This is a genomic window from Flavobacterium sp. NPDC079362 (genome assembly GCF_050267765.1).
Taxonomy (GTDB): domain Bacteria; phylum Bacteroidota; class Bacteroidia; order Flavobacteriales; family Flavobacteriaceae; genus Flavobacterium; species Flavobacterium azizsancarii.
The window spans coordinates 57,672-103,591 of sequence record NZ_JBNNFM010000020.1; the positions used below are offsets into that span (position 1 = coordinate 57,672).

Here is a 45,920-nt window from a genome sequence, read left to right on the forward strand (position 1 = left end):
GCCTTTTAAATTAATAAAAAAATGAAACAAATAAATTTTAGTCATCCAGGAGGATTTCCTCTGGAGCAAGAAACTTTAGAAAGACTTCAAACCGCTTACAGAGCTGAATTATTCGGAGCTTTGAAAGCACATTTAAGTATTGAAATTGATAAAAACTATATCATAGCTCCGGCAACTAATGCTACAAAAGGCTGGGCCATTATCCAGCAAGACGAAAATAATTTAAAAAATCCTCCGGCAGTTTTACCAGAAACAACAGCGGTTTTATACCCTATTCAAAAAGGAGCTCCAACCGGATTTTTAAAAACCACCAGAAAAGGTACCAATTTAGTGTACGGAACCGGAGTATCTCAAACTGCTTATTTTGATTATGAAGCGGAGTACATTAGCCCCGAAGAGTATGCAAATCGCCCGGACACTTCTCATAATGACAATCTGTTAACCGTTTATTATTATGATTTAAGACCTTTTAAAATTGTTAAGGATCTCAAAACGATTGAACTGATTATTCAGACAATTGAGGAAAACATCAATTCAATTAAGACTAATATTTCTGCAATAGAAACTAACATTGACGCAGTTGAGGCCGACATTAAAAATTATTTACCCCTTAATGGCTCAAAGGCTATGAAAGGCGATCTGGATTTAGACATTTATAAATTATCAAAATTAGACACTAACGAAGCCGCTGTAGCCAATGTAAGAGCGATTGACTTTAGATTAGGTTCAGCAAGTAAAAGAGGATTAAGACATCCTGCAGATCCGTTAGGAAGAGCTTTGGTAGATAATAGTACCGCATCTAGTACAGGTCTTACTCTAAATTATGGTTCAGATTGGGAAAATACCAATATTGGAGGAAAAGTATATTTAGAGAATGTAAAATCATCAGATTCTATAGGTTCCTTACTAGTATTAGACAAAGCCAATCAGATTATTAAAAGCGACACACTAATTGAGTCGCTAATTGATCGCATCATAAAATTAGAAAAAAAACCTGCAACGGCTGTACCTTTGGGTGTGATTGCTCTTTGGGGAAAAGCTGCACCATTTCCGGAGGGTTGGGAAGAATATGTGCCCTTAAGAGGAAGAATGCCTGTTGGTCTGGATATCTCACAATTCGAGTTTAGTATTATGGAAGCCATGGGAGGAGCTAAACGCAAACAACTTGCTATTGAGGAAATTCCTGCCCATACCCATACCTATGAAAAAGCAATTACAGGGCGTGGTTATCAAACTAGATCTGATGATAATCCGTTAGGAACAACCACTTCAGAAACTTCTGGCAGTGCTGGTGGAGGACAAGCTTTTTCTATATTAAACCCTTACAGAATAGTTCAGTTTATCGAATATACAGGACGCCCGGTTGATACAACAGCTCCAGTAAACGCTCCAAATTTAAGAGTTGCAGACGTTGGAAGAACATTTGTAGCCTTACAATGGTCTCCATCATTTGATGAAAGAGGCATTGCTAATTACTTGATATACAAAGATAATATTTTGGCTGCCACAGTAGCTGATGTAACTTCTTATGCTATTGGTGGTTTATCAAGGTCCAGAACGTATAATTTTTATGTTGTTGCTATGGATGCAGCAGGAAACAAAGGTCCAGTCAGTAATACTGTATCAGCAAAAACTAATTTGCTGTAATAGCCAAAAGGACCAATATAAAATAACTATAATACTCTTTTGGGGCTTAAAAACCCCAAAAGATTACTTATAAAGACCTCGAATTTATAAAAACACAATCCTACCATGCAAAAAATTTCAGAATATTCAAACGAAATTAAATTATTGCTTTATGGAATTTTTATTTACTTAGAAATGGATGTCGGAATTGTCAAAGTATTATTTTACCTCATGGTTATGGATACTTTTTTAGGTATTATCAAAACCATTGTATTGAACAACGCCTTTAGCTTCAAAAAACTAGCCCTGGGATTTGTTTCCAAGTTAGCTGTATTGCTGATACCAACTGCTCTGGCATTGATGAGCATAGGACTTAATTACAACTTTAAATGGTTTGTAACCATCGTAATGGACTTGCTTATTGTAAGTGATGGAATTTCTATCATCAGCAATATTATTGCCATAAAGACAAAAAAAGAAGTAGAAAATTTCGACGCAATGACATTAATTCTCAAGTCGGTAAGAAATCGCCTGATCCAACTTTTCAAAAGACTTCTGATCACAATCGATCCAAAATATCACATCGAAAAATAGAACAATCCCAAGACAATATTTTTTTACAATTACCATCCACTATTAAAATATAACAATCCTCTAATTTACTTTTCAAACCCATTAAATAATGGAGATAGTATAAAAATGATACGATTGACTTTTATACTATCTCTATTTATTACCGGGTAATACTAAAACTTCCTTTTTTGATAAGGTGTTCCTTCTCCATCTTCACAATAACTTTTCAGACTTAATAAAAACATTGCCCAATTGTAATTGCACCATTGGTAAAACTCAGTAAGTTCGCGCCAATCAAAATGTTTAAGGACAACCGCGGTTACTCCGTCCTTTTCTGTAAGGTCGAATGAAATTCCTGTCCCGATCCATTCCGGGTCAGAATCTACACATTCCCATACTATTCTTTTATTTGGAGACAATTCGACCACTTTCATTTTTGTATCATAATTATCGTCGAAATCAAACTCATTGATAAACCCCACTTCCGGCTTAACAATCAATTCTGTTGTCCAGACGGCAGCAAGACCTTCCTGTGTTGTCAGTACTTTATACACTTCTGCAATAGGTGATTTGATGTAATTAATGTGTTCGATTTTTTCCATTTTTATGATTGGTTATGGTTAGAAATTCAAAGTTAATAATTTTTATAGTACACAAATACAGTGTGTTTTTCTAAATATATCCGAGCGATTATGGTATTTATATTCAAAAATAGAAGAGCAATCTCAAACAGAATCAGGTGATCTATTTGAAGTTTTTCTCTGTTATGAGGATTAATTTAATTAACTTTAAATTAAATACTATAGTAAAAACAGATTAGGAATTACTTTGTTTTGTCCTGATCTAAAATAAAAGACACTATGAAAACGACTGCAGAAATAACATCCCCATACGATCTGAGTTTTATTAAGGAATTGCCCTTAATCAGTAAAAATGATATCGACAAAGTCCTCAATACCGCTCACAACTTGTTTACCGATCAGTCGAATTGGATTCCGGCGTATAAAAAAATTGAAATACTGGAAAAAACAGCTTCAATAATGACGGATCGAATCGAAGATTTATTAGTTACCGCAATAAGCGAAGGCGGAAAACCATGGCAGGATTCTAAAGCTGAGGTACTGCGCGCTATCAAAGGTGTAAAATTAGCCGCAGAACACATATCTCAAATAAAAGGGGAACAGATACCAATGGGGCTTACTGACGCCTCTTTAAACAGGATTGCTTTTACATCAAAAGAACCTATAGGAGTTGTAGCAGCTGTAAGTGCCTTTAATCATCCTTTAAATTTAGCTGTTCATCAAATCGTTACCGCAATTGCTGCGGGTTGTCCTGTAATTTTCAAACCTGCAACGGCAACTCCGTTATCCGGTTTCGCCCTTGCCGATATTCTAAAAGAAGCAGGATTGCCTACCGGATGGCTTCAGGTGATATTGTGTGACAATGAAACCGCAGAATTACTGGTAACAGATCCGCGTATTAATTTTTTATCCTTTATTGGGTCGGCAAAAGTAGGCTGGTATCTTAAAAGCAAGCTATCTCCCGGAACAAGATGTGCCTTAGAACATGGCGGGGCTGCTCCCGTTATTGTTGAAAGTGATGCTGATTTTGATGAAATGATTCCTTCTCTGGTAAAAGGAGGTTTTTATCATGCCGGACAAGTTTGTGTTTCGGTTCAGAGAGTGTATGTCAATCAGGAAATCTGTGATGCTTTTATTGAAAAATTTGCAGCGGCAACCAAACTATTAATTACGGGAGATCCGCTGGATAAAAAAACAGATGTAGGTCCGCTTATTACACCTAAAGAAGTTGATCGTGTCGAAGAATGGGTGAACGAAGCCATAAAAAAAGGAGCAACCTTAATAACAGGCGGAAAAAGAATTTCGGCTACTTTTTTTCAGCCTACTGTTTTGTTTAATCCTTCAGAGGATTCTCTTGTTTCTACTAAAGAAATCTTTGGTCCGGTGGTATGTATCTATCCGTTTATAGATCGGGACGAAGCAATAAAAAGAGCCAATGCTTTAGACGTTCATTTTCAGGCTGCTGTTTTTACAAAAAATATAGATATTGCTCTGGATACCGTTAAAAAACTAAATGCTACCGCAGTTATGGTTAATGATCATACGGCATTTCGCGTAGATTGGATGCCATTTGGAGGCAGGGATTCTTCAGGTATCGGAATGGGTGGAATTTCATATGCTATAAATGAAATGACCAGAGAAAAACTAATGGTTATTAAAAGCAAATTTTTATAATTTTTTCGTTGAGTATAATTTATAAACACATAAAAACATAGCTTTCATTTAGAAAAAAAAGTAACAAAAAGAAACTCATTTCTTTCAGATAGCTATGTGTATTTCAAATAAGTGAAACGCTTTTTATAAATAAACAAAAACTATGTTTCTATATGGTTAAGATCAAACGCAACAGGTTCAACGTACTATAAGTAACCGAATTTAAATTCTAAAAAAAGAAAAAGTTTTAAAATATGGATACAAACATTGCAGGACAAAACAATGAAACAATAAAAAAAGTATTACCGCTCATTTTAGGGACTTCCATTTTTATGCAAATGCTCGATTCTACTATTCTTAATACATCGATCACTTCTATTGCCAAAGATCTCCACGAGTCGCCGCTTGATATGCAGAATGCCATTATCAGTTATGTTTTGACTCTTGCACTATTTATGCCTGTTAGTGGCTTTTTATCGGATAAATTTGGAACTAAAAAAGTCTTCATTTTTGCTTTGTTACTCTTTAGCATTGGCTCTTTATTTTGTTCTCTTTCTCAAAACCTAACTCATCTGATTTTTTCGCGTGTTATTCAGGGTATCGGAGGAAGTTTAATGACTCCGGTAGGCAAACTGGCGCTTATTAGAACATTTCCTAAAAAAGAATTATTAAAGGCAATGAATTTTGCTATTATTCCTGCCTTAATTGGTCCTGTATTAGGGCCGTTGGTGGGCGGATATATGGTCGATTATTTATCCTGGCACTGGATTTTCCTGATCAATATTCCTTTTGGGATTATTGGTATATTATTAAGTCTGAAATACATGCCGGATTACAAATCTCCAATAATCGATTTTGATTTAAAAGGCTTTTTAATCTTTGCAGCGGCTTCACTGCTCTTATCTATTTCTTTAGAATTATTTGGCAATACAGTTCGTCTAACCCCGGTTTTACTGATCTTAATGTCAGGATTCCTGATGTTGTACTGGTATTACCGCCACGCTGTTACGGACAACAACCCTCTTTTTCCTCTCAATTTATTTCAGGTGAGAACCTTTCGTGTCGGGATTGTAGGTAATCTGGCTACGCGTCTGGGTTTTAGTTCGATTCCGTTATTATTACCTATGATGATTCAAATCGCTTACGGACAATCGGCTGTTACTTCTGGATGGATTGTTGCTCCTATGGCTCTTACTGCAATGTTTGGAAAATCAGCTGTTATTGGGATTTTAAATACGTATGGTTACAGAAAAACTCTAATGGTCAACACTTTTATTATTGGTGTATTAATTTGCGCATTAGCCATTCCTTCTATTCATACCTCGATTTATTGGTACATTCCCATTATCTCGGTATTGGGTTTCTTTAACTCGATACAATTTACGTCTATGAATTCGATCTCTATTGCAGATTTAAGGGTTTACCATACGAGTAGTGGCAACTCTTTGGTTTCTGTAAATCAACAGCTGGCTATTGGTTTTGGAATCGCTTTTGGGCTTTTAGTACTTAAAATTTTTCAGGGTGATACAAAACTCATTCATAACGAAATACACAATGCTTTTCGATATACATTTTTAGTTGTAGGTTTTCTGACCATTCTTTCCGGATTCGTTTTTAGAAGACTTCATGATAAAGATGGTGACAACTTAAAATCAGCTAATTAATAAAAAACTAAAGCCCAATCTTTTACAATTGGGCTTTAGTTTTTCGTAAAATTCTTTATTTTTTTAGTTCCAGCCGCCACCAAGCGCACGATATAGATTTACAACAGCATGCAATTTCTGACTTTGATCGTCGATACCTCTTAATTGTGCGGTTAATAAATTCTGTTCGGCCGTTAGTACATCTGTATAATTAGTCGTTGAATTATTTAATAATTCTTTATTAAATTCTACCGCTTTGAATAAAGCTTCTAACTGTTTCTTTCTTTTTTCTTCTTTTAAAGCGGCATTATCATATTTTGACAAGGCATTAGAAACTTCCTCACTTGCTTTTAGCATTGAAAATTCAAAATTGTAAAGCGCTTCTTTTTGAATGGATAAAGCAGTAGCCAATCTTGCCTTATTAATTCCTTTATTAAAAATAGGCTGCGTAAGTCCTCCCGCGATATTACCAAAAAGTCCGCCGTTTGTAAACCAGTCTTTCAATCCAAAGCTTGAAAAGCCTGCCGCTCCGCTAATGTTTAAAGCAGGATAAAAATAGGCTCTTGCGACATTACTTTCTTCAAATGCCATTCTAAAATTATATTCGGCCTGTTGCACATCTGGTCTGTTTGCCAAAAGTTGCATAGGAACCCCAATTTTAAGATCGTACATCAGCTTTTGCTTTTCGAGAACACTACGCTCAATTTTAGAAGGTGATTTTGCCAGAAGTACACATAAAGCATGTTCCGTTTCGGTTATCTTTTGTTCGATATCCGGAATAGCCAATTCGGCTTCATAAAAATTAGCTTCACTTTGTACCACCGCTACTCCATTTATAATCGAATTTTCGAACAGTACTTTAATCGTCTCTGCATCGGTTTCTCTGTTTTTCGCTGTCTTTTTAAGCACTTTTAGTTGTTCGTCTAGAATTAGCAACTCATAATACGAATTGGCAATATCAGCAATCAGCTGTGTATGAACAGCACGTTTGGCAGCATCTGTAGCCAATAAATTGGCCAGGGCGCCTTTTTTAGTACTTTTTAATTTACCCCAAACATCTATTTCCCATCCGGCAGCAATACCCAAATCATATTGTGTCGACTGATCGAAAAGTCCAAATCCTTGCGGGAAAGCCAGTCTCGATTCTTTTACGGATAAATTCCCATTTACCGACGGTAGAAAAGCGGCTTTACTCAGTTTAAGAGTGATTCCTGCCTGATTGATTCTTTCTACCGCAATCTTCAAATCCAGATTTGCAGCCAATCCCTCAGCAATAAGTTGTTGCAAAGCAGGATCAGTAAATAATTCCGACCATTTCATGGTTGCCATGTTAATCGTGTCTTTGTTGTCAGGTTGACGATAATTTACAGATGTTGTGGGTTTTGTATAGGATTTCGTGATTTTGCACGAACTCCATATACCGGCAACCAACAGTACAATGGCTATTAGTTTATAATTGTATTTGTTCATTATAATATATTTTTATTTATTATTTATTTGACTGAAATTTAACCGCTAAGTCCGCAATCCCGATAACTATCGGGATACAAAAAGTTCACAAAGCTAACTCAGCACAAAGCTTTACGAACTTTATGTTTTTATAAAAACTATCCTTGTAAAAAACTTTGTGTGCTTTGCGGTAAAATAATCTGCTTGGTTATGAAATAAGATTTAACCACAGAGTTCACAATCCCGATAGCCATCGGGATACACAAAGTTCACAAAGCAGCTTCAACACAAAACTTTGCGAACTTTGTGTTGTTATAAACCATACATGTAAAATACTTGGTGTTCTCTGTGGTAAAATAATTTGCTTAATTATGAAATAAGATTTAACCACAGAGTCCACAATCCCGATAGCTATCGGGATACACAAAGTTCACAAAGCTGACTCAATACAAAGCTTTGCGAACTTTATGTTTTTATAAAAACCATCCTTGTAAAAAACTTTGCGCTCTTTGCGGTAAAATAATCTGCTTGATGTTGAACTGAGATATATCGCTCCGCTGAAGCTTTAATTACAGAAACGTGTATATTAGCTATAAATATTACGCTCCGCTGGAGCTTTACTCAATGACTCTAGGCTCATGAACCGGTATTTTCACCCCTCCAATCTTTTCTTGCAATGACTGAAAAATGATAAATAGAACCGGAATTACAAAAACTCCGAATAACGTCCCAATCAACATTCCGCCTACAGCAGCTGTACCAATTGACCTGTTGCTTAATGCCCCTGCACCAGTAGCAATCATCAACGGAATTAACCCGAAAATAAAAGCAAAGGAGGTCATTAAAATAGGTCGTAATCTGGCTTTTGCTCCAAATATCGCCGACTGCACAAGGCTTCTTCCACTTAAGCGATGTAATAAGGCAAACTCAACAATAAGAATTGCATTTTTCGCCAAAAGTCCAATCAGCATAATCAAACTGATCTGAAGGAAAATATTATTATCAACTCCAAATAGATTTGCAAATATAAAAGCACCTGCAAGTCCTATTGGTAAGGATAACAATACCGAAAGTGGTAAGATGTAACTCTTGTATTGCGCACTTAATAGGAAGTAAATAAAGATCAGACAAAGTGCAAAGATTAAAGTTGTCTGGCTTCCGCTGGAAAGTTCTTCTTTTGTCAAACCTGAAAACTCATAGGTATAACCTCTTTCTAATGTTTGTGCAGCTACTTCTTCGATTGCTTTTATCGCATCACCGGAACTATATCCTGCATTTGGTGAACCTGTAACTGTTGTTGAGGTAAAGAGATTGAAACGGTTTATAAATTCAGGACCATACGTTTTTTTCAAGGTTACAAATTCAGAAATTGGTGCCATTGCCCCTTTATCTGTTCGAACAAAAACTTTATTGATATCACTTTCTTTCGCTCTGTAATCTGGATGAGATTGCAACATTACTCTGTATTGTTTTCCGAATTTATTGATATCAGAAGCATAGATTCCGCCAAAATATCCCTGAAGCGTGTTGAGAACCGTATTTACACTTACGCCCGCATCTTTACACTTCGCTACATTTACGCTGACTTCCATTTCCGGAAAACCAATGTCAAACGGACTTGTGGCGTACATAATCTCTGGCCGCTGATTAATCGCTGCCATAAACTTCCCGATATTCTTATCAAAATCTTTATAACTGCCACCAGTTTTGTCCTGCAGTTGTACCTCGAATCCGTTGCTGTTTCCAAATCCCTGTAAAGTTGGTGCAGCAAAGAAAATAATATTTGCCCCTTTTATATGAGCTGTTTTTGCAAACAACTGCCCAACGATTGAAGTAACATCCTGATTTTTTCCTTTTCTCTCCTTCCATGGTTTTAGCCTGATAAACAATGCGCCATAAGAACCTCCGGATCCGTGAATTAAATCCATTCCGGAAAGTGTTGATGAAAGTTCAATCTCCGAAATACTTCTCGCGGCAAGATCTATTTCTTTTACAATTTCCTCTGTACGTTCTAATGTCGAAGAAGCGGGTAAAACTACATTTCCGTAAATTGCTCCTCCATCGTCATTAGGTACAAAACCAGTTGGCGTTGTTTTGATCAATACATAAAACACCATTCCAAATAGTGCGATTGCTACTAAAGAAATCCATTTTCTGCGGATTAGGAATCGGACTGCTCCAATATATTTATTCGTGACTGCATCGAAAGCAGCATTAAAGCCGGCATAAAATTTAGGCAAAAATCCTTTGGGATGATTTGACTTTTCAGAATCATGTGGTTTTAATAAAATAGCACAAAGCGCAGGACTTAACGTCAAGGCATTCACTGCCGAAATTAAAATTGCTACTGCCAATGTTAATCCAAATTGTTTGTAGAAAACACCAGCAGAACCTGTAATAAAAGTAACAGGAATAAATACTGCCGACATAATTAAGGTAATGGAGATAATCGCTCCGCTAATTTCGCTCATCGCATGAATAGTCGCTTTTTTGGCTGATTTTGCTCCCTGATCTAATTTTGCATGAACAGCTTCAACCACGACAATGGCATCATCGACGACAATACCAATCGCTAAAACCAAAGCAAAAAGGGTCAGTAAATTAATGGTGAAGCCAAATAATTTCAGAAAAAAGAAGGTACCAATAATCGATACCGGAACTGCAATTGCAGGTATCAGGGTCGATCTGAAATCCTGTAAAAAGATAAATACAACAATAAAAACCAGAATAAAAGCTTCAATAATTGTGTAGATTACTTTCTCGATAGAAGCGTCCAGAAAGTCATTGGCATTCAGGAATGTATGGTATTCTAATCCCGGAGGAAAATCTTTGGACGCTTTTTTTAATATGTCTTCGCAAGCTATAATTAGCTCTCTCGCATTCGACCCTGAAATCTGACTGATCGCTCCTCCTGAAGATACATGCCCCTGAGTAAGCAATGAAGTCGAATAATCTAAAGCTCCAAATTCGATATCTGCTACATCTTTTAAGCGTAATAAGCTTCCTTGTTTACCGCTTCTGAGTACAATGTTTTCAAATTCAGCAGGATTTTCGAGTCGGCCTGTAAACTTCAATGCATATTGAACTGATTCTTTGCTGTTTTCCCCAATTTTACCCGGTGCAGCTTCGATGTTTTGTTCTTGCAGCGCTTTAATAATATCATCAGGAACTAAACGCTGATTGGCCATTGCATCCGGTTTTAACCAAATACGCATTGAATATTCCTGACTGCTGTAAATTTCCGTTGCTCCTACACCTACGACACGTTTCATCTCGGGCATAATATTTATCCTCAAATAATTATCGAGGAATTTTTCGTCATATCTCCCGTCTTTACTGTATAATAAAAAACTCAGCGCCGTACTGCTTAACTGTTTGCTTGTTGTAATACCAGACTTAATCACCTCGGCAGGAAGCAAACTTGTCGCTTTTGTAACTCTGTTCTGAACATTTACGGCCGCCATATCAGGATTTGTTCCCTGCTTAAAGAATACGGTAATCGAAGCACTACCATTGCTACTGGCTTTAGAAGTCATATAAGCCATATTCTCGACTCCGTTTATTTGTTCTTCCAGAGGAACAATTACACTTTTCAAAACCACATCGGCACTTGCTCCCTGATACGAAGCGTTTACCACAACCGTTGGAGGTGCGATTTCGGGGTATTGTGATACAGGCAAGGATGCTAATCCCAGTAATCCTAAAATCACTATTATGATCGATATTACCGTAGATAATACCGGATTTTCTATAAATTTTCTAAACATCTCTTTTTATTTTTTTGATGAGGCCACTATCGGTGCGATTTTTACTCCATCCCTTAAATTCCCAATTCCATTAATGACAATAGTATTTCCGGATTGTACTCCTTCAGTTACTACATATTCTTTTTCAGTGGCTGTGTTTCTTATTTTTATTTCGGTGTTGTGCACTACATTTTGTCCGTCTGTTGTAAAGACAAAATAGCGTCCCTGCTGTTCAAAGACTGCTTTTTTAGGAACCAGGATCGCATCAGAAAATTGGGTCGGAATAACAATTGTTGCACTTGCACCACTCCATAATTTGCCTTCAGGATTTGGAAAAACGGCTTTAAAATTTGCTGAGCCTGTACTTGCATTCAGAACACCGCTTAAAGTTTGAATATTTCCTTTTTGCGCATAGGTTTCTCCATCAGCAGTGACTAAGGAAACTGCCGGCATATTTCTGAATTTGTCCTTTAATTGATTGCCTGAATATTGGCTTAAGAATGAATTTAGCTGTTGCTGACTTAGCGAAAAATAAGCATAAATATGTTTGGTATTCGCAACGGTGGTTAAAGGATCCGGTGCCGAAATACTAACCAAACTCCCAATTTTATAAGGCAGACTTCCCACAACTCCATTAATTGGACTTACTATATTAGTAAAAGCAAGTTTCGATTTTGCTGCTGATAAATCTGCATTTGCCTGACTTAATTCTGCTCTTTTTACCCGCTCTACGTTTTTGGCAGATGTTAGTTCGTAGGTATTTATAATTTTCTTTTCTGCCAGTGCTGCTGTTCTTTTGGTCTGGATAACCGCTGTTTCCAAACTTGCTTCGGCGGCGAGAATTGCTGCTTTTTTATTATTTACTTCCTGCAGATAACTATTGGCATCTATTTTAAACAAAACTTGTCCTTTGGCTACAGCCGCACCTTCTTCTACATAAACCTGCTCAATATAGCCATCGATTTTAGAACGTATTTCTACAGTTTGCTCTCCTTCTAAAGTTGTTGGATATTGTACAGAAACATTCGCTTTTTGAGCTTTAAGTGTAAGCGTTGGATAAGACGCGGGACTTTGTGTTTGTTCTGTATTTTTTTTGTTACATGAAACGGTCAAAAGCGTTCCAAGAAACAATATTGCTATTATTTTTTTCATTATTTCGTTTATTTTCTTTTGTAAATCATTAGAGGTGAACCTACTTCGCCCCACATTAAGGTTTGTACATATTTTATTAACTGACTTGTAGCCAATACGAGAATTTCTTCCGGTATGGATGAATTTGCTTTGAGCACCACTTTTTGACTGATAAAAGCCGAAAATTCTATTTTTCTTATTCGTTCGATCCATAAAAGACCTTCGTGATTTCCGGTTGTAGAATACACTACGATTGAGGTATGTGGAGCCACTAATGCGCTGATCAATACATAGGCCCAAAGTGGAACGATGGCATCATTAGAACAGCAAATGACTACTTCTTTTCCTGAATATTGGCTCCAGTCTATACTGGCCATTTCTGAACGAAAGGCTTTTTCCTGCAGTAGAAAATCTTCTAAAAGAAAGGGAACAATATCAAATACAACAAAGTCATTTTTGTCCGGTTTATAAGACCTGAGATCGAGAGTTTGTATGCCTGAAGCTTCTATTTTATTTAGTATTTCCATATTTATGACGATTAAAAAATTTGAATTATTTGCTGATTTTTAGGCATAGATATCCCCCGCCCAACCTGAATATTGTTTATCAGGTATGCTGAGCACATTGTAAAGCGTTTTATGCTTTAGCTAGAAGTTTTTGAGATTTTTAAAATCTTTGTTATAGATCTTATTTATAGATTTTTCATTAATACATTCCAGTACGGAACGATAGAGACTGGTAAATTGATCCTGTAGCAGGAAGTGGTTGAGGAAGATTGTAATTCTGGTACCATAATCTATATTTTGTATTAATAAATTCTGTAACTATCAACGTTCATTGCAATTAGGATAATAATATCTTAGAATGCGCTTTGATAAGTTATGCAAAATTAATATTTTTGCATAATAAAACAACTAAATACTTGTTTTATTAATTTATGACTACAAATAAGATTTTAATGTTGCTCAAAATGCGAGGTCCCCTTACGGCTCTCGAGATCGCCCATGAGCTTAAGATAACGAAGGAAGGCGTTAGACAACAGCTAGTTAAACTTACCGAAGAAGAACTCATTGAACCTCAGGAAGAATCAAAAGGTGTGGGCAGACCGCAAAAAACGTTTAGTCTTACAGCAAATGGAAATGCTAAATTTCCTGATACTCATGCCGAATTGACCTTAAAACTGATCACTATTATTAATGCAATGGGCGAAAACACCATGCAGGCGGTGATTGATGTCTATGAAGAAACAGGGAAAAAGAAGTATCATGAAGAAATTGATACGATACATAATCTGGAACTGAAAATAGAGAAATTGGTCGAAATAAGAACCCGAGAAGGTTATATGGCAGAATACTCTAAAAATGACGAAGGCTATCTTTTGGTCGAAAATCATTGCCCTATTTGTGCAGCGGCAACAATTTGCCAGGGTTTCTGCTCATCTGAATTAAATACGTTCAGATCTGTATTAGGAAAAGATGTTCTCATTAATCGGGTAAGTCATATTGTTTCGGGCGAAAGAAGATGTGCTTATCAAATTACTTTAAATTAATATACAATAAAAAAAATGCCTCTTCAGGCTGTCCCTGTTCACAAATACTAAAAATCAAATTGAACACGAATTACACCAATTCTAAAGGGTTGATTTTGTTTGTGAAATTAATTTCACAAACAAATAGTGTAAATTGGTGTAATTCGTGTTTGCATTTATTTTGAGGCAGACGAAAGAAGCGATTTTTATCTCTAAAACAGCAATTTATTTCTTAGCTAAAACTGCTAAAATCTTAGTATAAATTTCGGTGTTCTGATACACTCCCATAAATTTTTCAGCTCCTGGCCCGTAAGCAAAAACCGGAACCGGAACTGCCGTATGATCGTTAGTACTAAAACTGCCGTGCACATATCCCTTTTCTATATTTCCGTCAATTAAAGAAAGTCCACCCGTTTCATGGTCAGCGGTTACGATTAATAACGTTTCCGTATTCTTATCTACAAATTCCATAGCTTGTCCAACCAATTTATCAAAATCAAGCATTTCGCGAACCACATATTCTACATTGTTTTTATGTCCGCCGTAATCGATTTGCGCACCTTCTGCCATGATAAAAAATGGACTTTTTGTTTTAGCAAAAGTTGAGGTTGCTTTCGCTAGGGATTTCGCTAGAAAATCACCTCTTCCGTCTTTCATAGAAACTACTGCAGCGTCATCTAAAACAATAAATTTAGAGTTTTTGATGGTATCAAGACTATTGAATTTATCTGAAAAAGTATATCCTTTTTGCTTCAGTATTTTAGATAAGTCTTTGCCATCTTTTCTTGATGTAAATTCCTTTGTTCCTCCACCAATCAAAATATCTGATGGATTCGATAAAAAATCTTCGGCTATTGGTTCGCTGTAACTTCTTTCCGGCTGATGTGCATAAAAACACGCTGGCGTAGCATCTGTAATATTCCCTGCCGAGATAATAGCTGTTTTGTAATTTTTCTTTGCCAATTGTTGTATGATTAATTCCAGCGGTTTCCCATTTTCATCAACACTAATAAATCTATTATTGGTTTTATGCCCTGTTGCCATAGCAGTCGCTCCTGCGGCAGAATCTGTGATATAACTGTCTGAAGATTTTGTGACAGACAATCCCTGAGTTGGAATATTAAATAAACTCAACTGACCTTTATTAGCGGTGTAACCGGAGTAAATCTGTGTCAATCCCATTCCGTCACCAATAAGAAGGATTACATTTTTAGGTTGTTTTTTAGAAAATCCCAATCCGTTTCTAGGAATATAAGCTTCGTGAAAATCGGTATTTTGATAAAATGTCGATTTGATATTGTTGATAAAATGCGTCAATTCAGCAACGTTATCTGTCCCAATAAAATCAACTTTTAAGTTCATCAATGTCATCCAGGTATTTACATTATCCTGAGTTGCCCAGAATCGTACTTTTTTGTTCTGATCGTGTACTTTTTTAATAATCGATTGCACTTTTTCAGCATCCGTTTGTGTCATCACGCCTTTCCCGTTCCAGATTGTGATTTCTTTTAAATCTTCGCTGATCATTTCAACACGCGACAATTGTTCCGCAGAGTAATTTTCATTTAGCCTTCCGTCAAAATAAATAAATTCAGGATAGTCTTTCCAGTTTGCCAGAGAAGGTCTGTTTCCCGAAATTACCACTTTTATATTTTTATTCGAAATAATATCAGGATAGGTTTTAAGCTGCTGCGCAATTAATCTCAGCGTAGCATCACCTTCTGTTTTTATATCGATCATTAAAATCAAAGGTTTATTGCCTTGGTAAGCTTTTCCTCCTAAGCTTTTTAATTTTATAGTAAGCGGATCAAGATATTGTGTCTTAAGCGTATTCTGCGGATTAATTTCTTTGGATGTATGGGCAACAAAAAGCTCGTTATTGACTAAAAAAACATCGGCTTCAATAACGCCGGCTTCATTAGAATAGGCTTCATAAAAGGGTAATTTGCTGGCATAATCATTATGCGAATGAATGTTAGATGAACTGTATTCCTGTGCTTGTGCAATCAGCAAAAATTGGAGGCAAAAAAGGGTGATTATTTTTTTCATGAGAAAATTGGGTTTGTTTATTTTTAGAACTGTAGGATTTTAAATTGTTGAGGTTTATTTAAACACATTGGGACATAATTTTTTACAGCTAAATAAAAAGGTGTTTTACTTGTTTTTAATGCACATAGTTCATCCCGTTTTGTCATTTAATTATTAAAGCTCCGAAGGAGCGGTATATTTACAGCAATTATAGATTTCCATTTATTAAGCTCCAGAGGAGCGACATATTTATAGCAATTATAGATTCCCTACATTAAAGCTCCAAAGGAGCGACGTATATGCCACCCCGATGGGGTTTGGATCCTTTTTATCAAAAATTAATTGCTATAAATATATCGTCCCGCTAGGACTTACCTACTATTAGCGTAAGATTTTAAAATCATTTTTTTTATTTAACGAAGGAGAAATCACACGCGTAACTCGACAAAGATTGGCGATTTTCTTTGCAGATTTCTGATGCGATTTCTCTCCTGAAGCTTCGGGATCGAAATGACAATATTGGGGTTACCTTCTTCATGATTTTATCATTATTAAACCTCCGGATGAGCAATATATTTATAACAATTATAGATTCCCCCCATTAAGCTCCAGAGGAGCGACATATTTATAGCAATAATAGATTCCCATACATTAAAGCTCCAGAGAAGCGATATATATGCCACCCCGATGGGGTTCAAATTCTTTTTATAAAAATTAAATTTCTATAAATATATCGTCCCGCTGGGACTTGGTTTATGATTAATTAAAATGGGGCAAAATCATTTTTTTCATTTAACGAAGGATAAATCACACGCATAACTCGACAAAAATTGGCGATTTTCTTTGTGGATTTCTGGTGTGATTTCTCCTGCGTCGAGATGACAACATTGGGGGTTACTACTTTATATTTCTTTTAAATACAAACCAGTCTTTTCCTAAAAAAAGACTGGTTTATGTTTATATCTGAAATTCATTTGCTATTTTTTACAACTGCAAGCTCCGACAAGCTTGCAGTGTAAAAAAACTAAACAAACAAAATGAAACTACAAACTACCAACCTTTATTTTGCGTCAGTGCTCCTTTGCTTACTGCAATTTCGTCCGGTGGTATTGGCCAAACTTTGTGAATTGCAGGGTTAAAATTACGAGCAGGATAAATCACGGTTCCGTTATAATGGTGTAACGGTTTTGCATAAGTTGCCTGAGCATCGCCCCAACGTACTAAGTCAAAATGACGGTCTGTCCATTCTCCGGCCAATTCACAACGTCTTTCTCTTTTTAGATCGGTTAATGTTGCTCCGGCAAGATCTCCAAGACCTGCACGACGACGGATCATATTAATTTCTGTATCGGCATTCAGGCCTTTCATAAGTTTGGCTTCTGCCAACATCAAAATCACATCGGCATAACGCAAAAGAGGAACGTTTAAAGCTGTCGAAGGTTTATCTCCGTTGGCATTTACATAACGAATATCAATCCCGCCCGAAGTTGTTTTGGCATAACCAAACGGCTCCATATATTTATTGAACTGATATCCGGTTCTATTACTGGAACTTACAAGATATTTACCTTCATTAAAAGTTACTAATTCACCAAAATACAGGAATTTATCACCTTTTTGCAAAATAGTCGCGCTGCGTCTTTTATCTTTTGGATCATAGGTATCAAATAATTCTTTGGTAGGATAAAAATTTCCCCAACCATTATAAACTCCCCAACCTTTGTCTTCTAGGCATACTCCCGGAAAAATAGATCCTAAAGAAGTATTCTCTGCACTTGACGTTACTGACCAAATGTATTCTGAAGACCAGTTGTTCTTGATTTTAAATACATCTTCAAAATTATCCAGCAACTTATGTTTTCCACTATTCACGATCATATTGGCATATTTTATTGCGTTGTCCCAATCTTTAGCATACAAATAGGTACGTACTAAATATCCCCAGGCAGCTGTTTTATGAGCACGTCCGTAATTATCAGAAGTCAGCTCATTAAAATAAGGCAGTAAATCGGCTGCTTTTACTAAATCGGCTGCGATGTAGGCATAGTTTTCAGCTACATTTTTAGCTCTTGGCACATATACATTTGTTGGGTCTTCGCGATCCTGAATCGGGATTCCGGCGCGATCATCTCCGTAATGATAAGCCAGTTCTAAATGCATTACAGCATGATTGAAGTACGCTTCTCCCAACATCCCATTCTTTGTTTTTTCGTCTAAGGAAATCTTAGGAATATTGCGAATAACATCGTTGCAGCGTTTCATTATTTCGTAGTGAATTCTCCAGATATCTTTGGTATCAGATTCTGCACCATCAACAATAAAATTCTTAATACGTTCTGCATTTTGTCTTGGCTTGGTTCCTATATCATCACTGGCGTTATTCAGCCAGAAAAAACCACGACCGTACATATTATCATCAGAATATAAAGCATAAATAGCGTTTACTCCTGCTTTTGCATCTGCTGGAGTTTTCCAGAAATTTCCGCTTGACGGAGCTCCTTGCGGCACCAAATCAAGTTCGCTTTCGCACGCTGTCGCGCCCAGTAAAAGCACAAAACTCAATACTAAAAGACTTAAATTTTTCATTTTATTTGTTTTATATTTTTTTAAAAAGTTGCATTTACACCGGTCATATAAATACGGGAAAGCGGATATTTTCCTAAGTCCATACCAAAGTTTTTAAGCCCTATTTCCGGATCCATTCCTGAATACTTGGTGATCGTGAAAAGGTTTTGAGCTGAGATAAAAAATCTCAGTTTTGCTTTTCCGTTCAGCCATTGATCTTTTACTGTGTATCCTATCGAAAGGTTTCTTAATCTTACGAAAGAAGCATCTTCGATATAAAAATCAGAGATTCGCCCGAAGTTATTATTGTTGTCTGTTGATGAAAGTACCGGAATATTGGTATTTGTATTGGTTGGCGACCATGCATTTTTAGATTCTGCCAATAAGTTATATCCAGGAAATGAACCGTTTAGACCGGTGTGTTTTACAGCATTAAAAACACTATTTCCTGCTGCTCCGCTAAAAAAGACATTCATATCAAACCTTTTATATCTAAAGTTCATATTTAAACTGAAAGTCGTTTTAGGAAAAGGATTTCCAAGCACTACTCTGTCATTGTTATTGATGACACCGTCTCCATTTATATCTTTAAATTTAATATCTCCTGCAACCGCATTGGGCTGATATACTTCGCCTTTAGCGTTTACATATGCTTTTGCTTCAGCATTACTCTGAAACAGTCCATCTGTCGAATAACCGTAAAAGGCACCAACAGGGCTTCCTACCTGATAAATATTCGCTAAAGGCAAACTACGAACCCTGCTTAAATTTAATGGTTCAAGAGAAGTCAAATCATCTTTGATCGAAACAATTTTATTACTTAAAAATGATGCATTTGCTGTAATATCAAATTTAAAATCGCCACGCGTTTTTTGGTACATCAAACTTGCCTCAATACCTTTGTTTTCTACATCTCCAGAGTTTACGATTCTACCTTTTGGAGTCCCTGAAACACCCGGAAGCTGATCGCGAACCAACATGTCTTTGTTTGTTTTTACGTAAGCATCTACAGATCCTGACAAAGCATTATTGAACATTGTGAAATCTAATCCTACGTTGGTTTGCTCTGAACTTTCCCATCTTAAATTAGGGTTTGACAATTCGCTTTCAGAATATCCGTAGTTAATTACCGGACTTGACCCGATTAAAGATTGTGTCTGGTTTAATGGTACACTAAACTGGTAAGGCCCAAGGTTTCCTAAGTTTCCTATTTGTCCCCAGCTTGCACGTAATTTTAAGTTGCTGATTATTGGATTAATATTTTTCATAAATCCTTCTTCAGATACTAACCAACCTGCAGAAACAGAAGGATACACTTTCCAACGGTTCTCAGAAGTCAATTTTGAAGTTCCGTCGCGACGCACAATTCCTGAAATTAAATATTTTTGATTAAAGTCATAATTCAGCCTCCCAACATATGATGAGATAATTTCTTCGGCCATACCTGCCTCTATTTGCTGTACCAATTTGGCGTTTAATAAATAGCGCTGCGATGCATCTTCGCTATCAAAACCTGTTCCCTGCACGGTATAAAAATCTCTTTTGGTTTGTTGATATGTATAGCCGGCCAAAGCTTTAAAATTATGTTTGCCTAATGATTTTTCGTAAGAAACCGTTTGTTCCCCTAACAAATCTGTTGTTGTCGAGTTTGTTAAAGTCAATCTGTTGAAATCGAATATTTTTCCCGGCTCAGTAATTTTTGTTGCAAATTCTGTTGCATTGTTTTGTATTCTTGTATAACCCAAATTTGACTTTAGCTTTAAACCTGAGACAACTTCCCATTCGACATACGGATTAATTAAAACTGTCGAAATAGGATTTCTGTTGTCTAATCTTTTTAAATAAGCCACCGGATTTATTACATCTCCGTAAGAACCTATGTATTTCTCCGGAACACCACCAAATTGTCCTGAACCATCTTCTCTGTAAATGGTAGCATTTGGCGGATAAAAAATCGCCGCCAGAATCGCTCCTGTATAAGCATTTGAAGTATTGGCTGACTGACCATCTGTTAAGGAATACGAAAAGTTTTCTCCAAAGGTAAAATTGGGAGCTAACTTAAAAGAAGAATTTGCTCTTGCTGTATATCGGGTTCCAAAAGTATTCAATAAAATCCCTTCGTTTTTTCTATAACTTCCTGACAAAAAGAAATTAGATTTCTCTGTTTTTCCGTTTACAGAAATAGACAAATCCTGTATTTCGCCTGTACGAAAAATTTCGTCCATCCAGTTCGTTTTTGTTGTTCTAGCTGTTGGCTCAAATGCAGGATCAAAAGCGGGGATTCTAGGCATTCTCGCATTATCTCTGGCTGTATTCATAGCATCTGCATATCCTGCAGCGTCCAGAACATTTAATGTCTTTGCTACACTTTGAAAACCTCCCTGATAATTTACATTTACATTGATATGATCAGAAGTTCCTTTTTTAGACGTAATCAGAATTACACCACCAGAAGCTCTTGCACCGTAAATTGCCGCAGAAGCTGCATCTTTTAGCACGCTGATCGAAGCAATATCATTAGGGTTTAAAGTGTTTAAAGATCCGCTGTAAATAATTCCGTCTAAAACAATCAAAGGAGTTTCGGCATTTAATGAACCAATACCACGAATGTTGATTGTTGGCTCTGCTGTAGGATCTCCACCATTATTAATTACGGTAACACCTGCTACTGTACCTTGCAATAATTCGGCTGCACTGTTATAGGTTCTGCTTGAAGTTTCTTTCATCGAAACAGTTCCAACAGCTCCCAAAACTTCATTCTTTTTTACAGAACCATACCCCATTACTACAACTTCCTGTAGTTGCTTCATATCAGCTAATAATTTGACACTGATATTTCTAGTCGACTGATTTACTTTTACTTCCTGAGTAATATATCCCACGTACGAAAAAACAAGTATGGCTTCAGCTGAATTAACTTCCATTTTAAAAGTTCCGTCAAAATCTGTCGTTGCTGTGGCATCAGAATCCTTGTCCTTAATACCAACTCCCGGTAAAGGCATTCCGTCATCGCCACCAAAAACAGTTCCTGAAATACTTATTTTACCTTGTCCTGCATCAGTCAGTTTTTGATTCTTTTTGATGACAATATTGTTGCTTACAATTTCATATTTAAAGAAAAAATTACTGCATATTTTGTCCAATGCTTGTTCTAATGTTACGTTACTCAGTTTCAAACTAATTTTTTGATTCGTATTAACCTGATTAGTTTCGTACATAAAATGCACATCTGCCTGTTTTTCGATTTTCTGAAAGACAGTCTTTATACTTTCATTTTCTACTTTTAAGGTTACTCGCTTGCTAATGTTAACATTTGCTGCTTTCATTGTTGATCCGATAAAAAATAAAGCAACAAAAAAGAGCGCTTTGGTCAATATGGATTTTTTAATGCTCTGATAGTTTACAACATATCGCATTTGTTTTTGATTCATGTTTTTGGAGTTTTAATTTGTGTTTGGATTATTGCTTGGTTTCTACGTAGATTTTTTTATTAATTTGATTTTACTTTGTCAGACCTAACAGGTTTTAAAAACCTGTTAGGTCTCTCTGGATACATGTTACTATATGGTCAAATCTATTTTTAGTTATCGTATGATATAAGTTCCTGATTCGATTTTATAATTGGCATTGATGATATTGCACACTAGGGCCACGACCTGACCAACAGGAAGTTCTTTGAAGTAGGCGCTAATTTTTAAATTATTAAGGTTTTTGTTTTCGATCTGGATTGCTACATTATAATTACGATTGATGGTTGCAATGACTTCAGGCAAAGGAGCATCTTCAAAAACGATGATGTTTTTTCGCCATAGCGAAATAGAGTTCACCGGAATATCTGTAAAGGCTTGCAGTTTATTATTCTGCGATTTAAAAACTACTTTTTGTCCGGGCGTTACATAAACATTTTCTTCGGTAAAAGTCGATTTTACATTTACTCTTCCGGTTAAAACCGAAACTTCTTGTGTAGCATGATCCGGATAAGCCTGAACATTAAAACTGGTTCCTAAAACTTTGGTATCCATTTTATCGGTATGAATAATAAACGGATGTTCTTTGTCTTTGGCTACATCAAAAAATGCTTCTCCTGTTAAATACACTTCACGTGTTCCTCCTTTAAATTTTGTGGGATATTTTAGAAGACTCCCTGCATTGAGCCATATTTGGGTTCCGTCGCTTAGTGTTATTTTAGAATGTTCTCCTGATTTTGTAGCATATTCTTTAGTTATAGTCTGCACAGATGACAAATAAAAGAAACAGGATAATCCCATTAAAAAGATTAGAGAAGCTGCTATAGCCCAATTTCTGTTTTGAAGAAAAATAACCGTATTTGTTTTCTTAATTTGCCTGATTTCCTTCTTTAGTTTTAAGCGATCAGATTGTATAAGGTTTGTAGTATCTGTTATTTCGTCCGGGTGATCATACCAGTTATTCCATAATTCTTCTCCTTTTAGAGAAGTCTTACCTTCTAAAAAAAGCTGTATTTCTTGATGTGGTTTTTCAGGCATTATAATGTGTTTATCTCTTTAATAGTATGTCTTAGAATTTTTACTTTTGGGTAGGCGGATGAGGTTACGCTTTTGTTAAGAAAAGAAAATGCACCTCACAATTTAGAAACCTCCCGTCAGTTAAACTCACCTAAATAGTTTCGCATAAACTTTAGCGCATAAGCAATATGATACTTTACGGTTTCATGCGATACATTAAGTTCTTCGGCTATCTCTTTGTTTGTATAATGTTTGATGCGGCTCAGGATAAAAACTTCTTTGGATTTTTTAGGAAGTAATAATGTGGCTTTATCCACCGCTTGTTGCAGTTCCTGATAATGAATAGCATCTTCGGTTGTATTACTGCTCGTATAATCGTCATTGCTTCGATCAGTAACCTCCTTTATATATTGGTCTGTAATGGTGTGCGATTTTATATAATCTAAAGTTACGTATCGAACGGAAGTATAGATGTAGGCAGCAAATTTCTTTTGAATAACCAAAGTCTTTCGACGTTCCCAAATAGTGGTAAAAACTTCCTGAACAATTTCTTCAGAAACGGGAATCGATTTCATCCTCATATAAACAAAGCGAACTAACAAATCCCGATACCGAAAGTACAATTCATCAAACGCTTTGTCTTTTCCTTGTCTCAATAATTCAACAAGCTGCTCATCAGTAAACGCTTTATACATGACAGGTTTCTTTTGTATTATTGGGCGAATGAATAGCGCTTTGTAAAACACTTATTCCTTTTATTTTTCTGCGATGTATTCTTGATTTAAAAAATGACATATACTACAAGTGTGTTGTTTATAATATGTCTACAAAATTAGAAATGAGGGTAGGTCTGCAAGGTTACGTTTACATTAATAAAACATCCTGTTTATAAAACATTGTATTAACATTTCGTCTCTTAGATGTTATGCGGCAAATTTTGTGCAGAAGCAGCACTATCTTTTTAGGGAGTATGTAGTTTAAAAATGTTTTCCTTATTTTTAAAACACGAGCTGCATTAAAAAAATATTTTAATAATTAGATCCAATTCTTATAATTATTTAAAAATTATAGTAAGTTTGTAAGAGACACGTAATTATAAAAAGCGATGAGTTTAAAGGATTTATTAGATAGTAGTAAAGATAAAAGTCTTTCCGGCCAAAAATGGCACATGCTAAGACAGTCTATAACCAAACGTTTGCTTTCAGGAGGCAATTCTACAATTGCCGAATTAAGTACAGAATTACAATCAAGTGTTCCAACGGTAACCAAAGCCGTCAACGAGTTACTAACCGAAGGTTATGTAATCGACATGGGAAAAATTACTAATAGTGGCGGACGAAGACCGTCCTTATATAGTATCAACCCTACTTGTGCTTATTTTCTTGGCGTTGAAGTTGGCATCAGCAGTATGTCTATTGGATTGCAAAATATCAAAAATGAATTGGTTAGTGTTGATCTTGGCACTTCTTTTATTTTAGAAAATACTCAAAAATCATTATTAAAATTCTGTGACCTCATCAACTCTTTTATAGAAGATAGTTCTGTAGATAAAAAATTAATTGTGGGGGTTTGTATTAACTTTTCCGGCCGTATTAATTCGATGGAAGGTTTTAGCTATAACTATTTCTTTAGTGAAAACCGACCTTTAAACGAAATCATTTCTGAGCAATTAGATCTACCGGTTCACTTAGAAAATGATACGCGCGCAATGGCTTTTGGCGAATATTGCGAAGGCGTTGTCGATGATGAACAAAATATTATTTTTGTGAATTACAGCTGGGGAGTTGCCATCGGGATGATTACTGACGGTAAGTTATATTACGGTAAATCAGGATATTCAGGCGAATTCGGTCATAGTACTATTTTCAATAATGAAATCATGTGCCAATGCGGAAAACTAGGTTGTCTTGAAACCGAAATTTCCGGCTGGTCGCTCATCAACCAATTCAAAGATGCCATAAAAGAAGGCAAACAATCAAAAGTCATTCTTGACGAAAACTCTTCTACACTACAACACAATGCGATTATTGCCGGAGCTGTAAATCTTGAAGACACTCTTTGTGTCGATTTGGTAACCCAGCAAAGCGAAAAAATGGGACGTTATTTATCTATTTTATTAAATATCTTCAACCCTGACTTACTGGTAATTGGTGGAGATTTCGCACAATTGGGCGACTACGCCTTACTCCCAATTCAATCTGCATTAAAAAAATATTCACTCGGTTTAGTTAACCGTGATATGAAGCTTAAAAAGTCTGCTTTAGGCCGTCGTGCGGGCGTTATTGGTGCCTGCTGTGTCATAAAAGAAAAGATGTTATTCCCTCTAATTAATAACTAAATTTCCCAACTACTTCCTTATTATTAAAATATTTTAATAACTAAACTTGTTATATTAAAATATTTTATATCTTTACTTCATAATAATAAATTAATTTATTCATAAGATTATCATAACATTTATTCATATTATGTTTTTTCATTGTTAAAAGGTAATAATAATGATGGCTATATTTTTAAAATATCCACAAATATTAAAATACATTTTTCGCAAAAAAAAGAAGGTATTTGCTTTTTATAGATAGAGATAAAATAAAGTCAAGTAATGCGAACTTATCATGATGTTGTGTGAATAAATTTTAAAAAAGAGAATATCAGTTTTATATAGAGTAAGAAAATTAAAGATCAACTATAAATATCAACACTAATCATCGCATAAAAAACATTTGTTTTTAAGTCATAAAAAAGCCAGCTAATGCAGGAACATTGCTGGCCGGTTCCTTAACAGGAACAATGACTTGAAAATTAATAAACAGACCTTTAACAAAGTTATTATTAACCAAACCATTACAAAAGTATGAAATTATTGCCAAAAAGTAAACCTATAAATTGTAGGTTTACTCCTAAACACGTAAAAGTTATAAAACTAACATCTGCGTTGCTTTTAGTTTTTACAATGCAGTTAACCGCTGCAGAAACAGAAAAAAGTACCATACTTACAGATAAAAATGTAAAAAAGAATGACCTAATTCAAAAGAAAGTTACCGGAACAGTTACCAATGAAAAAGGAGAAGCTTTACCAGGTGTAAACATTGTAGCCAAAGGAACTCAGTTTAGCACACAAACAGATTTTGACGGAAAATTTTCTATTGAAGTACCGGATAATGCTACTACTTTGATCGTTTCTTATATTGGTCTTCAGGAGCAAGAAGTTGCTATAGGTACTGCACCTCTTACTATTGTTCTTAAAGAAATAGGACAACAAATGAATGAGGTTATTGTAGTAGGATATGGTTCTCAAAACCGAAGAACTTTAAGTACTGCGGTTTCTAAACTGGACAAAAAAGTATTAGAAAATGTACCGTATTCTAACGTAACACAATCTTTGCAAGGTAACGTAACCGGTTTGGTGGTAAAAACTTCATCTGGACAACCAGGGAAAGCTTCGAACATTCTGGTTCGTGGTGGTACATCGATCGATAATCCTGCCGGAGCGACACCTTTATATATAGTAGATGGTGTTATTCGTACTCAGATAGACGACATTAACTCTTTTGATATTGCTTCGCTTCAGGTACTAAAAGATGCTGCGGCAACTTCTATTTACGGAGCGCGTGCATCAAACGGTGTTATTATTATTACCACAAATACGGGTAAATCAGGTAAAATGAAAGTGACTTATAATGTCTCTACTCAAAGTAGCCGAATTGGTAAAAAATACGATTTCATGGACGGTGGGGATTATATCAAATTTCAACGTCAGGGTATTTATAATGCCGCAGAACTTGCCGGACTTTCTACTACGACAGGTATCGCAAGACTGGGTCAGTTAACGGGCGCGACTCCGGCTGGTACTGGAAACAACCTTCAAAACAATACTCCGTTTGCTACTTTATTAAAATCCAGTTTAACACCGGATTCAGTGGCACAGCTACAGGCAAAAGGCTGGCAGGAACTTCAGGACCCTTTAAATCCTAACAGTACCATCATGTACAAAAGTACAGATTGGAATGATGTTTTGTTTCAAAATGCTCTTACACAAAGTCATAACCTTGGGATAAGCGGAGGTAATGATACTGGAGTTTTTGACTTGAGTTTAGGATATCTTAAAGGTGACGGTATTACGATTTTTACAGGATATCAAAGGTTTACAAGTAAATTAAATGCTTCGCTAAAAGTAGCTGACAATTTTACCATCAATGGCCGTATGTTGTTCTCTAAATCAAGCAACAATCAGGTTGTGGCAAATAGTGTAGTTTTCAACAGATATTTGGGAAACTCACCAACTACAAAATTATATCTTGAAGACGGAACATTGGCTCCGGGTCAAAATAACATTAACGGAAATCCATTGTACCAAATGGGAAAAGTTAAGGGAATCAACGAAAACAATAAATTACAAATAGGCGTAGATGGTGAATTAAAACTAGCCAAAGATTTCACCTTCACTCCTTCTATGTCTCTTTATAGCGAAAATGAAAATGACAACACTTTTCAGCAGGCGTTCTTAAGCGGAAGCAGTGGTTTAGTAGACAATACACGTACTGCAACAAGATTAAGCAACCAAATTTCGCAAGTACAATACGAAGGAGTTTTTGCCTATAAAAAAGGATGGGATAATATTGGAGATTTTGATGCCAAATTAGGAGTTTCAAAATACGACAGAACTATAAAATCTTTTAATGCTTCAGGAAAAGGAAGTCCTTCAGATCTAGCGCAGACTTTAGACTCTTCTCCAATTCCGGTTTCTGTTTACAGCAACAATACAAAATTGGTTTTAAACAGTGTTTTCGGACGTGTTAATTACGATTACAAAAACAGGTATTTCGCAACAGCATCTTTCCGTTATGACGGTTCATCAAGTTTAGGACCTGACAACAGATATGGTTTCTTTCCTGGGATCTCTGCAGGATGGAACATTCAGGAAGAAAAATTCTGGGAGAAAGCAATGCCAAAATTATTCTCTTCTCTTAAACTTCGTGGAAGTTATGGTGTAAATGGTAACTTGGGAACTCTTGGAGATTTTCAGGCCGGAGGATTATACTCAGGTTCTACAAATGGTGTAGCAAATAGTTACAACGGACAATCTGCGATTATCAACTCACAAATTGCAAATCCGGGATTAAAATGGGAACAATCTGAAACTGTAAATGGTGGTTTCGATTTAGGTTTCAACGAAGATAAAATCAGAATTATTGGAGATTTTTATAACAAATTAACTTCTGATTTATTAACGAATCTTACTTTACCATCAAATAGTGGTTTCTCTACGGTATTAACAAATCTTGGAGGATTAAGAAGCAAAGGTTTCGAATTAGAAATACAAGCGAATCTTTACAATAAAAACGACTGGAAAATTAATGTTGGAGCAAACGTTTCTCACAATACCAATACAATTGAAAAATTGCCATCAAACGGAAATTTAAACAACAGAATTGGCGGAACAGAGATTTTCGATCAAAAAAGCGGAACATATCAATATGTTGGAGGTTTGCAGGAAGGACAAAAAATTGGAAATTTCTACGCACACAACCAATTGTATATTCTTTCGACTCAGGCAGAAGCAGATGCATACAACTTAAAAGTGCACGATACTTATGTAACTAAAACGGCTGCAAATGGCGGAAATCCTGAAGGTAAAAAATTCGCCGGAGATGCTGTATTTGAAGACACGGATGGAAACGGAATTATCGACAGCAGAGACAGAAAGTATATGGGAAATATGTTCCCAACATTTGTAGGAGGATTTAATTTTGATACTTCGTACAAAGGATTTTCACTTACAGTAAGAACAGATTACTCATTGGGAGCTACAATTTACAACGAAGCAAGAGCACGTTTCTTAGGTCAGTTTCAGGGTAATTACGGATTATTGGCAGAAAGTGCACAATCATGGCAAAAAGAAGGAGACATTACAGATGTACCTCGTTACCGTTGGGCAGATCAAACGAATCAAAACAACTTGTTCAGATCAGAAGCTAGTGGAGCTGCTTACAACACCAATATGTTTCAGGGAAATAGCCGTTATTACGAAAGTGGAGATTATTTATGTATAAGAGAAATCACTTTTAGCTACAACTTGCCTAAAATGTTAATCGACAGAGCAAAACTAACATCGGTTCGTGTTTACGTAACCGGAAGCAACTTATACTATTTCACAAAATACAAAGGATTAAGCCCTGAAGTACAAGGTATAGACGGAGGATCTAGTTTAGGATTATCTGCCGCAGGATCAACAGGTACATACCCTGTTCCAAGAAACATTATCCTTGGTTTAAATATCAGTTTGTAAATTTTAATACTAAAATCATGAAAAAGAAATTTCTTATATATACACTACTTTTTACTACTCTATCCCTATTCAACTCCTGTCAGGATGATTTAGAGCTAACATCTGATAGTGTTATTACATCTGATAGTTTTTGGAAAACAGAAGATGATGCCAAAGCTGGTGTAAATGGTATGTACGTTAACTTCAGAATCCAGACCCAACAAAATTATTATTTATTGGGAGGAGCCAGAAGTGCCGAAATAACTGGTGGTGTTCAATCACCGTTGACTTTGGCCAATTATTATAACAATCAGCTTACACCACAAAATGTCGACGTAGACTGGGCGGGATTATATACTGTAATACATTCTGCAAACTTGGTTTTAAAGTATGTACCACAAATTACCTTTAGCCCAACAACCGTAAATGAGCAAAAACGATATCTTGCACAAGCGTATTCTATGCGTGCTTTATGTTATTTTATCATGGCGCGTTCGTGGGGTGGTGTTCCACTTGTAACAGATCCTACAGAAAACAGCAATCAGTCACAATATATTATTCCGCGTAATAGTATCGAAGAAACATTTGCTTTCATCAAAAAAGATATTGATGCAGCAATTGCAAACTTTCCTGACGCAACGAATAATAAAATTCAATTGTCGCTTGCTTCAGTGTATGCTTTAAAAGCCGATGTAAACTTATGGACTGCAAAACAATTAGGTGGCGGAACAGTAGATTTGAATACAGCATTAACAGCTATAAACGCAATTCCGGGAACTCCAACTTTATTGCCTAATTTTAAAGATGTTTTTGCTTACGACAAAAAAGCAAATGCTGAGGTAGTTTTTGCTGTTCGTTATTCTCTTGCAGATTTACCTTCGAATTTAGCCGACAACTGGAACCAGTTTATGTTTGTGGGGCCAAGTGATTTTGCTCCATTAACATCTGCAACAGCAACAGCCACTTTTGGAACATTAGGAACTGGTGCCGGAAATGCCGGAATTTCAAGAGTGCAACCGGATATTACAAGATTCAATTTTGCAGCAACAGATACCAGAAAAGCTGCAACTTACTTAACTTTATACAACGGCCCCGTTCCTGTAGTAACAGGTTTGGTAAAATACAACGGAACTGTTGACGGAACTTTAAGACGTTTTGTAAGTGATATTATCATTTACCGTTGGGCAGATATTTTATTAATGAAAGCTGAAATTAAAAATGCTTTAGGACAAGATCCAACTGCTGAAATGAATTTGGTAATGCAAAGAGCAGATGCTACGGCTTCTTTCACAAATGATTCTCCTGCAAATAATGACAATGTGATCTTAAATGAACGTTTGAAAGAATTGGCTTTTGAAGGAAAATCATGGTGGGATTTGGTTCGTTTCAACAAAACAAGCTTAGTGCCATCGATGACAGCAGGAAAAGAAGTTTTGTTTCCGATCTCTCAGAACACAATCAACTTTAATCCAAAAATTGTTCAGAATCCTATTAGCAAATAAGATTTTAAAACTATAGTTTACCATTAGATCGGGAATGTAAAAGTTCCCGATCTAATACAACAAAATACAAATAATAAAAAAACATACTCATGAAAATTCAACATTTACAAGGTCTGATTTCTGCTCCTTTCACCCCTTTTGACAGCAACGGAAAATTAGATGTTAGCCTGATTCCCGCTTATTATACTTTTCTAAAAAGAAACGGAATCACCGGAGCTTTTATCAACGGATCAACCGGCGAAGGAGTTTCTATCACCTTAGAAGAAAAAAAGGCAGTTGCACAAGCCTGGGCAGATTGCTCGAATCACGATGATGATTTTAAAGTAATGGTTTTCCTTGGCGGAACTTGTCTGGCTGATTGTATCGACCTTGCAAAACATGCTTACGAAATTGGTTTATACGCTGTTTCTCTAACCGGAGCTTTTTACTTCAAACCAAACAATGTAGATACTCTTGCCGAAATCTGTATTAAAGTGGGAGAAAGTGTTCCTAATATGCCATTTTATTATTACCACATTCCCGTATTAACAGGCGTAAATGTTGCGATGTACGATTTGGTAAGAGCTTTAGATAATAAACTTCCAAACTTTGCCGGAGTAAAATATACTCACGAAGATTTTATGGATTTCCAAAGTTGCATGAGCTACGAAAACGGAAAATTTGATATGCTTTGGGGGCGTGACGAAAATATGTTATCTGCTTTGGTTCTGGGTGCAAAAGGTGCTGTAGGAAGTACTTTCAACTATGCTGCTCCATTATATTATGATTTAATTGAAGCTTTCAATAATAATGATTTGGTTAAAGCAAGAGCGCTTCAGCAAAAATCAATTGATATGATTCGTTTCTTAGGTAAATATGGCGGAATCTCTGTTGGGAAAGCATATATGAAATTGGTAGGTCATGATTTAGGAGAATTCAGATTACCGGTTAAAAACATGAGTGCTGAACAATTTGAGTTATTCAAAAAAGATGTTGCAGGTTTAAATTTCGATACTTTCAAATCTAAATAATCAAGTTCGTTTTCTCTAAAACAAACCCAATATGAATACGTCTTTTTCTTCCTTAATCCTTACTATTTTTATTATGTCAACAACCATTGGTTTTTCGCAAAAAACAAAGATTTCAAATGTCGAATGGAAAAAAGCCGCACAATTGCAAAATGCTGACGGAAGTCTTTCACTAGGTTTTGCAGGTCCGATAAACGGAGTTAGCAACAACATTTTGATTGTCGCCGGAGGAGCCAATTTTCAGAATAAAATGCCTTGGGAAGGAGGAAAAAAACACTATTCGAATGAGATTCATGTTTTAGAAAAAGTAGGCGATGAATATCATTGGAACAAAAAAGTGACGAATACATTACCGGAACCTATCGCGTATCCGGGAAATACAACCACAAATTCAGGAATCGTTTATGTAGGCGGAGAAAATGAAAACGGACTTTCGAATAAAGCCTTTATCCTAAAATGGAATGCCGATAAAAACGAAATTGAAACAAAATCATTACCGGATTTTCCAATCGCCATTACCAATATTGCACTTACAAATCATGAAAATATTGTTTACGCAATTGGCGGAGATGAAGCAAAACAATCCTCAGATTTAGTTTTTAGTATGGATTTGAATGCTGAAAAACAGGAATGGAAATCGTTACCAAAATTACCTTTTGCTTTAGCAAATTCGGTTGCAGTAATTCAAAATGATAAAATTTATGTTGTTGGCGGAAGAACCAAAACTGCATCAGGAATAAGCGATTTGCACAACACTACTTTAGCTTTTGATCTAAAAAAACAAGTTTGGGAAACGAAAGCAGAGATCTCTGACGGAAAACACACCACCAATTTTTCTGCTGGCGCAGGAGTTGCTGTTGGCAATGAATACATTTTGATTCTTGGCGGAGATAACGGAACTACTTTTCATAAAATAGAAACCTTTTTGTCGCAAATTGCAAAAGCCACATCTGAAGAAGAGAAATCAAAACTTATTGCCGAAAAAAATATTTTAAACACAACACACAAAGGTTTTTACAACGCTATTTTAGTATACAACACACATACAAATAAATGGTCAAAAATGGGCGAATTGCCTTTTCTTGCCCAGGTTACAACAACAGCCACAATCTGGAATGACAAAATAGTTTTATCGAATGGAGAAATAAAACCCGGAATTCGTACACCTGATGTTATGTTGGGAACCATCAAATAAAAATTAAACACGAATTGCACAAATTATCACGAATTAAAATCATTGTAATCTTTTTAATCAGTGGCAAAAAAATTTAAACAGATAGAAACATAGATTTTTAAATCATATTAAAAGGTGGTTCTAAAAAAACAAGTTTTTTTTTCACATAGCTAACTATGAGTTTTATTTGAAGCGAAACGTCTTTTCGCGCTATGCAAACTATGTCTCTATGTGTTTAAGAACCGATTCGCAAATAATTAAACGTAACCAAAGAGACCTAACAGGTTTTTAAAACCTGTTAGGTCTAGCAAGAATCAAAATAAAATCTGTTTATCCCGATAGCTATCGGGAGCGGCAAAAAAATTTAAACACATACAAACATAGTTTTAAATCGAAGAAAGTTGGTTTTAAAAAAATACATTTTTTACACATAACAATATGAGTTTTATTTGAAGTGAAACGTCTTTTCGCGCTATGCAAACTATGTCTCTATGTGTTTAAAAAACCGATTCGTAAATAATTAAACGTAACCAAAGAGACCTAACTGGTTTTTAAAACCTGTTAGGTCTGGCAAGAATCAAAATAAAATCTGTTGATCCCGATAGCTATCGGGAGCGGCAAAAAAATTAAACACATAGAAACATAGTTTTAAATCGAAAAAAGATGGTTTTAAAAAAATACATTTTTTACACATAGCACTATGAGTTTTATTTGAAGTGAAACGTCTTTTCGCGCTATGCAAACTATGTCTCTATGTGTTTAGAAAAATACCCAACCAATTAAATAAAATAAATCATATCAAAATATGAAAAACTCTAAATATTATCCGTGGTTAGTCGTAGCGTTACTCTGGATTGTAGCGTTGCTCAACTATATGGATAGACAAATGCTGGCGACCATGAGACCTTCTATGGAAGCTGACATTCCTGAACTGGTTTCAGGTGAAAATTTTGGACGTTTAATGGCTATTTTCCTTTGGATTTATGCTTTAATGAGCCCTATTTCCGGAATTATTGCCGATAAATTAAATAGAAAATGGTTGATTATTGGCAGTTTATTTGTCTGGTCTGCGGTTACATATGCTATGGGTTATGCTACAACATACAATCAGATTTATTGGTTAAGAGCCATTATGGGCGTGAGTGAAGCCTTATACATTCCCGCAGGTTTGTCTTTAATCGCCGATTATCATCAGCAAAAAACAAGATCGCTTGCCATTGGTATACACATGACGGGACTTTATGTAGGCTCCGCTTTGGGAGGTTTTGGAGCTACAATTGCTGCGAGATTTTCATGGCATACTACTTTTCATCATTTTGGTATTGTGGGCATTGTGTATTCGATAGTGTTGGTTTTCTTTTTATATGAGAAAAAAGTATCTACCAAAACATTTGATCCTGAGTTTAATAAAACACACGAAAAAGATTCGCTTTTTAAAGGCTTGGCATTATTGTTTACCAATATTTCATTCTGGGTGATTTTATTTTATTTCGCTATTATCAGTTTACCGGGTTGGGCAACTAAAAACTGGTTACCTACCCTATTCTCCGACAACTTAGGAATCTCAATGGATCAAGCCGGGCCAATAGCCACAATTACAATTTCATTCTCGTCCTTAATAGGTGTTATTTTCGGAGGAATTTTATCGGACAAATGGGTTCAAAAAAATATAAAGGGAAGAGTTTATACCAGTGCCATTGGTCTGAGTTTAACGATTCCCGCTTTAATGCTGATTGGTTTTGGGCATTCCTTATTTCATGTGGTTGGAGCTGTTTTATGTTTTGGTATCGGATATGGTATGTTCGATGCCAATAATATGCCCATTATCTGTCAGTTTGTCTCCTCAAAACATCGTGCAACCGCTTATGGAGTACTGAATATGACCGGAGTTGGCTGCGGTGCTTTGGTAACTTCATTGCTTGGAAAATCTGCAGATTCAGGAACTTTAGGTTTTGGTTTTGCCTTAATGGCCGGAGTTGTATTGCTTGCATTAATAGTGCAAATTAGTTTTCTACGCCCCAAAGTCAATGATTTTGCAGATGCGTAGAACATAAAGTTCATCCCCTTTTTTACAATTTAAGAGTTAGTTGGTTTTTTGAAGTTTTTATAAGCCAGGGCGGAGCTATGCCTTCTGCCCAGCTTATAAATGAGCCTTTTTTTAATAATAGTTCTAAAAAAAATGAGAACAAAAAAACGAAATCTTTTCATGGTTATGCTTTTCATTTCAATGATTTTCAATCTTGAAATGACAGCGCAAACTCCAATAAAAATTGCTTGCATTGGTGATTCTGTTACGGCTGGTTATCTTTTAGCCAATCCAACAACCGAATCTTATCCTTCGCAGTTGCAAATTTTAATGGGAAATCAATATGAAGTCAAAAATTTTGGACATAGCGGAGCAACGCTTTTAAAGAAAGGAAGTACGCCTTATTTTAAAACCGAAAAATGTGCTGAAGCCATTGCCTATCGTCCTGATATTGCCATTATTCATTTAGGATTAAATGATACCGATCCCAGAAACTGGCCGAATTACAGAGAAGATTTTGATGCAGATTATTCGTGGTTAATCGATACTCTAAAAACACAAAATCCGAAGGTAAAAATTTATATCTGCAAAATGACGCCGATATTCAATGAACATCCAAGATTTAAGTCCGGAACACGAGATTGGTTTTGGCAAGTTCAGGAACATATCAACGGAATTGCAAAAGCCAATAATGTCAAACTAATTGATCTTCACGAGAAACTGTACAATCGTCCTGATCTTTTCCCTGATGCTTTACATCCAACAAAAGAAGGAGCAACAATTTTAGCAAAGATCGTTTACGAAAATATCACGCAGGATTTTGGCGGACTAAAATTATCTCCTGTTTTCACCGATAATATGGTGTTGCAAAGAAATCAACCAATTGTAATTTATGGAAATGCAAATGGCGGAGAAAAAGTCGAAATCACTTTAGACAATAAAAAAGAAATTACAACTACAAATGAATTCGGAAAATGGAAAATAAATTTTCCTGCAGTGAAATCTGGAGGAACACATCAGATTACTATTTCATCAAAAGAAAAAAAAATCGTTCTGAAAAATATTCTAATTGGAGACGTTTGGTTTTGTTCCGGACAATCAAATATGGCATTCCCTCTTTATAAATCAGAAAATGGAATTGCTGAGGTAAAAAAAGCCATCAACAACACCAATCTTCGATTATTCAATTTTGAGGCCACTGCAGAAACAGATGAAAAAGCGTGGGATTCTATTACTTTAGAAAAAACGAATCGATTAGAATTCTTTTCCGGAAAATGGAAAATCTCTGATTCATTAAGTGCAAAAGACTTCTCGGCAATAGCTTATTACTTCGGACAAAATATTGCTCGCGAAGAAAATGTTCCAATAGGTTTAATACAAGTTGCCGTTGGCGGATCTCCCATAGAATCCTGGATTGACAGATATACTTTGGAACACGATGATAAAGTAGTCGACGTACTGACCAACTGGCGAAAATCTGATTTCATGATGCCGTGGGTAAGATCGCGTGCTGATGAAAATTTAAAAAATGCCAAAAATCCAAAACAGCGACATCCCTACGGACCTTGTTATAATTATGAAACCGGCGTAACTCATTTCACCGATTTTCCCATAAAAGGAATTATTTGGTACCAAGGCGAAAGCAACGCACACAACATCGAATTATACGAACATTTAATGCCTGTGTTGGTTGAAAGCTGGCGTAAAGCCTGGGCAAACTCCCTTCCGTTTTATTATGTTCAATTGTCAGGAACAGATCGTCCAACCTGGCCGTCCTTTAGAGATGCACAAAACAAAATTCAGAAAAACATTGCCAATAGCGGTATGGCGATTAGTATGGATTACGGTGATGCTACAAATGTGCATCCTATTCAAAAAAAGCAGGTTGGAGATCGTCTGGCGCTTCTGGCATTGAAATATACTTACGGAAAAAGTATCATCGCAAACGGACCATCGGCGCAAAAAGCCACTCAAAAAGGTGATCTAATTATAGTTTCTTTTTCGAATGCCAAACAATTATCAACAGCGAATAATAAAGAATTAACAGGTTTTGAGTTGGTAACCGAAAAAGGAATCCGAATTGAAAGTAAAGCAACAATTATTAAAAACGAGGTTTCAATAAATATCCCAAAAGGTGAAAAAATTAAAACCGTCTTATATGCCTGGAAGCCTTATACAAAAGCAAATCTCGTCAATGAAGCAAATTTGCCGTGTTCGACGTTTCAACTGGATTTAAACAATAAAAATTGAAACACAAATTGCACGAATTAGCACGAATTAAAAAATCATTTTAAATCTGCCTAATCTGCGAGAAAAAAATTAAACACATAGAAACATAGTTTAAATATCAAAAAAGACAATTAAAGAAAATACATTTTTTCACATAGCGCTATGAGATTTATTTTTAAGTGAAACGCCTTTTTTTAAGAATTAGAGAGCTATGTCTCTAATTCTTAAAAAAATATAGACCAACAAATACGAAATCAACACTTAGTAAAAAAAACTAAGTCTAAAAAATATATAAAATGAGTTATTCCAATACTGATCTCTTACACCTAAAAGATTTTTATCAGAACCAATTACTACATGACACCGTTCCGTTTTGGTTTCCACAATCAATTGACACAATTCACGGCGGTTATTTATTAATGCGCGGACAGAATGGCGACTTAATCGACGATGATAAATCGGTTTGGTTTCAGGGTAGAACCGCATGGTTATTATCGACACTTTATAACACGATCGAACCTAAACAAGAATGGTTAGACGGCGCCAAATCCGGAATCGATTTTATCAACCAACATTGTTTTGATACTGACGGAAGAATGTTTTTCCATGTAACCCGCGAAGGAAACCCAATTCGTAAACGCCGTTATTATTTCTCTGAAACCTTTGCCGTGATTGCGATGAGCGCTTACGCGAAAGCTAGCGGAGACGAGAAAATTGCAGAACAGGCACGTCATTTATTTGGAGAATGCATCAAATATTCGAGTACTCCGGGTTTATTAGAACCAAAATATACCGGAGAACGTCCGTCGAAAGGAATTGGATCGCCAATGATTATGATCAATACGGCACAACAAATCAGGGAGACCATTGGAGATCCGCGTTGCGATGAATGGATCACCAAATGGATTGCCGAAATCGAAAATGATTTTGTAAAACATGACATCGAATGTGTGATGGAACAAGTAGCTCCTGATGGTTCAATCATAGATCATATTGATGGACGCACGTTGAATCCGGGTCATGCTATTGAAGGTGCATGGTTTATTCTACACGAAGCAAAATATAGAAATAATGATCCTCATTTAATCGAATTAGGCTGCAAAATGCTGGATTATATGTGGGAACGTGGTTGGGACAAAGAACATGGAGGGATTTTATATTTCTGCGATGTTTATGGTAAACCTGTTCAGGAATATTGGCAGGACATGAAATTCTGGTGGCCTCATAATGAAGTTATTATTGCCACTTTATTGGCGTACACAATGACCGGAAATGAAAAATACGCAACATGGCATAAAATGATTCACGATTATGCGTATAGTAAATTCCATGATAAAGAAAACGGAGAATGGTTTGGGTATTTACACAGAGACGGAAGCGTGGCGCAAACTGCTAAAGGAAATCTTTATAAAGGACCTTTTCATTTACCGAGACAAGAATGGTATTGCGCACAAATATTAAACGAACATCTTGAAAAAACAATGAAACATGAAAATCAAATTATGTAAATCGGTATTGGCGATGTTAGACATTTAGCCATCTATAAATAATACCTTTTATATTAAGTTTTTGTGTGCCGTTTGGCAAGAAATATTGGTAGAAAACACAGATCAGGATTGAATTTAATGTGCCGTTAAGCATTAAATATTTGGTAGAAAATTACATTTACGGTCCGTTGGCGTGTGCCGTTAGGCACTAAATATTGGTAGAAATACAGATCAAGATAGGATTGTATGTGCCGTCAGGCACAACATATCGGTAGAAAAAATACGTTCAAGATCCGGTAGCGTGCCGTAGGTACGCAATATATACGTTTTGTTGCATACCTACGGCACGCTGGATTTATTGGGATTCTTTTTTCTACCGATATGTTGTGCCTAACGGCACAGCAAATAACATAACGCTATGTGAGAAAATCATGATTTTATTAAAAAAGAATTTAAATTTTAAATCTATGTTTCTATGTGTTAAATAAAAATGACACTAAATAATTGTAATAGTACCACCTATTCCATCAGGATTCTCGAGATTAAACCTTACGCTTATTAACCAATTTTAACCAAAATAAAAACTATGAAAAATTTATTACGCTTATTTTGTTCGTGTTTTATGTGTTTATATGGTATTAGTATCAAAGCACAAAGTGGTAAGGTTTTGAACCTCGATGGAATTTCTACTTATATGACTGTTCCTGATCATGCTGATTTAGACTTCGGCGCAAGCCAAAACAAAACGATTACATGTTGGATAAAAACAACAACTTCAACCGGAACTCCCAGAATTTTTGCCAAAAGAAATGGCTCATCCGGAAACGGATATGAATTTTGGACCGGCAATGGAACCAATGCTGGAAAATTTGCAATGAACATGAGCGGAACCGGAACGCCCAACAATATTAGTACCGCAGGATATTCGGCCAATTCTATTGCAGACGGAACCTGGCATCATATTGCACTGGTTATCGATGCTTCCAGTAATCGAACGATGTACGGTTATATTGATGGTGTTTTGGCCAATACCGGAAAACCTTTTACCTCTGTTACTTCGGATTTTTCGAATGCTTTAAACTTTGTGGTTGGAGCGACTTCTGATGCCAGTAACAGTTACAAATGGGCAGGTCAAATCGATAATCTCCGCATTTGGAACAAAGCCATGACAGCAACTGAATTGCAAACTGATATGACTGCTGTTATCAATGCTCCGGCAACAGATCTTCTGGCAGCGTGGAATTTTGAAAACATAAGTGGTACAACTGTTCCCGATGTTTCAGGGAATAACCATCCCGGGACTTTGGTTGGATCTCCAACGACATCAAATGCTTTTCCGATGATTTTATCTTTAGATGGTGTTAATGATTATATGTCGGTTGTGAATCATAGTGATTTTAATTTAGCAGCCGGACAAAGTTTAACGGTGACTTGCAAAATCAAATCATCAGATTTTGGTAAACGTATTCTAAGTAAACGCCCTGGCGGTGCAGGAATTGGATATGAATTTATCAATAATACTTCAGCCGGCGGTGGACAATTTGGAGTAAATTTAACGACAAGTGCCGGAGCCGCAGGACCTCCTTACGGAACTTCGAATATTGCGAATAACATTTGGCATCATTTGGCAATGGTCGTTGATGTTGCTTCAACAAGTTGTAAAATTTATGTTGATGGTGTTTTGCAGCAAACCAAAACGACCACAAATATTGGCGGAACAAATACAGTTTCAAATACCGGAGATTTATTATTTGGAACGCTCAGTAATTTTTCTTCTTATATGAATGCACAATTAGACGATATTCGTTTTTGGAATAAAGCCATGACTGCCGCAGAAATTGTAACAGATAAAACAGCAATTGTAAACGGAGCACAAACCAACTTGATTGCAGCTTGGGATTTTGAAAATGTTAGCGGTACAAACGTTCCGGACATTTCAGGAAACAATCATCCGGGAACTTTAAATAATGGAGCGATGGTGATTGCCCAAACCAACGAAATGCAAATTAATGCAGTTTCATTAGTGCAGACTGAATTACCAACCGGAATTGGAGATACCAACCAACGAATTATTGCTGTAAAAGCTGCTGTTAGCGGCACCATAAATCCGCTTACGGTAAGTGCTTTAAAATTTACAATGGCAGGAACTACCAATATTGCTGATGTTACTAATATCAAAATTTACTCCAGCGGATCTACTGCAATTTTCAATTCGGCAACGGCAACATTGTTTGGGAATGTGACTCCGTCAAGCGGAAATCTTGTTGTTAACGGCTCAAAAGCATTGATAAACGGAGACAATTATTTCTGGATTACCTATGATGTTTCGGCTTCAGCAACAGAAGGGAATTTATTAGATGCCACTTGCGAGTCAATCGTAGCGAACAGTATTACTTATAATACAACAGCTAATACCGTTTCGGGCAATCGTACGATATTATTAGCCAATACACTTTTGTTTACACCCGGAGATGCAGAATCTGCCAGTTATCGTATTCCGGCGATTATCACCGCTGCCGATGGTTCATTAGTTACCGTAACCGATAAAAGATGGAATGGTGCCGGGGATTTAGCAGCTAAAATTGATCCTGTCGTGCGTCGTAGTACCGATAACGGAAAAACTTGGTCTGCTCCTATTGTCATTGCTAATTTTGGTGCTTCAACCGGAGCGGGAGATGCCGCTTTAGTTCTCGATAAAACTACAGGAGAATTATTGTGTCTGGTTTCTGCCGAGAAAGGTTTTTTTGCTTCGACAAATGCAGCACCTGCCAAAGTTTTAGTGATTCATAGTACAGACAATGGCGTAACATGGGGAACTCCTGTTGATATTACTAACCAAATTTATGGTCCAAATCCGGGTTGGAAAGGATTATTTGTGGCTTCAGGAAGAGCACATCAATTAAGAGACGGAAAAATTGTCGCTGCCATTGCTGTACGAGAAAATGTTTCGGGAGTTGAACACATTAATAATTATATAATTACCAGCGCTGATCACGGAATTACATGGACAGCATCAACCGGAAGAGCAGAATTAGACGGAGACGAATCTAAAGTCGTAGAACTAAACAACGGCAATATCATGATGAGTATTCGTAATCCGGGAACGCGTCGTTTTAATATCTCAACAGATAAAGGAGCAACTTGGGGAACTGCTTATAATCAAGCAAGTATTACTGACCCAAATTGCGATGGCGATTTTATTCGCTATACTTCTACCCTTGACGGATATGATAAAAACAGATTATTGCATTCGATTCCGTTTTCTGGAAGCCGAAAAAATGTGAGTGTACAATTGAGTACAGATGAAGGAACAACGTGGGGATCACCTAAAACTATTTTTAGCGGAGCTTCGGCATATTCGAGTTTAACAATTTTGCCTGACGGAACAATTGGCATTTATTATGAGAACGGAGAAAGTTCAACTTATCAGATGTATTTTGTTCGTTTTAGTTTAAATTGGCTTACCAATGGCACGGATACATTTGTTCCAGCCAGTAGTCCTTCGTTAAGCAAAAAAACACAGGAAAACACAGCAACTGAAGATCAAAAATTCAGCATTGATGTAAATCCAAATCCAATTAATGATGTGGTTAGGATTAAAGTAAACAATGCGAAGGGAAATATTACGTTCAAAATTTATGATTTATCAGGTAAAATAATTCGTACTGAAAAATTAAGTACTAATGAAACAGAAATTTTCTTTTCGTTAGGAAATCAATTGAAAGGTATTTATCTTTTAAATGCAAATGATACAGAGACAACCATTAGCAGCAAATTGATTAAAAACTAAAAAAGAGCCATCGGATTAATTCCGCTAAAAAAAAGAGCCATCGGCTCGACCAATATTGTAGGGCCGAATTTTAATCCGGTTTAAACAATACAAAAAATAATAAAGAAATAAAATTAAAAAATGAAACAAGCGATTATCAATACAACCGTACACACAGGAGATGAAATCATCGAAAACGGAGTTATTATCATCGAAAATGGAAAAATTATATCCGTACAAAAAGAAATCCCAGATGTTATTGAAACGATTGATTTAAAAGGAAAACATATTGCTGCGGGTTTTATCGATATTCAGATCAACGGAGGAGAAAAACTGTATTTCAGTCAAACTCCAACCGAAGAAACGATTCAGGATATGTATGATGCAAGCCTAAAACATGGAACTACACAAGTACTTGCGTGTTTGATCTCTTCTTCGCATGAAACAATTCTTCAGGGAATTGAAGCCGTTCGCAATTATAGAAAAAAACACCATAATGGCGTAATCGGAATGCATTTGGAAGGACCGTTTTTGAATCCGTTAAAACGTGGTGCGCATAGTATTGATCAGGTTCGTAAACCAACGAACGGTGAGCTTGAAGAAATTATAAGACTTGGAAAAGATGTTATAAAAGTGATCACGATTGCACCGGAATGTTTTACAGACGAGCAACTGAATATGTTGTTAAAAAGTGACATTCAAATCTCAATTGGACATTCTACAGTTACGTACAAAGAAGCACAGGTTTACTTTTCGAAAGGTATAAAACTGGTAACCCATTTATTTAATGCGATGACACAATTTGGGCATCGCGAACCGGGTTTAGTGGGTGCCACTTTTGAAAACGAAAATGTATATGCTCCAGTAATTCTTGATGGTGCACATTGCGATTATGCGGCGGCAAAATTAGCGTACAAACTCAAACAAGACAAATTCTTTTTGATTAGTGACGCCACATTTTTAGGCCGAAAGGTTGAAAACTTTAAATGGGATAATTTCGATGCACATCTTGACAATGGTTTTTACAGAAACGACGACGGAAATCTGGCAGGAGCAACAATCTCAATGTTAGAAGCAGTTCAAAATGCCTATAATCATCTTGATGTTTCGGCAGACGAAGCTATTAAAATGGCTACTTCGCGCGTTGCAAGTGCGATTGGTTTACAAGATCAATTCGGAAAAATAAAAGAAGGATTTCCTGCCACTTTTGTACAATTTAATGACGATTTATCTGAAATAGAAACGTTGGATTTTTCTAAAAACAAAACTACTATTTCATAAAATGATCAAAGAAAAAATGCTTCCGATTACTGCTAAAATCAAGGAATTTAAAATCATTATTGCCGGAATATTATTTGCCTTTTTATGGGCATCTGCATCAACGGCAACCAAAATTGGTTTGCATGCCGCACAGCCTTTTGTGATTTCTATTTTCAGGTTTATAATAGCCGGAAGCATTATGCTTTTCATTTCTCATATCGTAATGGCAAAACGATTTCCTCAAAAAAAAGAGTGGGTTCAGATCAGTATTTATGGTTTGTTTAACATCACTATTTATTTGGGGTTGTATGTCATTGCCATGCAAAAAGTATCCGCCGGTTTGGGAAGTCTGGCTGTAGCAACTAATCCTGTTTTTATTGTTTTGATCTCGGCTATTTGGTTATCGCATAAAATCAAGTTCAAAAACATTCTTAGTTTACTGCTGTGTTTTATTGGTGTATTTCTAGCGGCTTATCCTCTATTACAAAACAGTTTTGCAACTCCCGGCGGCATACTTATTTTAGTTACAAGTATGATTGCCTATTCATTAGGAACAATTTATTATTCCAGACAAAACTGGAACGGATTACACATTCTTACCATCAATGGGTGGCAAACCATTATTGGAGCTGTGTTTCTGCTTCCGGTTTTATTTTTAACGTATGAACCTGATAAAAATGTTTTCGACAGCGATTTTTGGTTTTCGACTTCTTGGCTGGCAATTGCGGTTTCTATTGGTGCGGTTCAGTTTTGGTTGTATTTATTAAAAAACAATCCAATCAAAGCTTCATATTGGCTTTTTCTTTGTCCGATATTCGGATTTTTGATTGCGTATTTTGTGGTCGATGAACCACTTACTTTGTATACGCTTTTTGGAGTTGCATTTGTCATCATCGGATTGTATACTACCCTTTCTTCTGATAAAAAAATTATTAAACACATAGAAACATAGATTTAGAAACAAATAAAAAGTGCTGCCAATTAGCTCCGGAGGAGCGTAATATTTATAGCCAATTATTAGCATTCACAAAAGCTCCGGAGGAGTGTAATATCTCAAACATTTATATTGTTATAAAAATATGTCACCCCGCTGGGGTTCATATAAGACAACCCGAATTTCTATAAATATAACGTCCCGATGGGACTTGTCCTATTCTAAAATTAAATAACCAAATAAAATTAATAAAAATGGAAACTGATCTAGAAACCAAACCTGATATCAGCTATAAAAGCGCGGGAAAATTTGAAGAGACCAGATTTGAAAAAATCCACAATGAAATCTTCAGAAATTCTACAGAAGCTTCGATAATTGTAGCGCAGGAAATCGCGCAATTAATTAGATCTAAACAAGAAAAAGGAAAATCTTGCGTATTAGGTTTAGCAACAGGTTCTTCTCCTATCAAAGTTTATGAAGAATTAGTGAGAATGCACAAAGAAGAAGGATTAAGTTTTAGCAATGTAATCACTTTTAATCTGGATGAGTATTATCCAATGACCAAAGAGAACAATCAGAGTTATCATTATTTCATGCACCAGCATCTTTTTAACCATATTGATATCAAACCGGAGAACGTTAATATTCCTGATGGCACTGTAAATATTGAGGAATTAAATCAATATTGCATCGACTATGAAATGAATATTAAAAATGCCGGAGGACTTGATTTTCAATTATTAGGAATTGGCCGTACCGGTCACGTAGGTTTTAACGAACCGGGATCACACGTCAATTCAGGAACCAGGATTATTACACTGGATCATATTACAAGAGTAGACGCTTCATCAGATTTTAATGGTATCGACAACGTTCCTAAAAGAGCGATTACCATGGGAGTTTCAACCATCATGAGATCTAAAAGAATCGTATTAATGGCCTGGGGACAAAACAAAGCCGATATCATCAAGAGAACTATTCAGGGAGATATCAGTTCAGAAGTTCCTGCTACATTTTTACAAAACCATCCTAATGCAACATTTGTATTAGACCAGTCTGCAGCATCAGAATTAACGCGTTTCAAAACGCCATGGCTAGTGGGAGAATGCATCTGGAATCAGGAATTAAAAAGCAAAGCGATTGTTTGGTTGTGCCAAAAAACAAAACAATCAATATTAAAATTAACAGACAGAGATTACAACAATAACGGAATGTCTGATCTTTTGGCGCAGGAAGGTTCTGCTTATGATCTTAATA

27 protein-coding genes are annotated in these 45,920 nt (G+C 36.1%); 17 read left to right on the plus strand and 10 right to left on the minus strand.

Annotated features, from left to right (window positions below; all coding sequences use genetic code 11):
- Positions 1 to 21: 21 nt before the first annotated feature.
- Complete coding sequence (locus tag ACQKCJ_RS16485) at positions 22 to 1,647, plus strand: fibronectin type III domain-containing protein (protein ID WP_427402450.1); 1,626 nt, start codon at positions 22 to 24, stop codon at positions 1,645 to 1,647.
- A gap of 105 nt (positions 1,648 to 1,752) precedes the next feature.
- Positions 1,753 to 2,220: a phage holin family protein gene (locus tag ACQKCJ_RS16490; RefSeq protein ID WP_271336257.1), complete on the plus strand. Its 468-nt coding sequence runs from the start codon at positions 1,753 to 1,755 to the stop codon at positions 2,218 to 2,220.
- A gap of 152 nt (positions 2,221 to 2,372) precedes the next feature.
- Here ACQKCJ_RS16490 and ACQKCJ_RS16495 read toward each other — a convergent pair whose 3' ends face one another.
- Positions 2,373 to 2,801, minus strand: a complete 429-nt coding sequence (locus ACQKCJ_RS16495; protein ID WP_271336258.1) for an SRPBCC family protein — start codon at positions 2,799 to 2,801, stop codon at positions 2,373 to 2,375.
- Between the two features lie 258 nt (positions 2,802 to 3,059).
- On the opposite strand from ACQKCJ_RS16495, the gene ACQKCJ_RS16500 reads away from it, so the two are divergent.
- The gene (locus ACQKCJ_RS16500; protein WP_271336259.1) at positions 3,060 to 4,454 is read left to right on the plus strand and encodes an aldehyde dehydrogenase family protein; all 1,395 of its coding nucleotides are present in this window, start codon (positions 3,060 to 3,062) and stop codon (positions 4,452 to 4,454) included.
- A 233-nt stretch (positions 4,455 to 4,687) separates the two neighbouring features.
- The gene (locus tag ACQKCJ_RS16505; RefSeq protein ID WP_271336260.1) at positions 4,688 to 6,097 is read left to right on the plus strand and encodes an MFS transporter; all 1,410 of its coding nucleotides are present in this window, start codon (positions 4,688 to 4,690) and stop codon (positions 6,095 to 6,097) included.
- Positions 6,098 to 6,160: 63 nt separating this feature from the next.
- Here ACQKCJ_RS16505 and ACQKCJ_RS16510 read toward each other — a convergent pair whose 3' ends face one another.
- The 4 genes from ACQKCJ_RS16510 to ACQKCJ_RS16525 form a co-directional block, all read right to left on the minus strand.
- Positions 6,161 to 7,546 carry an efflux transporter outer membrane subunit gene (locus tag ACQKCJ_RS16510; RefSeq protein WP_427402451.1) on the minus strand — a complete coding sequence of 462 codons (1,386 nt, stop codon included), beginning with the start codon at positions 7,544 to 7,546 and terminating at the stop codon, positions 6,161 to 6,163.
- A 596-nt stretch (positions 7,547 to 8,142) separates the two neighbouring features.
- The gene (locus tag ACQKCJ_RS16515; RefSeq protein WP_271336262.1) at positions 8,143 to 11,292 is read right to left on the minus strand and encodes an efflux RND transporter permease subunit; all 3,150 of its coding nucleotides are present in this window, start codon (positions 11,290 to 11,292) and stop codon (positions 8,143 to 8,145) included.
- A 6-nt stretch (positions 11,293 to 11,298) separates the two neighbouring features.
- Positions 11,299 to 12,423: an efflux RND transporter periplasmic adaptor subunit gene (locus tag ACQKCJ_RS16520; RefSeq protein ID WP_271336263.1), complete on the minus strand. Its 1,125-nt coding sequence runs from the start codon at positions 12,421 to 12,423 to the stop codon at positions 11,299 to 11,301.
- 8 nt (positions 12,424 to 12,431) lie between these two features.
- Positions 12,432 to 12,929, minus strand: a complete 498-nt coding sequence (locus ACQKCJ_RS16525) for a DUF2480 family protein (RefSeq protein WP_427402452.1) — start codon at positions 12,927 to 12,929, stop codon at positions 12,432 to 12,434.
- Between the two features lie 410 nt (positions 12,930 to 13,339).
- On the opposite strand from ACQKCJ_RS16525, the gene ACQKCJ_RS16530 reads away from it, so the two are divergent.
- Positions 13,340 to 13,951: a helix-turn-helix transcriptional regulator gene (locus ACQKCJ_RS16530; RefSeq protein ID WP_271336265.1), complete on the plus strand. Its 612-nt coding sequence runs from the start codon at positions 13,340 to 13,342 to the stop codon at positions 13,949 to 13,951.
- Between the two features lie 204 nt (positions 13,952 to 14,155).
- Here ACQKCJ_RS16530 and ACQKCJ_RS16535 read toward each other — a convergent pair whose 3' ends face one another.
- The 5 genes from ACQKCJ_RS16535 to ACQKCJ_RS16555 form a co-directional block, all read right to left on the minus strand.
- Positions 14,156 to 15,979, minus strand: a complete 1,824-nt coding sequence (locus ACQKCJ_RS16535; RefSeq protein WP_271336266.1) for an alkaline phosphatase — start codon at positions 15,977 to 15,979, stop codon at positions 14,156 to 14,158.
- A gap of 1,029 nt (positions 15,980 to 17,008) precedes the next feature.
- A complete protein-coding gene (locus tag ACQKCJ_RS16540) occupies positions 17,009 to 18,544 on the minus strand; it encodes a RagB/SusD family nutrient uptake outer membrane protein (RefSeq protein WP_271336267.1) in 1,536 nt (511 codons plus the stop codon).
- Positions 18,545 to 18,564: 20 nt separating this feature from the next.
- Positions 18,565 to 21,954: a SusC/RagA family TonB-linked outer membrane protein gene (locus ACQKCJ_RS16545; protein ID WP_427402453.1), complete on the minus strand. Its 3,390-nt coding sequence runs from the start codon at positions 21,952 to 21,954 to the stop codon at positions 18,565 to 18,567.
- 153 nt (positions 21,955 to 22,107) lie between these two features.
- On the minus strand, positions 22,108 to 23,028 hold the full coding sequence (locus tag ACQKCJ_RS16550; RefSeq protein WP_427402454.1) for a FecR family protein: 921 nt from the start codon (positions 23,026 to 23,028) through the stop codon (positions 22,108 to 22,110).
- Between the two features lie 116 nt (positions 23,029 to 23,144).
- Positions 23,145 to 23,702 (minus strand): RNA polymerase sigma-70 factor, encoded by a 558-nt coding sequence (locus ACQKCJ_RS16555; RefSeq protein WP_271336270.1) that lies wholly within the window; start codon positions 23,700 to 23,702, stop codon positions 23,145 to 23,147.
- Between the two features lie 410 nt (positions 23,703 to 24,112).
- On the opposite strand from ACQKCJ_RS16555, the gene ACQKCJ_RS16560 reads away from it, so the two are divergent.
- From ACQKCJ_RS16560 to nagB, 12 genes are all read left to right on the plus strand, one after another.
- Positions 24,113 to 25,345, plus strand: a complete 1,233-nt coding sequence (locus tag ACQKCJ_RS16560; protein WP_427402455.1) for an ROK family transcriptional regulator — start codon at positions 24,113 to 24,115, stop codon at positions 25,343 to 25,345.
- 516 nt (positions 25,346 to 25,861) lie between these two features.
- Positions 25,862 to 29,296, plus strand: a complete 3,435-nt coding sequence (locus ACQKCJ_RS16565; protein ID WP_427402456.1) for a SusC/RagA family TonB-linked outer membrane protein — start codon at positions 25,862 to 25,864, stop codon at positions 29,294 to 29,296.
- 17 nt (positions 29,297 to 29,313) lie between these two features.
- Positions 29,314 to 30,777, plus strand: a complete 1,464-nt coding sequence (locus ACQKCJ_RS16570; protein WP_427402457.1) for a RagB/SusD family nutrient uptake outer membrane protein — start codon at positions 29,314 to 29,316, stop codon at positions 30,775 to 30,777.
- 89 nt (positions 30,778 to 30,866) lie between these two features.
- A complete protein-coding gene (locus ACQKCJ_RS16575) occupies positions 30,867 to 31,787 on the plus strand; it encodes a dihydrodipicolinate synthase family protein (RefSeq protein WP_427402458.1) in 921 nt (306 codons plus the stop codon).
- Between the two features lie 31 nt (positions 31,788 to 31,818).
- Positions 31,819 to 32,979 carry a galactose oxidase gene (locus ACQKCJ_RS16580; protein WP_427402459.1) on the plus strand — a complete coding sequence of 387 codons (1,161 nt, stop codon included), beginning with the start codon at positions 31,819 to 31,821 and terminating at the stop codon, positions 32,977 to 32,979.
- A 784-nt stretch (positions 32,980 to 33,763) separates the two neighbouring features.
- A complete protein-coding gene (locus ACQKCJ_RS16585) occupies positions 33,764 to 35,005 on the plus strand; it encodes an MFS transporter (protein ID WP_427402460.1) in 1,242 nt (413 codons plus the stop codon).
- A 132-nt stretch (positions 35,006 to 35,137) separates the two neighbouring features.
- The gene (locus ACQKCJ_RS16590; protein ID WP_427402461.1) at positions 35,138 to 37,234 is read left to right on the plus strand and encodes a GDSL-type esterase/lipase family protein; all 2,097 of its coding nucleotides are present in this window, start codon (positions 35,138 to 35,140) and stop codon (positions 37,232 to 37,234) included.
- Between the two features lie 275 nt (positions 37,235 to 37,509).
- A complete protein-coding gene (locus ACQKCJ_RS16595; RefSeq protein WP_427402462.1) occupies positions 37,510 to 38,721 on the plus strand; it encodes an AGE family epimerase/isomerase in 1,212 nt (403 codons plus the stop codon).
- A gap of 565 nt (positions 38,722 to 39,286) precedes the next feature.
- Positions 39,287 to 42,490, plus strand: coding sequence for a LamG-like jellyroll fold domain-containing protein (locus ACQKCJ_RS16600; RefSeq protein WP_427402463.1), 3,204 nt, complete (start codon positions 39,287 to 39,289; stop codon positions 42,488 to 42,490).
- A 120-nt stretch (positions 42,491 to 42,610) separates the two neighbouring features.
- Positions 42,611 to 43,750: an N-acetylglucosamine-6-phosphate deacetylase gene (nagA, locus tag ACQKCJ_RS16605; protein WP_427402464.1), complete on the plus strand. Its 1,140-nt coding sequence runs from the start codon at positions 42,611 to 42,613 to the stop codon at positions 43,748 to 43,750.
- A 1-nt stretch (position 43,751) separates the two neighbouring features.
- Entirely contained in the window at positions 43,752 to 44,681 is a 930-nt protein-coding gene (locus ACQKCJ_RS16610; RefSeq protein ID WP_427402465.1) for a DMT family transporter, read from the plus strand.
- 236 nt (positions 44,682 to 44,917) lie between these two features.
- Positions 44,918 to 45,920, plus strand: a 1,003-nt coding sequence (gene nagB / locus ACQKCJ_RS16615; RefSeq protein ID WP_427402466.1) for a glucosamine-6-phosphate deaminase, incomplete at its 3' end; no start/stop codon positions are given.

Coding starts and splice junctions, on each gene's coding strand:
- ACQKCJ_RS16550 (WP_427402454.1), bottom strand. CDS start 23,028: ATGCCTGAAAAACCACATCAAGAAATACAGCTTTTTTTAGAAGGTAAG.
- ACQKCJ_RS16510 (WP_427402451.1), bottom strand. CDS start 7,546: ATGAACAAATACAATTATAAACTAATAGCCATTGTACTGTTGGTTGCC.
- ACQKCJ_RS16565 (WP_427402456.1), top strand. CDS start 25,862: ATGAAATTATTGCCAAAAAGTAAACCTATAAATTGTAGGTTTACTCCT.
- ACQKCJ_RS16545 (WP_427402453.1), bottom strand. CDS start 21,954: ATGAATCAAAAACAAATGCGATATGTTGTAAACTATCAGAGCATTAAA.
- ACQKCJ_RS16530 (WP_271336265.1), top strand. CDS start 13,340: ATGACTACAAATAAGATTTTAATGTTGCTCAAAATGCGAGGTCCCCTT.
- ACQKCJ_RS16600 (WP_427402463.1), top strand. CDS start 39,287: ATGAAAAATTTATTACGCTTATTTTGTTCGTGTTTTATGTGTTTATAT.
- ACQKCJ_RS16505 (WP_271336260.1), top strand. CDS start 4,688: ATGGATACAAACATTGCAGGACAAAACAATGAAACAATAAAAAAAGTA.
- ACQKCJ_RS16590 (WP_427402461.1), top strand. CDS start 35,138: ATGAGAACAAAAAAACGAAATCTTTTCATGGTTATGCTTTTCATTTCA.
- ACQKCJ_RS16580 (WP_427402459.1), top strand. CDS start 31,819: ATGAATACGTCTTTTTCTTCCTTAATCCTTACTATTTTTATTATGTCA.
- ACQKCJ_RS16555 (WP_271336270.1), bottom strand. CDS start 23,702: ATGTATAAAGCGTTTACTGATGAGCAGCTTGTTGAATTATTGAGACAA.
- ACQKCJ_RS16485 (WP_427402450.1), top strand. CDS start 22: ATGAAACAAATAAATTTTAGTCATCCAGGAGGATTTCCTCTGGAGCAA.
- ACQKCJ_RS16515 (WP_271336262.1), bottom strand. CDS start 11,292: ATGTTTAGAAAATTTATAGAAAATCCGGTATTATCTACGGTAATATCG.
- ACQKCJ_RS16495 (WP_271336258.1), bottom strand. CDS start 2,801: ATGGAAAAAATCGAACACATTAATTACATCAAATCACCTATTGCAGAA.
- ACQKCJ_RS16500 (WP_271336259.1), top strand. CDS start 3,060: ATGAAAACGACTGCAGAAATAACATCCCCATACGATCTGAGTTTTATT.
- ACQKCJ_RS16520 (WP_271336263.1), bottom strand. CDS start 12,423: ATGAAAAAAATAATAGCAATATTGTTTCTTGGAACGCTTTTGACCGTT.
- ACQKCJ_RS16560 (WP_427402455.1), top strand. CDS start 24,113: ATGAGTTTAAAGGATTTATTAGATAGTAGTAAAGATAAAAGTCTTTCC.
- ACQKCJ_RS16490 (WP_271336257.1), top strand. CDS start 1,753: ATGCAAAAAATTTCAGAATATTCAAACGAAATTAAATTATTGCTTTAT.
- ACQKCJ_RS16575 (WP_427402458.1), top strand. CDS start 30,867: ATGAAAATTCAACATTTACAAGGTCTGATTTCTGCTCCTTTCACCCCT.
- ACQKCJ_RS16610 (WP_427402465.1), top strand. CDS start 43,752: ATGATCAAAGAAAAAATGCTTCCGATTACTGCTAAAATCAAGGAATTT.
- ACQKCJ_RS16570 (WP_427402457.1), top strand. CDS start 29,314: ATGAAAAAGAAATTTCTTATATATACACTACTTTTTACTACTCTATCC.
- ACQKCJ_RS16540 (WP_271336267.1), bottom strand. CDS start 18,544: ATGAAAAATTTAAGTCTTTTAGTATTGAGTTTTGTGCTTTTACTGGGC.
- ACQKCJ_RS16525 (WP_427402452.1), bottom strand. CDS start 12,929: ATGGAAATACTAAATAAAATAGAAGCTTCAGGCATACAAACTCTCGAT.
- ACQKCJ_RS16535 (WP_271336266.1), bottom strand. CDS start 15,979: ATGAAAAAAATAATCACCCTTTTTTGCCTCCAATTTTTGCTGATTGCA.
- ACQKCJ_RS16595 (WP_427402462.1), top strand. CDS start 37,510: ATGAGTTATTCCAATACTGATCTCTTACACCTAAAAGATTTTTATCAG.
- nagA (WP_427402464.1), top strand. CDS start 42,611: ATGAAACAAGCGATTATCAATACAACCGTACACACAGGAGATGAAATC.
- ACQKCJ_RS16585 (WP_427402460.1), top strand. CDS start 33,764: ATGAAAAACTCTAAATATTATCCGTGGTTAGTCGTAGCGTTACTCTGG.